Annotated in this window: 61 protein-coding genes (2 of these 61 running past the window's edge); 34 read left to right on the forward strand and 27 right to left on the reverse strand. The window is 64.5% G+C overall.

What is annotated here, in order from left to right:
- On the forward strand, window positions 1-1,427 hold the 3' portion of the coding sequence (locus AC5V87_RS11110) for a Do family serine endopeptidase (protein WP_495370983.1). It extends 103 nt beyond the left edge of the window; the window shows 1,427 of its 1,530 coding nt (coding positions 104-1,530); its start codon lies beyond the left edge, outside the window; it ends in the stop codon at window positions 1,425-1,427.
- 275 nt (window positions 1,428-1,702) lie between these two features.
- The gene (locus AC5V87_RS11115; protein WP_456840015.1) at window positions 1,703-2,065 is read left to right on the forward strand and encodes a hypothetical protein; all 363 of its coding nucleotides are present in this window, start codon (window positions 1,703-1,705) and stop codon (window positions 2,063-2,065) included.
- Window positions 2,066-2,222: 157 nt separating this feature from the next.
- Here AC5V87_RS11115 and AC5V87_RS11120 read toward each other — a convergent pair whose 3' ends face one another.
- Together AC5V87_RS11120 and AC5V87_RS11125 are read right to left on the reverse strand one after the other, a co-directional pair.
- Window positions 2,223-2,507: a DUF6496 domain-containing protein gene (locus AC5V87_RS11120; protein ID WP_456840014.1), complete on the reverse strand. Its 285-nt coding sequence runs from the start codon at window positions 2,505-2,507 to the stop codon at window positions 2,223-2,225.
- An 85-nt stretch (window positions 2,508-2,592) separates the two neighbouring features.
- Entirely contained in the window at window positions 2,593-2,787 is a 195-nt protein-coding gene (locus AC5V87_RS11125) for a DUF3072 domain-containing protein (protein WP_235539811.1), read from the reverse strand.
- A gap of 115 nt (window positions 2,788-2,902) precedes the next feature.
- Here AC5V87_RS11125 and AC5V87_RS11130 point away from each other — a divergent pair, with 115 nt between their 5' ends.
- The 4 genes from AC5V87_RS11130 (at window position 2,903) to AC5V87_RS11145 (ending at window position 4,284) form a co-directional block, all read left to right on the forward strand.
- Window positions 2,903-3,124 (forward strand): hypothetical protein, encoded by a 222-nt coding sequence (locus AC5V87_RS11130; protein WP_495370984.1) that lies wholly within the window; start codon window positions 2,903-2,905, stop codon window positions 3,122-3,124.
- 19 nt (window positions 3,125-3,143) lie between these two features.
- Entirely contained in the window at window positions 3,144-3,326 is a 183-nt protein-coding gene (locus AC5V87_RS11135) for a hypothetical protein (RefSeq protein ID WP_456840012.1), read from the forward strand.
- A 60-nt stretch (window positions 3,327-3,386) separates the two neighbouring features.
- A complete protein-coding gene (locus AC5V87_RS11140; RefSeq protein ID WP_456840011.1) occupies window positions 3,387-3,587 on the forward strand; it encodes a hypothetical protein in 201 nt (66 codons plus the stop codon).
- 136 nt (window positions 3,588-3,723) lie between these two features.
- A complete protein-coding gene (locus AC5V87_RS11145) occupies window positions 3,724-4,284 on the forward strand; it encodes a type 1 glutamine amidotransferase domain-containing protein (RefSeq protein ID WP_495370985.1) in 561 nt (186 codons plus the stop codon).
- A gap of 81 nt (window positions 4,285-4,365) precedes the next feature.
- Here the strand turns inward: AC5V87_RS11145 and AC5V87_RS11150 are convergent, their stop codons facing one another.
- Both AC5V87_RS11150 and AC5V87_RS11155 read right to left on the reverse strand, forming a co-directional pair.
- On the reverse strand, window positions 4,366-4,599 hold the full coding sequence (locus tag AC5V87_RS11150; RefSeq protein ID WP_456840010.1) for a hypothetical protein: 234 nt from the start codon (window positions 4,597-4,599) through the stop codon (window positions 4,366-4,368).
- Window positions 4,600-4,693: 94 nt separating this feature from the next.
- Entirely contained in the window at window positions 4,694-4,951 is a 258-nt protein-coding gene (locus AC5V87_RS11155; RefSeq protein ID WP_495370986.1) for a hypothetical protein, read from the reverse strand.
- Here AC5V87_RS11155 and AC5V87_RS11160 point away from each other — a divergent pair.
- On the forward strand, window positions 4,950-5,300 hold the full coding sequence (locus tag AC5V87_RS11160; RefSeq protein ID WP_495370987.1) for a hypothetical protein: 351 nt from the start codon (window positions 4,950-4,952) through the stop codon (window positions 5,298-5,300). The genes AC5V87_RS11155 and AC5V87_RS11160 overlap by 2 nt on opposite strands.
- On the opposite strand, the gene AC5V87_RS11165 is transcribed toward AC5V87_RS11160, so the two are convergent.
- Together AC5V87_RS11165 and AC5V87_RS11170 are read right to left on the reverse strand one after the other, a co-directional pair.
- Window positions 5,297-6,787: an HWE histidine kinase domain-containing protein gene (locus AC5V87_RS11165; protein ID WP_456840008.1), complete on the reverse strand. Its 1,491-nt coding sequence runs from the start codon at window positions 6,785-6,787 to the stop codon at window positions 5,297-5,299. The two genes, AC5V87_RS11160 and AC5V87_RS11165, sit on opposite strands and share 4 nt — an antisense overlap.
- A gap of 13 nt (window positions 6,788-6,800) precedes the next feature.
- Window positions 6,801-13,094 (reverse strand): HAMP domain-containing protein, encoded by a 6,294-nt coding sequence (locus tag AC5V87_RS11170; protein ID WP_495370988.1) that lies wholly within the window; start codon window positions 13,092-13,094, stop codon window positions 6,801-6,803.
- A 267-nt stretch (window positions 13,095-13,361) separates the two neighbouring features.
- Between AC5V87_RS11170 and AC5V87_RS11175 the strand changes: the two genes are divergently transcribed.
- Entirely contained in the window at window positions 13,362-13,655 is a 294-nt protein-coding gene (locus AC5V87_RS11175; RefSeq protein WP_456840006.1) for a hypothetical protein, read from the forward strand.
- A gap of 4 nt (window positions 13,656-13,659) precedes the next feature.
- On the opposite strand, the gene AC5V87_RS11180 is transcribed toward AC5V87_RS11175, so the two are convergent.
- Window positions 13,660-14,172 (reverse strand): DUF4142 domain-containing protein, encoded by a 513-nt coding sequence (locus tag AC5V87_RS11180; protein WP_495370989.1) that lies wholly within the window; start codon window positions 14,170-14,172, stop codon window positions 13,660-13,662.
- A gap of 96 nt (window positions 14,173-14,268) precedes the next feature.
- Here AC5V87_RS11180 and AC5V87_RS11185 point away from each other — a divergent pair, with 96 nt between their 5' ends.
- The 3 genes from AC5V87_RS11185 (at window position 14,269) to AC5V87_RS11195 (ending at window position 15,007) form a co-directional block, all read left to right on the forward strand.
- Complete coding sequence (locus AC5V87_RS11185; RefSeq protein WP_456843405.1) at window positions 14,269-14,463, forward strand: hypothetical protein; 195 nt, start codon at window positions 14,269-14,271, stop codon at window positions 14,461-14,463.
- Window positions 14,464-14,584: 121 nt separating this feature from the next.
- Window positions 14,585-14,716 (forward strand): hypothetical protein, encoded by a 132-nt coding sequence (locus AC5V87_RS11190; protein ID WP_456840004.1) that lies wholly within the window; start codon window positions 14,585-14,587, stop codon window positions 14,714-14,716.
- 69 nt (window positions 14,717-14,785) lie between these two features.
- Entirely contained in the window at window positions 14,786-15,007 is a 222-nt protein-coding gene (locus AC5V87_RS11195; protein ID WP_495370990.1) for a hypothetical protein, read from the forward strand.
- Window positions 15,008-15,225: 218 nt separating this feature from the next.
- On the opposite strand, the gene AC5V87_RS11200 is transcribed toward AC5V87_RS11195, so the two are convergent.
- Window positions 15,226-15,474 carry a hypothetical protein gene (locus tag AC5V87_RS11200; RefSeq protein ID WP_495370991.1) on the reverse strand — a complete coding sequence of 83 codons (249 nt, stop codon included), beginning with the start codon at window positions 15,472-15,474 and terminating at the stop codon, window positions 15,226-15,228.
- 192 nt (window positions 15,475-15,666) lie between these two features.
- Between AC5V87_RS11200 and AC5V87_RS11205 the strand changes: the two genes are divergently transcribed.
- Window positions 15,667-15,828, forward strand: a complete 162-nt coding sequence (locus AC5V87_RS11205; protein WP_456840001.1) for a hypothetical protein — start codon at window positions 15,667-15,669, stop codon at window positions 15,826-15,828.
- Window positions 15,829-15,832: 4 nt separating this feature from the next.
- Here AC5V87_RS11205 and AC5V87_RS11210 read toward each other — a convergent pair whose 3' ends face one another.
- The 7 genes from AC5V87_RS11210 to AC5V87_RS11240 form a co-directional block, all read right to left on the reverse strand.
- Window positions 15,833-16,312, reverse strand: a complete 480-nt coding sequence (locus AC5V87_RS11210; protein WP_456843404.1) for a DUF3147 family protein — start codon at window positions 16,310-16,312, stop codon at window positions 15,833-15,835.
- Window positions 16,312-16,659 carry a DUF3147 family protein gene (locus AC5V87_RS11215; RefSeq protein WP_456840000.1) on the reverse strand — a complete coding sequence of 116 codons (348 nt, stop codon included), beginning with the start codon at window positions 16,657-16,659 and terminating at the stop codon, window positions 16,312-16,314. Before AC5V87_RS11215 ends, AC5V87_RS11210 begins: the two co-directional genes overlap by 1 nt.
- On the reverse strand, window positions 16,656-17,243 hold the full coding sequence (locus tag AC5V87_RS11220) for a phosphatase PAP2 family protein (RefSeq protein ID WP_495370992.1): 588 nt from the start codon (window positions 17,241-17,243) through the stop codon (window positions 16,656-16,658). The genes AC5V87_RS11215 and AC5V87_RS11220 overlap by 4 nt, the downstream gene beginning before the upstream one ends.
- Before the next feature lie 101 nt (window positions 17,244-17,344).
- Window positions 17,345-18,235 (reverse strand): SDR family oxidoreductase, encoded by an 891-nt coding sequence (locus AC5V87_RS11225; RefSeq protein WP_495371880.1) that lies wholly within the window; start codon window positions 18,233-18,235, stop codon window positions 17,345-17,347.
- A 204-nt stretch (window positions 18,236-18,439) separates the two neighbouring features.
- On the reverse strand, window positions 18,440-18,991 hold the full coding sequence (locus AC5V87_RS11230; protein WP_495370993.1) for a DUF4142 domain-containing protein: 552 nt from the start codon (window positions 18,989-18,991) through the stop codon (window positions 18,440-18,442).
- Window positions 18,992-19,077: 86 nt separating this feature from the next.
- Entirely contained in the window at window positions 19,078-19,305 is a 228-nt protein-coding gene (locus AC5V87_RS11235; RefSeq protein ID WP_456839997.1) for a hypothetical protein, read from the reverse strand.
- 3 nt (window positions 19,306-19,308) lie between these two features.
- Entirely contained in the window at window positions 19,309-21,096 is a 1,788-nt protein-coding gene (locus AC5V87_RS11240; protein WP_495370994.1) for a thiamine pyrophosphate-requiring protein, read from the reverse strand.
- Window positions 21,097-21,235: 139 nt separating this feature from the next.
- On the opposite strand from AC5V87_RS11240, the gene AC5V87_RS11245 reads away from it, so the two are divergent.
- The 4 genes from AC5V87_RS11245 to AC5V87_RS11260 all read left to right on the forward strand — a co-directional run bounded on the left by AC5V87_RS11245 (window position 21,236) and on the right by AC5V87_RS11260 (window position 24,741).
- Window positions 21,236-21,610, forward strand: coding sequence for a PRC-barrel domain-containing protein (locus AC5V87_RS11245; protein WP_456839995.1), 375 nt, complete (start codon window positions 21,236-21,238; stop codon window positions 21,608-21,610).
- A gap of 21 nt (window positions 21,611-21,631) precedes the next feature.
- Complete coding sequence (locus AC5V87_RS11250) at window positions 21,632-21,790, forward strand: hypothetical protein (RefSeq protein WP_456839994.1); 159 nt, start codon at window positions 21,632-21,634, stop codon at window positions 21,788-21,790.
- 195 nt (window positions 21,791-21,985) lie between these two features.
- Window positions 21,986-23,131: an HlyD family secretion protein gene (locus AC5V87_RS11255; protein ID WP_495370995.1), complete on the forward strand. Its 1,146-nt coding sequence runs from the start codon at window positions 21,986-21,988 to the stop codon at window positions 23,129-23,131.
- A complete protein-coding gene (locus AC5V87_RS11260; RefSeq protein WP_495370996.1) occupies window positions 23,128-24,741 on the forward strand; it encodes a DHA2 family efflux MFS transporter permease subunit in 1,614 nt (537 codons plus the stop codon). Before AC5V87_RS11255 ends, AC5V87_RS11260 begins: the two co-directional genes overlap by 4 nt.
- A 68-nt stretch (window positions 24,742-24,809) precedes the next feature.
- Here the strand turns inward: AC5V87_RS11260 and AC5V87_RS11265 are convergent, their stop codons facing one another.
- A complete protein-coding gene (locus AC5V87_RS11265; protein WP_456839991.1) occupies window positions 24,810-25,274 on the reverse strand; it encodes a winged helix-turn-helix transcriptional regulator in 465 nt (154 codons plus the stop codon).
- A gap of 163 nt (window positions 25,275-25,437) precedes the next feature.
- Here AC5V87_RS11265 and AC5V87_RS11270 point away from each other — a divergent pair, with 163 nt between their 5' ends.
- From AC5V87_RS11270 to AC5V87_RS11290, 5 genes are all read left to right on the forward strand, one after another.
- Window positions 25,438-26,175: an SDR family oxidoreductase gene (locus tag AC5V87_RS11270; RefSeq protein ID WP_495371881.1), complete on the forward strand. Its 738-nt coding sequence runs from the start codon at window positions 25,438-25,440 to the stop codon at window positions 26,173-26,175.
- Window positions 26,176-26,238: 63 nt separating this feature from the next.
- Window positions 26,239-27,240 carry an NAD(P)H-dependent flavin oxidoreductase gene (locus AC5V87_RS11275; RefSeq protein WP_456839990.1) on the forward strand — a complete coding sequence of 334 codons (1,002 nt, stop codon included), beginning with the start codon at window positions 26,239-26,241 and terminating at the stop codon, window positions 27,238-27,240.
- A gap of 110 nt (window positions 27,241-27,350) precedes the next feature.
- Window positions 27,351-27,770 carry a hypothetical protein gene (locus AC5V87_RS11280; protein WP_495370997.1) on the forward strand — a complete coding sequence of 140 codons (420 nt, stop codon included), beginning with the start codon at window positions 27,351-27,353 and terminating at the stop codon, window positions 27,768-27,770.
- A gap of 118 nt (window positions 27,771-27,888) precedes the next feature.
- The gene (locus AC5V87_RS11285) at window positions 27,889-29,454 is read left to right on the forward strand and encodes an alkaline phosphatase D family protein (protein WP_495370998.1); all 1,566 of its coding nucleotides are present in this window, start codon (window positions 27,889-27,891) and stop codon (window positions 29,452-29,454) included.
- A gap of 248 nt (window positions 29,455-29,702) precedes the next feature.
- Window positions 29,703-30,521: an aldo/keto reductase gene (locus AC5V87_RS11290; RefSeq protein ID WP_495370999.1), complete on the forward strand. Its 819-nt coding sequence runs from the start codon at window positions 29,703-29,705 to the stop codon at window positions 30,519-30,521.
- Window positions 30,522-30,590: 69 nt separating this feature from the next.
- Here the strand turns inward: AC5V87_RS11290 and AC5V87_RS11295 are convergent, their stop codons facing one another.
- Together AC5V87_RS11295 and AC5V87_RS11300 are read right to left on the reverse strand one after the other, a co-directional pair.
- On the reverse strand, window positions 30,591-30,815 hold the full coding sequence (locus tag AC5V87_RS11295) for a hypothetical protein (protein WP_495371000.1): 225 nt from the start codon (window positions 30,813-30,815) through the stop codon (window positions 30,591-30,593).
- Window positions 30,816-30,947: 132 nt separating this feature from the next.
- On the reverse strand, window positions 30,948-31,400 hold the full coding sequence (locus AC5V87_RS11300) for a hypothetical protein (RefSeq protein ID WP_495371001.1): 453 nt from the start codon (window positions 31,398-31,400) through the stop codon (window positions 30,948-30,950).
- A 258-nt stretch (window positions 31,401-31,658) separates the two neighbouring features.
- On the opposite strand from AC5V87_RS11300, the gene AC5V87_RS11305 reads away from it, so the two are divergent.
- Window positions 31,659-31,931 (forward strand): helix-turn-helix domain-containing protein, encoded by a 273-nt coding sequence (locus tag AC5V87_RS11305; protein ID WP_495371002.1) that lies wholly within the window; start codon window positions 31,659-31,661, stop codon window positions 31,929-31,931.
- A 7-nt stretch (window positions 31,932-31,938) separates the two neighbouring features.
- Here AC5V87_RS11305 and AC5V87_RS11310 read toward each other — a convergent pair whose 3' ends face one another.
- On the reverse strand, window positions 31,939-33,171 hold the full coding sequence (locus AC5V87_RS11310; protein ID WP_456839984.1) for an aminotransferase-like domain-containing protein: 1,233 nt from the start codon (window positions 33,169-33,171) through the stop codon (window positions 31,939-31,941).
- Between the two features lie 54 nt (window positions 33,172-33,225).
- The gene (locus AC5V87_RS11315; protein WP_495371003.1) at window positions 33,226-33,744 is read right to left on the reverse strand and encodes a DUF3124 domain-containing protein; all 519 of its coding nucleotides are present in this window, start codon (window positions 33,742-33,744) and stop codon (window positions 33,226-33,228) included.
- A gap of 67 nt (window positions 33,745-33,811) precedes the next feature.
- On the opposite strand from AC5V87_RS11315, the gene AC5V87_RS11320 reads away from it, so the two are divergent.
- The 4 genes from AC5V87_RS11320 (at window position 33,812) to AC5V87_RS11335 (ending at window position 39,208) form a co-directional block, all read left to right on the forward strand.
- Complete coding sequence (locus AC5V87_RS11320) at window positions 33,812-35,542, forward strand: cation:proton antiporter domain-containing protein (RefSeq protein WP_456839982.1); 1,731 nt, start codon at window positions 33,812-33,814, stop codon at window positions 35,540-35,542.
- 169 nt (window positions 35,543-35,711) lie between these two features.
- Window positions 35,712-36,788 carry a 3,4-dihydroxy-2-butanone-4-phosphate synthase gene (gene ribB, locus AC5V87_RS11325; RefSeq protein ID WP_456839981.1) on the forward strand — a complete coding sequence of 359 codons (1,077 nt, stop codon included), beginning with the start codon at window positions 35,712-35,714 and terminating at the stop codon, window positions 36,786-36,788.
- Between the two features lie 149 nt (window positions 36,789-36,937).
- Window positions 36,938-38,152: an acyl-CoA dehydrogenase gene (locus tag AC5V87_RS11330; protein WP_456839980.1), complete on the forward strand. Its 1,215-nt coding sequence runs from the start codon at window positions 36,938-36,940 to the stop codon at window positions 38,150-38,152.
- 132 nt (window positions 38,153-38,284) lie between these two features.
- Window positions 38,285-39,208 carry an MBL fold metallo-hydrolase gene (locus tag AC5V87_RS11335; RefSeq protein WP_495371004.1) on the forward strand — a complete coding sequence of 308 codons (924 nt, stop codon included), beginning with the start codon at window positions 38,285-38,287 and terminating at the stop codon, window positions 39,206-39,208.
- Between the two features lie 76 nt (window positions 39,209-39,284).
- Here the strand turns inward: AC5V87_RS11335 and AC5V87_RS11340 are convergent, their stop codons facing one another.
- Window positions 39,285-40,139, reverse strand: a complete 855-nt coding sequence (locus AC5V87_RS11340) for a DUF1499 domain-containing protein (protein ID WP_495371005.1) — start codon at window positions 40,137-40,139, stop codon at window positions 39,285-39,287.
- 209 nt (window positions 40,140-40,348) lie between these two features.
- Window positions 40,349-41,977, reverse strand: coding sequence for a fatty-acid--CoA ligase (locus tag AC5V87_RS11345; protein WP_495371006.1), 1,629 nt, complete (start codon window positions 41,975-41,977; stop codon window positions 40,349-40,351).
- 65 nt (window positions 41,978-42,042) lie between these two features.
- Here AC5V87_RS11345 and AC5V87_RS11350 point away from each other — a divergent pair, with 65 nt between their 5' ends.
- On the forward strand, window positions 42,043-43,119 hold the full coding sequence (locus tag AC5V87_RS11350) for an extensin family protein (protein ID WP_495371007.1): 1,077 nt from the start codon (window positions 42,043-42,045) through the stop codon (window positions 43,117-43,119).
- A 36-nt stretch (window positions 43,120-43,155) separates the two neighbouring features.
- On the opposite strand, the gene AC5V87_RS11355 is transcribed toward AC5V87_RS11350, so the two are convergent.
- Window positions 43,156-43,842 carry a L,D-transpeptidase gene (locus tag AC5V87_RS11355; protein WP_456839976.1) on the reverse strand — a complete coding sequence of 229 codons (687 nt, stop codon included), beginning with the start codon at window positions 43,840-43,842 and terminating at the stop codon, window positions 43,156-43,158.
- Between the two features lie 338 nt (window positions 43,843-44,180).
- Between AC5V87_RS11355 and AC5V87_RS11360 the strand changes: the two genes are divergently transcribed.
- Both AC5V87_RS11360 and AC5V87_RS11365 read left to right on the forward strand, forming a co-directional pair.
- On the forward strand, window positions 44,181-45,158 hold the full coding sequence (locus tag AC5V87_RS11360) for a magnesium transporter CorA family protein (RefSeq protein ID WP_456839975.1): 978 nt from the start codon (window positions 44,181-44,183) through the stop codon (window positions 45,156-45,158).
- A 271-nt stretch (window positions 45,159-45,429) separates the two neighbouring features.
- Window positions 45,430-45,648 carry a hypothetical protein gene (locus AC5V87_RS11365; RefSeq protein WP_283081168.1) on the forward strand — a complete coding sequence of 73 codons (219 nt, stop codon included), beginning with the start codon at window positions 45,430-45,432 and terminating at the stop codon, window positions 45,646-45,648.
- A gap of 500 nt (window positions 45,649-46,148) precedes the next feature.
- Here AC5V87_RS11365 and AC5V87_RS11370 read toward each other — a convergent pair whose 3' ends face one another.
- Complete coding sequence (locus tag AC5V87_RS11370; protein ID WP_495371008.1) at window positions 46,149-46,901, reverse strand: SDR family NAD(P)-dependent oxidoreductase; 753 nt, start codon at window positions 46,899-46,901, stop codon at window positions 46,149-46,151.
- Window positions 46,902-46,926: 25 nt separating this feature from the next.
- Entirely contained in the window at window positions 46,927-47,568 is a 642-nt protein-coding gene (gene pdxH, locus AC5V87_RS11375; protein ID WP_235539765.1) for a pyridoxamine 5'-phosphate oxidase, read from the reverse strand.
- Here pdxH and AC5V87_RS11380 point away from each other — a divergent pair.
- Both AC5V87_RS11380 and AC5V87_RS11385 read left to right on the forward strand, forming a co-directional pair.
- The gene (locus AC5V87_RS11380) at window positions 47,526-48,083 is read left to right on the forward strand and encodes an RT0821/Lpp0805 family surface protein (RefSeq protein WP_456839973.1); all 558 of its coding nucleotides are present in this window, start codon (window positions 47,526-47,528) and stop codon (window positions 48,081-48,083) included. The genes pdxH and AC5V87_RS11380 overlap by 43 nt on opposite strands.
- A 186-nt stretch (window positions 48,084-48,269) precedes the next feature.
- Window positions 48,270-49,232 carry a DnaJ C-terminal domain-containing protein gene (locus tag AC5V87_RS11385; RefSeq protein ID WP_456839972.1) on the forward strand — a complete coding sequence of 321 codons (963 nt, stop codon included), beginning with the start codon at window positions 48,270-48,272 and terminating at the stop codon, window positions 49,230-49,232.
- 380 nt (window positions 49,233-49,612) lie between these two features.
- On the opposite strand, the gene AC5V87_RS11390 is transcribed toward AC5V87_RS11385, so the two are convergent.
- On the reverse strand, window positions 49,613-50,383 hold the full coding sequence (locus AC5V87_RS11390) for an anti-sigma factor family protein (protein ID WP_456839971.1): 771 nt from the start codon (window positions 50,381-50,383) through the stop codon (window positions 49,613-49,615).
- Window positions 50,384-50,483: 100 nt separating this feature from the next.
- Complete coding sequence (locus tag AC5V87_RS11395) at window positions 50,484-50,972, reverse strand: sigma-70 family RNA polymerase sigma factor (RefSeq protein ID WP_456839970.1); 489 nt, start codon at window positions 50,970-50,972, stop codon at window positions 50,484-50,486.
- A gap of 171 nt (window positions 50,973-51,143) precedes the next feature.
- On the opposite strand from AC5V87_RS11395, the gene fabI reads away from it, so the two are divergent.
- The 3 genes from fabI to aroC form a co-directional block, all read left to right on the forward strand.
- A complete protein-coding gene (gene fabI / locus AC5V87_RS11400; protein WP_495371009.1) occupies window positions 51,144-51,953 on the forward strand; it encodes an enoyl-ACP reductase FabI in 810 nt (269 codons plus the stop codon).
- A 108-nt stretch (window positions 51,954-52,061) separates the two neighbouring features.
- Window positions 52,062-52,661 carry a histidine phosphatase family protein gene (locus tag AC5V87_RS11405; RefSeq protein WP_456839968.1) on the forward strand — a complete coding sequence of 200 codons (600 nt, stop codon included), beginning with the start codon at window positions 52,062-52,064 and terminating at the stop codon, window positions 52,659-52,661.
- A gap of 165 nt (window positions 52,662-52,826) precedes the next feature.
- A protein-coding gene (gene aroC, locus AC5V87_RS11410; protein WP_456839967.1) for a chorismate synthase crosses the window boundary here: on the forward strand, window positions 52,827-53,708 show its 5' portion. The gene runs 207 nt beyond the window's last position; the window shows 882 of its 1,089 coding nt (coding positions 1-882); it begins with the start codon at window positions 52,827-52,829; its stop codon lies off the right edge, out of view.

A 53,708-nucleotide genomic window follows, 5' to 3' on the forward strand; every position in this document is an offset into this window, starting at 1 on the left:
CTCCCGTCTCCTCGCAATTCGGCATCACCTCCCTCGTTGCGCCGGCCCAGGCCGCGGAAGCCGCCGCGACGCCGCAGGGCTTCGGTGATCTCGTTGCCAAGGTCAAACCTGCCGTCATCTCGGTGCGGGTCAAGATCGACCAGGACAACGACAAGAGCGCGATGATGCAGCAGAACCGGATGGATTCGGACGAGGATTCGCCGTTCGATCAGTTCTCGCGGCAGTTCGGCTTCCGCGGACCCGGCATGAACGGCATGCCGCGCCAACGCCACCAGGTCATCACCGGCGAAGGCTCCGGCTTCTTCATCTCCGCCGACGGCTATGCCGTGACCAACAACCACGTCGTCGACCATGCCGAGTCCGTGCAGGTGACCATGGATGACGGCACGATCTACACCGCGAAGGTGGTCGGCACCGATCCGAAGACCGATCTCGCGCTGATCAAGGTCGACGGCAAGAAAGACTTCCCGTTTGTGAAGTTCTCCGACCAGAAGCCGCGCATCGGCGACTGGGTGGTCGCGGTCGGCAATCCCTTCGGCCTCGGCGGCACTGTCACGGCGGGCATCGTCTCGGCCAGCGGCCGCGACATCGGCAACGGCCCCTATGACGATTTCATCCAGATCGACGCGCCCATCAACAAGGGCAATTCTGGCGGCCCGGCCTTCGACATGAGCGGCAACGTGATCGGTGTGAACACCGCGATCTTCTCGCCCTCCGGCGGCTCGGTCGGCATCGGCTTCGACATTCCGGCCTCGACCGCGAAGCTCGTCGTCGCGCAGCTCAAGGACAAGGGTGCGGTGACGCGCGGCTGGCTCGGCGTGCAGGTGCAGCCGGTGACGTCGGAGATCGCAGACAGCGTCGGCCTCAAGGAAGCGCGCGGCGCGATCGTCGACAATCCGCAGGACGGCAGCCCGGCGGCGAAGGCGGGCATCGAGGCCGGCGACGTCATCACTGCCGTCAACGGCACCGCGATCAAGGACTCCCGCGATCTCGCCCGCACCATAGCCACCCTGGCGCCAGGCACCTCCGTCAAGCTCGACGTCTTCCACAAGGGTGCAGCCAAGACGGTGACGCTCGCGCTCGGCGAGTTGCCGAACGAGCGGCAGGCCCAAGCCAAGACCGGCGAGGGCAGGATGCAGCCGGACGCCGGCACGCCGCGCCTTGGGCTGAGCCTGGCTCCGGCCGGTGAGGTGCAGGGCGCCGGCCAGAAGGGGGTCGTCGTCACCGAGGTCGATCCGCAAGGGCCTGCGGCGCAGCGCGGCATTCAGACCGGCGACGTCATCCTCAATGTCGGCGGCAAGGCCGTCGCCAATGTCGGCGACGTCCGCTCCGAGCTGGCGCAGGCGAAGTCGTCCGGCAAGCGCAGCGTGCTGTTGCAGGTCAAGAGCGCGGAGGCGACCCGGTTCGTCGCCGTGCCGCTCGCCTGACCCGAATTTCGACCGGTGCGAATGCAAAAGGCGGCCCTTGTGGCCGCCTTTTCTGTTCGCCTTCAGAAGTACCGCGGGATATCCGATAACATTCTCGTTAACGGCAGGGACGATGACCCGGTTCGTCCGAAAAAGCCGTGTTCGCTGATCACTGTTCCGAGTCGTATATCTACCTGGCGGCAACGGAGCCGCCGAGACGGTTGCAAGCGTGGAATTCGAGCTGCCCGCCGCTCCCGTGGAACCGGCCGGTGGCTCGCATTTGATCGGTGCCGAACATGGATCGATTGAAGCTTTCGCTAAAGCGTGCGTTGCTTGTGGCGCCATTGGTGGTGTGGAGCGCAAACGCCGTTGGACGCGATGACGGCCGTTACGCCGACTCGCCCCTCAAGCCGTGGTTCGATAGCCTGCGCAGCCATCTTGGTCCGTGCTGTTCGGATGCGGATGGTTTTGCCGTTGCCGATCCCGACTGGGAATCGCACAACGGGCATTATCGCGTGCGTCTCGACGGGCAATGGGTCGAGGTGCCCGACGAAGCCGTCATCACCGAGCCGAACCGGGCGGGCCGCACCATGGTGTGGCCGGTGAAGACCGCGTTCGGGATTTCGATCCGCTGCTTCATGCCGGGCAGCATGATCTGACACGGATCGGCGCGAGCGCTAACTGCTAACTAAAGCATGATCCGGAAAGGCGTGAAGCGGTTTTCCTTCGCGACAAACGCGGAACTCGTTTGCGCGGAGATCAGGCCCAAGCAACAAGCTAAGGCGCCACGACGATTCATCCCAATCTGATCGCCCTTTAGGAGGATCTGCGCTTCGAGGATTTCTTGGACGATTTCTTGGACGACTTTTTGGACGTCTTTTTCTTGGACGTCTTGCGCTTCGATGCCTTCTTCGGGACCTTCTTGCCTTTCTTGCGCGCCTTCGACAGTCCGATCGCGATCGCCTGCTTGCGGCTCTTCACGCGTCCGCCACGACCGCCACGTCCGCTCTTCGCGGTGCCCTTCTTGTAACGCCGCATTTCGCTTTCGACATCGCTGCCGGAGCTGCGCGAGTAGCGGCGTTTCTTTGCCTTGCGTGCCATGAATGTCCTCCCTTGGCTGGGAGAAAACCTTCGGACACAAGCATGGTTCCAGAAGCGTGCGGAACGTTCCGCCTGGGATGCAGCGTTAGAACGAATTCGCCAGCTCGATCTCCGCCTCCAGCGCGCGGATGCGGCGCGCAGCTTCCGCGAACGACAGATCCCGATCGTATTGTGCCGGCTGGTAGGCCTCCTCGCTGAGCCGCTTCAGCCTCAGCCCCTGCGCGCGGGTCATCTGCTCCATAAGAAAAGCCTTGGCGTCGTATTTACCTTGAACCTGCATGTCGCTGCTCCGTCCTGAAATTGCGGCTTGACTATATGTTCTTATTTTGTTCTAACAAGCCATGGACAACAGAATTAATGAAATTCGACGTAAAATCAGCGCCTTGAGGCTGGAGATGGCCGACATCGAGGCGTCCGTGCGCGACCTCGTCAATCGCGATCGCGACTGCACGGAAAAGGTCCTGGCGCAGATGGATCTGCGCGGGAAGATCAATCTGCTGATCGGCGAATGGAGGGCCGCCGGCGGTGGCGACGTCCTGCCTGACGTCCGCGACCGCGTGCGCCTTCGCCCGGTGAAGACAGCCGCCAGTCCGGTGCGCGCAATCGCGCGCCGCTGAGCGTTTCGGGAGGCGAGCGGTGGACGAAGACCCGGACACGTACCGGATTCTAACACTGCGCGCCGAAATCCTCGAACTCGGCTCCGCGATCCGGCAATTGCAGCGCGAGGGTCTCGATGACGCTGCAGCCCAGCTCCTGATTGCCCGCAAGCGCGCGCAACTCGAGCAGCTCGTGAAAGCCAACGCCGTGGGGCGCGTTTAACATCCCTGACATCCGACGCAGCTAAAGCGAGCGCGCTACGCGACACGCTGGAGCTCGCCGATGCTCGATGCCGAAATCGCCGCCTTGATACAGGCCGTGCTGGACGACGCCTGCGCCGGGCTTCGTCTCTCCGAACTGGCGACGCGCGAGCGTGTCGCCACGCGATTGCGTGAGGCCGCGCAAACAGATCGCCGCTCGATCGAGGATCTGAAACAGGCGGCGCGAGATGCTCTGGTCCGCGCACCGACGATGTGGCGCTAGCCCGGTGCGGCGATGATCGGACCGCCATCATGCCGCTGCGGCAAGCCGCACATCCCCGTGAGATGCCGCAAATTGGCCGGAACGGACGCCGGCTCGACCGATTGACCGAGCTCCTCTCATAGCGATGGAGCGTTCCATGGATATCAAGGGCAAGACGGTTGCCATCCTCGCTACACACGGTTTCGAGCAGTCGGAACTGGAAGTGCCGCGCGATCGCCTGAAGCAGGCCGGCGCGACGGTTCACGTCATCTCGCTCGCGGCGGGCGAGATCAAGGGCTGGGACAAGAAGGATTGGGGACGTCCAGTAAAGGTCGACAAGACGCTCGACCAGGTTTCCAGCAACGATTACGACGCGATCGTGCTGCCTGGTGGCCAGATCAATCCGGACCTCTTGCGCGTCGAGCCGAAGGCGCTGTCCTTCATCAAGGAGATCTTCAATGCCAAGAAGATCGTCGCCGCCGTCTGCCATGCGCCCTGGCTCCTGATCGAGACCGGCATCGCCAAGGGTCGCAAGATGACGTCATACAAGTCGATCAAGACCGACGTCATCAACGCCGGCGCGACATGGGAAGACTCACAAGTCGTCGTCGACCAGGGCGTCATCACCTCGCGCAACCCCGGCGACCTCGACGCCTTCAGCGCCAAGATCATCGAAGAGGTGAAGGAAGGCCGTCACATCCAGCGTAGCGCTGCGTGACCTTTGCTGCTGCACCGTTTCGACGAAAAGCCCCGCGTTGCCGCGGGGCTCTGTTTGAGATGCGGCCGAAGCTACGTGAGCTTACTTGCTCATGCCACCCTTCGTCATCGTGCCGCCCTGATCGGAGCCCGGGCCAGAACCGCCCTGGCCGGAAGCGTCGGGGCCCCTGGAGGGCTTGGTGTTGGCGCCGGTGGTCTGCGACGATGACATCGAGGATCCATGCTTGGCCTTATGCGACTTGGCCTGCGCGGCGAACGGGGCGGCTGCAAGGCCGGTTGCCAGCATCACGGCGAGAACGAGCTTGGTTGTCTTCATGCGCGGGAACTCCCTGGGTTAAAATGACGCACTCTGCCAACCGCCATCCGTCGCAGGAGTTCCCAACAAAGATCTCCGTCGCTTCACGCAAGGTTCAAGGTTGCTTGTCCTCCGCGAGGATGAACACGACGCCGGTGAGCGTCGCACCGATCGCGAAGGTCGTCACGAGTGTGAGAGTGAAGACGAGAACGGCCTGACCTCCGCCGTCATTCAAGAGGTGGGCGACGGCTGGATTCATCAAAATGAGTGCGAGGCTGAAGGCGAGGCCGAGGGCTGCACCCATCATCGCATGCGTCATCAGCTTGATGATGCCAGTGGGAGAGATCAGATCCGACGACTTTTTCGTGCGCATGGAACTGCGTCCCGAATCCAGCAGGCAAACGCACGTGATGTTCTCCGGTTCCGTCCGGATCAGGGATTTTCATAGGCGCGCTTCATCGGACGTTCATGCCGGGCTTGCGAGGATGGGGGCCAGCAACACGGGAACATTCGATATGGGTAAGGTCGTTTTTCTCTACCGCTCGCTGGCCTATCGCAACGCGGCCGCAGACATCATCCGTAAGGCACGCAAGCTGCCGCATGGCGCCGAACGCTATGCGAAGGCGCTGCGCGATCTCGCCCGAACGGAAGCCTGGCTTGAGGGGCGCATCGCTCGCGAACCGCGGACGGCGCAGCGCAGGACGAGCGCGGCGTCCGGTTAACCCGATGCGCGCTGCAATTCGACGGAGCCGGCCGCCTCGAACTTGCCAGGTGCCGTCGTCGCTGCAGACTTGCGTTTCAGCGGCACGTCCAGGCGGCACAACAGGCCCTCGGTCCGCCAGTCGAATTGCGCTTGTCCGCCGAGCTGGGACTCGACGCTGGCAAGCAGGCTCCGCGTGCCGAAGCCGCGCGATTTCGGCGTCCTGACCAGCGGCCCGCCGGATTCCTCCCAGGTGAGCTTGAGAAGATCGTCATCGACCTGCCAGCCGATCACGAGCCGCCCCGACCGTGTCGAGAGCGCGCCATACTTTGCCGAATTGGTGAACAGCTCGTGCAGCGCCAGCGCCAGCGTCTGGGCGGTGGTCGGCAGCAACTGAACCTCGGGACCCGCGAGCTTGATCTGGCCGCCGAGCGAGTAGGGCGCAAGCTCTTCGTCGATCAGCCTGGAGAGCTCGGCGCCCTGCCAGCTCGACAGCGACAGGATCGTATGCACGCGTGCCAGCGCATTGATGCGGCCCTCGACGGCGTTGACATAGGCCTTGACCTCGTCGGCCCGGGTTAGGCGCACGATCGATTGCGCCAGCGCCAGCGCGTTCTTGGCACGATGATCGACCTCCCGCGCCAGCAGATTCTGCCTTTCCTCGGCACGTTTGCGTTCGGTGATATCAACAGTGACACCGCTCACGCGCACGACGCGGCCGCTATTGTCCGCCGTCGCGGCGGCCGTGCCGACGCACCAGCGCACCTCGCCGTCGGGCCGCACGATCCGAAACTCCGTCTCGTAAGCGCGGGTGCCTTTGTTGAATTCGGCGATGGCATTGCGCAGCTGATCGACATCCTCGGGATGCAACAGGGCCTGAACGTTGGCGGGGTTGACCTCGAAACTCTCGGGGCTCACACCGAAGATGCGGTACTGGCCCTCGTCCCACATCCAATCGCCGGTGATCCAGTCCCAATCCCAGGAGCCCATCTTGCCGGCGGCAATCGCCATGCTGCGCCGTTCTTCGCTCTCGCGCAGCTTCGCAGTGGAGTTCTCCAGTTCCGCGGTACGGGCGCGGACGCGGTCCTCGAGGTCCTGGTTCAGCCGCTCGAGCTCCCGCGTCTTGCGATAGAGCTCTGCAAATACCTTGACCTTCGCGCGCAGCACCTCGGGCACGACAGGCACGGGGACGTAGTCGACCGCGCCCATCTCGTAGCCACGCAGGCGGTCGATGTCGCTGACCTGGATCGCCGAGATGAAGATCATCGCGGTCTTCTGGAAGCGCGGATGCTCGCGGATCATCGCGGCGAGCTCGAAGCCGTCGAGCTCGGGCATGCAGACGTCGACCAGGATCACCGCGACCTCGGTCTTGAGCAGCACCTCCAGCGCCTCGCGGCCGGACGAAGCGATCACGAGGTTCTCGCCGAGATCCTTCAGGATCACCTCGTAGGCGAGCAGCTTGGCCGGCTGGTCGTCGACGAGGAGGATATTGACCTTTTCGTGGTCCATTCGCGGATCCAGCTCAACGATGCAGCCACATGCGGATCGCAAGCAGCAATTGATCGGTGTTGACGGGTTTGGCGAGGTAGTCGGACGCGCCGGCTTCCAGGCATTTCTCGCGGTCGCCCTTCATCGCCTTAGCGGTCAGCGCGATGATCGGAAGCCGGGCGAACGCCGGGTTTTCGCGAATGACGCCGATGGTCTGATAGCCATCCATCTGCGGCATCATGATGTCCATCAGCACGATGGCGATTTCCGGGTTGGATTCGACCAGCGTGACCGCCTCGCTGCCGGTGGTGGCCGTCAGCACTTTCATGCCGCGCCGTTCCAGCACGCTCGACAGCGCGAAGATGTTGCGGGCGTCGTCGTCGACCAATAGGGCGGTCTTGCCGATCAGGTCCTCATCGGAACTGTTCAGCTTTTCCAGCATGCGCTGCTTCTCGACGGGCAGTTCCGTGATCACCCGGTGCAGGAACAAGGCGGTCTCGTCGAGCAGGCGCTCCGGCGATTCCACGCCCTTGACCACGATGCTGCGTGCCATGGTGTGGAGTTCCGCATCCTCCTCCGCCGAGAGCTCGCGGCCGGTGAAGACCACGACCGGAATGTTCGACAGCGCCTCGTCCTTGCGGATCTGGTCGAGCACCTCGAAGCCGCTCATGTCGGGCAGCCTGAGGTCGAGCACGACGCAGTCGCACGGCGCCTCGCGCAGCATCGAGAGCGCGCCGGCGCCGGTGTCGGTCGCCACGATCTCGATGTCGTCATGGTGCAGGAGCTCTCGGATCGAGAGCTGCTCGGCCTCGTTGTCCTCGACGATCAGCAGCCGCTTGCGCCGCGGCTGGGCATATTCCTTGATCTGCGTCAGCGCCGCCGCCACGCCTTCCGTCGTCGTAGGCTTGTTGACGAAGGAGAAGGCGCCGCGGGCAAGTGCGTGCTGGCGGTCCTCGTCGAGCGTGATGATCTGCACGGGGATGTGGCGGGTCAGCGGATTGTGCTTGAGCTGGCTCAGCACCGTCCAGCCGAGCATGTCGGGCAGGAACACGTCGAGCGAGACGGCTCGTGGCTGGTACTGCTTGGCAAGTTCCAGCGCCTCGGCGCCGCGCGCGGCGACCAGGACCTTGAAGCCCTTGTCGCGGGCGAGATCGACCAGCACGCGCGCGTAGTGCGGGTCGTCCTCGACGATGAGCAGGATGGTGTCGCCGGGTTCGAGGTTGAGACGGTCGTCGGGCAATTGCTCGATGACGCGCTGCTGCTCCGGTGCGGACGGCTGCAGTGCGGGCGGCTGGCTGTAAGACTGCGGAGCGGGCGCGCGCGGCGCCAGCGTCGGGCCGGAATATTTCAGCGGCAGATAAAGCGTGAAGGTCGAGCCCTTGCCGGGCGCGCTGCGCAGATGGATTTCGCCGCCGAGCAGGCTCGCGAGCTCGCGGCTGATGGCAAGACCAAGGCCGGTGCCGCCGTATTTGCGGCTGGTGCCGGCGTCCGCCTGCTGGAACGCCTCGAAGATCAGCTTCTGCTTCTCCAGGGGAATGCCGATGCCGGTGTCGGAGACTTCGAACGCGATCACGGCCGGCGCGGAGTTCAGCACCGGGTGATCCGTGCCCCAGCCGCCGACCGCGCCGGCGACCTTCAGGCGCACCTCGCCTTCGGCGGTGAACTTGAAGGCGTTGGAGAGCAGGTTCTTCAGAACCTGTTGCAGTCGCTTGGAGTCGGTGACGATGCTGCGCGCGAGATTCGGATCGACATCGATCTTGAACGACAGGTTGCGGTTCTCCGCCTCGTGGCGGAACGGCCGACCGACGGTCTCGAGCAGGTTTGCGGTCAAAATCTCCTCGGCATCGACCGTCACCGTGCCGGACTCGATCTTGGAGAGATCGAGAATGTCGCTGATGAGGTTCAAGAGGTCGGTGCCGGCGCCATGGATGGTGCGCGCGAATTCGACCTGCTTGGGAGTGAGGTTGCCGTCCGGGTTGTCGGTGAGCTGCTGCCCCAGAATCAGGATCGAGTTCAGCGGCGTGCGCAGCTCGTGGCTCATGTTCGCGAGGAATTCGGACTTGTACTTCGAGGTCAACGCGAGCTCCGTCGCCTTTTCCTCCAGCGCGCGGCGGGCCTGCTCGATCTCCTGGTTCTTGCGTTCGACCTCGACGTTGCGCTCGGCGAGCTGCTGCGCCTTCTGCTCGAGCTGGTCGTTGGTCTGCTGCAATTCGCGCTGCTGGGTCTGGAGCTCGCCGGCCAGCTGCTGCGACTGCTTGAGCAGGCCCTCGGTCTGCATTGTCGCTTCGATCGAGTTGAGCACGATGCCGATGGAATCGGTGAGTTGTTCCAGGAACGTCATCTGCGAGGTCGTGAACGAGACGAGCGAGGCGAGCTCGATCACCGCCTTGACCTGGCCCTCGAACAGCACCGGCAGCACGACGAGGTTCTTCGGTGCGACACGGAACAGTGCAGAGTTGATCGGCACGACATCGGACGGAATGTCGGCCACCACGCGCGGCCGCTTGTCGAGGGCGCACTGGCCGATCAGGCCTTCGCCGAACTGGAGCACGCGCTGATACGGATAGACGCCGTCGCTGGCATAGGAGGCGAGCAGCAGGAGCTGCGGATTGTCCTCGCTCTCGACCTGGTAGATCACGCCGGTATGGGCGTTCACCAGCGGGGACAGCTCGGTGAGCAGCAGCCGGCCGACGGTGGCCAGGTCGCGCTGGCCCTGGAGCATGTTGGTGAATTTGGCCAGGTTGGTCTTCAGCCAATCCTGCTCGGTGTTCACGTCCGTCGTCAGACGGAGATTCGTGATCATCGTGTTGATGTTGTCTTTCAGCTCGGCCACCTCGCCGCGGGCGTCGACCTGGATCGACCGCGTCAGGTCGCCCTTGGTCACGGCGGTCGCCACCTCGGCGATCGCGCGCACCTGCGAGGTGAGGTTGGCCGCGAGCAGGTTGACGTTGCCGGTGAGGTCCTTCCAGGTGCCGGCGGCGCCCGGCACGTTGGCCTGGCCGCCGAGGCGGCCTTCGACGCCGACCTCGCGCGCCACCGAGGTGACCTGATCGGCGAAGGTCGCGAGCGTCTCGGTCATGTTGTTGATGGTGTCGGCGAGGGCCGCGACCTCGCCCTTCGATTTCACGGTGAGGTTCTGCTTGAGATCGCCGTTGGCGACCGCGGTCACGACCTTGACGATGCCGCGGACCTGCTCGGTCAGGTTCGCCGCCATGAAGTTCACGGTGTCGGTGAGATCCTTCCAGGTGCCGGCCACGCCAGGCACCTGGGCCTGACCGCCGAGCTTTCCTTCCGTGCCGACCTCGCGGGCGACGCGCGTGACTTCGCCGGCGAAGGCGTTGAGCTGGTCCACCATGGTGTTGATGGTGTTTTTCAGCTCGAGGATTTCGCCCTTCACGTCCACGGTGATCTTGCGGGACAAGTCGCCGCGCGCCACGGCGGTGGTCACTTCGGCGATGTTGCGGACTTGCGTCGTGAGGTTCGCGGCGAGCAGGTTGACGTTATCCGTGAGATCCTTCCAGGTGCCACCGACGCCGGGCACGACGGCCTGACCGCCGAGCCGGCCTTCGGTGCCGACCTCGCGCGCCACGCGGGTCACTTCTGCGGCGAAGGAGCGCAGCTGCTCGACCATCGTGTTCAAGGTGTCCTTGAGCAGCAGGATCTCGCCGCGGACGTCCACGGTGATCTTCTTCGACAGGTCGCCGCCGGCGATCGCGGTCGCGACCTCGGCGATGTTGCGGACCTGGGCCGTCAGGTTCGAGGCCATGAAGTTGACGTTGTCGGTGAGGTCCTTCCAGGTGCCGGCGACGCCGGGCACCTCGGCCTGACCGCCGAGCTTGCCCTCGGTGCCGACCTCGCGGGCGACGCGCGTCACTTCGCCGGCAAAGCCGTTGAGCTGGTCCACCATGGTGTTGATGGTGTTTTTCAGCTCGAGGATTTCGCCCTTCACGTCCACGGTGATCTTGCGGGACAAGTCGCCGCGCGCCACGGCGGTGGTCACTTCGGCGATGTTGCGGACCTGGGCAGTCAGGTTGCCCGCCATGGAATTCACGGAGTCGGTCAGGTCCTTCCAGGTGCCGGCGACGCCGGGCACGTTGGCCTGGCCGCCGAGGCGGCCTTCGGTGCCGACCTCGCGCGCCACGCGCGTCACCTCGCCCGCGAAGCGGTTGAGCTGGTCGACCATCGTGTTCAGCGTGTCCTTGAGCTGAAGGATCTCGCCGCGCACGTCCACCGTGATCTTGCGCGACAGGTCGCCGCCGGCGATGGCGGTCGCGACCTCGGCGATGTTGCGGACCTGCGCGGTGAGGTTGCCCGCCATCGAGTTCACGGAGTCGGTCAGATCCTTCCAGGTGCCGGCGACGCCGGGCACGTCGGCCTGGCCGCCGAGCTTGCCGTCGGTGCCGACCTCGCGCGCCACGCGCGTCACTTCGCCGGCGAAGGCGTTGAGCTGGTCGACCATGGTGTTCAGCGTTTCCTTCAGCTGAAGGATTTCGCCCGACACGTTCACCGTGATCTTCTTCGACAAGTCGCCTTTCGCGACCGCGGTCGCGACTTCGGCGATGTTGCGGACCTGACCGGTCAGGTTCGAGGCCATCGAGTTGACCGAGTTGGTCAAATCCTTCCAAGTGCCGCCGACGCCGCGCACGACGGCCTGGCCGCCAAGCTTGCCTTCGGTGCCGACCTCGCGCGCGACGCGCGTGACTTCGCCGGCAAACGCGTTGAGCTGGTCCACCATGGTGTTGATGGTGTCTTTCAGCTCGAGGATCTCGCCGCGCACGTCCACGGTGATCTTCTTCGAGAGGTCGCCGCCGGCGACGGCGGTCGTCACCTCGGCGATGTTGCGGACCTGCGCGGTCAGGTTCGATGCCATCGAGTTGACGCTTTCCGTCAAATCCTTCCAGGTGCCGGCGACGCCGAGCACGTTGGCCTGGCCGCCGAGGCGGCCCTCGGTGCCGACCTCGCGCGCGACGCGCGTGACTTCGCCGGCGAAGGCGTTGAGCTGGTCGACCATGGTGTTCAGCGTTTCCTTCAGCTGAAGGATCTCGCCCGAGACGTTCACCGTGATTTTCTTCGACAGGTCGCCGCTCGCGATCGCGGTCGCGACGTCGGCGATGTTGCGAACCTGCGCGGTCAGGTTCGACGCCATGAAGTTGACGTTGTCGGTCAGGTCCTTCCAGGTGCCGGCCACACCAGGCACCTGGGCCTGGCCGCCGAGCTTGCCTTCGGTGCCGACCTCGCGCGCCACGCGTGTCACTTCCGAGGCGAAGGAGTTGAGCTGGTCCACCATGGTGTTGATGGTGTCTTTCAGCTCGAGGATCTCGCCGCGCACGTCCACGGTGATCTTGCGGGAGAGGTCACCGCGCGCCACGGCTGTGGTGACGTTGGCGATGTTGCGGACCTGTGCGGTGAGGTTGCCGCACATTGCGTTGACGGAGTCCGTCAGGTCCTTCCAGGTCCCGGCGACGCCGGGCACGATGGCCTGGCCGCCGAGCTTGCCGTCGGTGCCGACCTCGCGCGCCACGCGCGTCACTTCGGAGGCGAAGGAGCGCAGCTGGTCCACCATCGTGTTGATGGCTTCCTTGAGCTGAAGAATCTCGCCGCGGACGTCGACGGTGATCTTCTTGGACAGGTCGCCGTTGGCCACCGCGATCGTCACCTCGGCAATGTTGCGGACCTGGTTGGTCAGGTTGTTCGCCATCGAGTTGACGCTCTCGGTGAGGTCCTTCCAGACGCCGGTCACCTCCGGCACCTGGGCCTGGCCGCCGAGCTTGCCTTCGGTGCCGACCTCACGCGCCACGCGCGTCACCTCGGAGGTGAACACGCCGAGCTGCTTGATCATGGTGTTGACGATGGTCGCCGACTGCAGGAATTCGCCGCGGAGCGGCCGGCCGTCGACGTCGAGCTTGACGGTCTGGAGCAGGTCGCCCTGGGCGACGGCGGCGACCGCGCGGGTCACCTCGCGCGTCGGCCAGAGCAAGTCGTCGATCAGCGTGTTGACCGAACCTTCCATGTCGGCCCAGGAGCCCGAGGCGAGGCCGAATTTCACGCGCTGGCGGGTCTTGCCTTCGCGGCCGACCACCTGGCCGACCAGCTCGAGCTGCTGCGCCATGCGCTGGTTGGCGGCGATGATTTCGTTAAAAGTATCGGCGATCTTGCCGTCGATGCCGAGATAGTCGCCGCTCATCCGCACCGAGAAATCGCCGCTGCGCATGGCCTGTAAGGCGAGGAGCAGTTCCGCCCGGGAATCCGGCTCTGGCATACCGTTGGTTTTTGGTTTTGGGACGCGACGACCGGAGCGTGATGCAGTTCCGGGATCGAGGTCGCTCATACTGATTCCCCCGCAGGCATCGGCCGAATCCTGACACGACGCAGTTTGTCAAAATAGAGCGTCAGCCAAATTCGAAATCAAGCGCCAAGGTTGCGACGCCAGGAATTGGAACCTGCTTTGCTCAGCCCGGCCGATACAACGGCGATCAATCGGATTGGTTCCATGTGGCTGCAGAAAATCGACGTCGGGAGGTACCCCGTCCACACTGGCGTGCCTCGGAACGGAGCGCCGGCCCTGCGGTTAGCCCGAAAGAAAGGGAGAGCGCATATGAGAGCAGGAATTGCCGCGATCATCGTCCTAATGCTTGCCGCCGGGTCGGCGTTCGCCCAGGGGACGCCCAGCGGCCGCGGGGCCACCACCGGCGATCCCGCCGCCAGCTCTGCCACCCCGCATGCCGATCCGTCGACAACGGGTGCTTCGACCAGGTCGAACCCGAGCGGCAGCGGCACCTCGACCTCGGGCGGCAAGGACGACAACGGCGATGCAGGCCGGGACAAGATGCCGGACAGCGACCGCACCGTGCGGCCGGAGAGCGATCAACATCATCCGAATGACAAGTAAGCGGCTACTTGTCGGCCATGGTGCGCTCGGCATCCCTGGCCTGCGAGCGCAGCCTCGGAAGCTGCTCGCGCGCGAAGGCGGCCAGTGCCGCATTGTCGGGTGCCTTGAGATAGTGCTCGAGCAGGCTGATGGCGGATTCGTACTCGGGAATTTGCGCGGCATAGAAGCTTCTGACGTAAGTCGGCCCGTCCGAATTTTCGGGTTCGACGAGACCTGCGCTTACCGACGTCGTCTTGCCGGCGTGAGGCTCCGTGCCGATTGCCTCCTGGATCTGCTTTAGCGCCTTGTCACGCTTGGCCGCCTCATCGGCGCGCAAGGCGGCGAGGTTCTTGACCTCCGCATTGCCCTTCAGATCGGTGCTCTCCAGAAGGCCCTGCTGGAAACGGCTAAAGCTGTAGAGGCCGCTGATCACATCGGTCGCGGTCGGCGTGCGGCCGCCCACGGTTCGCTCCCCTATGTTGTCGGCGAGCGCCGCGGTGCTGACAAAGGTCAGGACAATCGCGACAAGGATCCTCATGCAGGCCTCAATCACCGGTGGCGTGCGAAGTTCCCCCGAACCTTACGATCGGGTAAGACCGTTGCGACGCGGGAGTTCCATCCCCAAATGTTCTGCATGAAGCAGTCTGACATTTTCAGGGACAACGCCGAAAACTGTCTTCAGCTCGCCGAGCGAGCGGAAGGACAACCTGCCCACAAGCGCTACTCGCGCATGGCAGACGCCTGGACGGCGCTCGCGCACGAGCAGGATTGGCTTGATGGCGAGATCCCGCCCGTTAAGATCCGGACCCCGCAAGCGCGGAATGCGTAAGCACTCTCCCGCTTCGTCAATCCACGTGTGAGACCGCTCACGGAATGCAAGCGACCAATTCAGGAACATCGAGCAACCGTCGATCGCGTTGATTTTTCCGATTCCAGAAGGAGGTTTTGCGATGGCTCCACGTCTGGCTCTGCTTTCCCTCATTCTCGCCTTCGGCGTCTCGGTCGCGTTCGCGACCGTGACGACCCTCCGGCAGGTGCATCTGGAGAAGGCATCAGTTGCGGTCCGCGCCGCGCATAGTTAGTGCCACGCCGGAACATTCGGCGCCGCGGTGCGTAAGCGCTTCGAGGCATCGGAGAAGCGAGAGTTCACCATGGCGCATTCCGACCACGGCATCGTTCGGGATAAGCGCGCTGAAGAGCAGCCCAGCGACAAGCAGCGCGCACAGACCGTGCACAAGACGGATCCTCGAAAAACAAGTTCGAAGGGCTCGCCGTCGCGGGAAGCGACGCGCGATCCTGAGCTCAACGACAACAGCAAGACACCAGGCTCGGGCATGACGCCGGATGATTCCGGCTCCGCGCCGAGCGGCTAAAGCATGATCCGGACCCGAAGGGCCGCGTTAGCGCAAAGCGTGAAGCGGTTGTCCGAAAGATCATGCCGCAAAAATAGCGCGAGGAACCAATCTGCGCGCGGAGAGTCGACGGATTGCTTCCGGCTGTCATGCCCCCGGTGCGCCGGAAGCAATCTCCAAGGACGGTCCTGGCACTCCCGTGCCGGGGCCGTTTTGCTTGCGAGTTTCGGTAGGGCCGGTCAATCCGTGGCGTCGTGTTCACCATTGGCCTGCGTGTGCCCGTCCGGCCCGCGGCCAAACACTCCGTAGTCGCTGGACTTGATGCCGGCGCGGGCGTCGACGCCGGCCGTAGCGAGCCCAAGCTTGAGCAATTCGCGGACGGCTGCCGCGCGTGTCGGCATTCGATGCTTGAACCGGAAATCGTCGAGAGCCGCCAGCTCCTCTGGCGAGAGCATCACCTGAAGCCGCTCGGCGCGAAGATCGTTCATAGCAAGCCACACCAAATGAGCAGTTTGAGTAGCTTACTCAACAAGCCAACTGGGCAAGAGTTCCGCAAGTGGCGGAACAGACGCCTAATGAGCAATAAAAAATAGCAAAATCAATAAGATAAGCTATTGTGCGGTGATCGGAGGAGGCGCATTGTCGGCCAAAAGCGAGGAGAAGAAGACGGGAGAGATGTCATGACGGACGAAGTCCGACTGCCCCGCAAGGTTTCCGAAGAGGCCAATGCCAAGCCGGTGCGACCGAGCCACCAGAAGATCATCGAGCAAGTGGAGCGATGGGCCAATAGCGCCGGCCTTCAGCCGCCGACATCGCAGCCGTCGCGGTCGAAAGCGGGTTAGACCTTTACGAGGAAAGACCGTGGCTCTTTGCCGGATGCGCGGATCGCCGAGGATTGCGGGAGATGATGCGGACCTTGCGCCTGAGCCACCAGGCCACGACGGAGATCACGGCCCAAACCGTCAACGCCGCGATGAAAGCGACCGCAACGCTTGATTCGACCGCGAGATGGAACACGAGAGCGAACGCCGCAAGGCCGATACTGCCCAGCGCCGCGCCAGCCGCATCGAGCGCCGCCGCGTTCTGTCCGCGACGCCGCCCGCTCAGCCCGGCTTTCTCCTTGGCGTGACGTTCGTGGCTTTCGATCAGGGTCGCGCTGGCACAGAAGATGGCGGGAAGCGCGAGGAAGAGGCCGCCAACCGAGACGCCGAAGCGCGAGCCGATGAATCCCGCAAGCACCGTCGCAAGGCCGCCGAGCACGAAGCGAACGGCGTATTCGTACCAACGGGTCTGCTGCAGCGCCGAGGAGGACAGCTTGACCAGCATCACGCCGCCCCTCCGAAGCCCGCCAGCAGGCCGAAGGCGACCGCGAGCCATACCGCGAAGGCGGCAATGGTGGCCGGCAGCGCGGCGAGACGAAGCCTCATCAGCAAATGGCAGACCGCGAGGCTGTAGCAGGCGAGGGCGATCGCACCGTAGATCATGGTCCAGCTCTCGGCCGCGGCATATTGCGGGCCATGCTGGACCACGGCGATGCCAAGGGTCGCCAGCGCGACCGAGGGCGCTGCGCCGAGCAGCCCGGCAAAGCTCTTCGGCCGCAGTATGTCGCCGCAGATCGCGAACACCGAGACGATCAGACCGCCGGCGATGAAGCGCACGAGATATTCCGTCATGGCCGCACCCGCGAGGCTGAAGGCCGTACCTGGCGTGGCTTTCCGAGTGTGAACGGCCTGAGGAGCCGCTCGACGAGGACGCCGAGCGTGAAGCCAGCCACCACGTCGCTGATCCAATGCGCAAGCAGCGCCACGCGCGTCAACGACAGCACCACGGCGAGCGCGCGCGCGACCCGGCGCCGCGCCGGCGGCAGCAGGCCGGCCGCGGAGGCGAGTGCACCCATATGCACGGCGTGACCTGAGGGAAATGCATCCCGGGATCGTCCCGAGAAGGGAATGCCGCGCCAATGACCGCGCACTGTCAGCCGGTCCGGCCTTGTCTGATCGAACACCGATTTCAGCACGTGCGGCAGTACGGCTGTCGCCAGCGACACCATCAGGACGTGATCGGCAAGGCGGCGCTTCTGCGGTGACTGCAGTCTTGTGTAGAGCCATCCTGCAGCGGCGAGCGCGAGCACCACGTGCTCGTCTGCGCCCCACGTCAATGTCTCGGCAGCGTGCTCAAGTCCTGAGTTGGTATGGTCCGCGATCTCGTTCGCGATCGCTGTATCGATCCGGGTGGGTTTGACTGTTACGAGCGCCATCGGTCCCGCGGGCAGGTGGTTCCTTGTGTGACAGTTGTGTAAAGCCTGGAAGACAGCGATTGTTCCCGGACTTTACCTGTCATCGGCCCGCGCAGCCGCGACTATGGCTGCCCTGATCCGCCGGCGGATCCATACACCTGCCCGGTCGCATAGCTCGCATCCGCCGCGGCCAGTTGCACGTAAATGGACGCGAGCTCGGCGGGCTGACCGGGGCGACCGAGCGGCGTCATGCCGCCGAACTTCTCGAGCTTCTCCATCGTCGCGCCGCCGGAGACCTGGAGCGGCGTCCAGATCGGACCCGGTGCGACGCCGTTGACGCGGATGCCCTTTGAAGCGAGCTGCTTGGCCAGCGACTTCACGTAGTTCATCGTCGCCGCCTTGGTCTGCGCGTAATCATAGAGCTCCGGTGACGGGTCATAAGCCTGCTCGGAGGTCGTGCCGATGATGCAGGATCCGGGCTTCAGATGCGGCAGCGCCGCCTTGATGATCCAGAACGGGGCGTAGATGTTCGTCTTCATCGTCGCGTCGAAATCCTCGGACGAGACTTCGAGGATCGACTCGCGGCTCTGCTGGCGTGCGGCGTTGCAGACGACGATGTCGAGTCCGCCCAGTTGGCGCACGGCCTGCTCGACCAGCGTCTTGCAGAATGTCTCGTCGCGGAGATCGCCGGGGATGGCAACGCCGTTGCGGCGTTCCTGCTTGATTAGCGCGATCACGTCTTGTGCATCCGCCTCCTCAGTGGGGAAATAGTTGATGGCAATGTCGGCGCCTTCGCGCGCATAGGCGATTGCGGCGGCGCGGCCCATGCCGGAATCACCGCCGGTGATCAGCGCCTTGCGTCCGGCGAGGCGGCCGGAGCCCTTGTAGCTGGTCTCGCCATGGTCCGGGCGCGGCTCCATTTTGCCGGCGAGACCCGGCCAAGGCTGCGACTGCTTCTTGAAAGGCGGCTTCGGATAGCGGCCGACGGGGTCGATCAGTTTCTGCTCGGCCATGGACGTGTCTCCCTTCGCTGTCGAGGGCGCCAGCGAAGCCGCCGCGAGCGTCGCGCTCGCGGCGTGGACGACGTGCCGGCGGGTGAGTGAACTCTTGTCTTGCTGTGCCATGATGATCTTCGCGATTTGCGATCTCTATCCGCAGAGACGGGCATCGCTGCTAATTGGGAGGACGCCGCACTTGCCGGCGTCCTCGGAACATGGCTACTTCGACTGACCGACGCTCGGCGCCTTGCCGAGCTCCTTGGCCATGTCGAGATGATGCTTGAGCGCCGGCAGCGTCTTGCCGGCCCAGTCCTTCAGCGCGGTATTGTCGCCGCCCTTGGCGTAACGTTCGAACAGCGACACGGCGTCCTCGTGGGCGCTGACCTGGTAGGAATTGTAGTCCGAGCTGAAATCCTTGCCCGTCGCGCCCTTGAGCTTGTCGAGCTTGCTCTGGTGCGAGCTGTCGAGCGCCGTCGGCAGGGTTGCCTGCACCTTGCCGTCGCTGACCAGCCCCTTCAGCTCGCCGCTGGTCTTGGTGTGGTCGGTCACCATCTGCTGGGCGAAGGTCTTCTCCTGCGCGTTGCCTTTCTGCTCGGCGAGCTTGCTCGATTCGATCTCGAACATGTCGCTGATCGCGACCTCCTTGACGAAGTCGGCGGTGGTCGGCGCGACGCCGAGTGCCGAATTGACGCCGGTCTTCTCGCCCAGCGACTGGGCGAGCGCGGGGCCTGCGAGCAGCACGCAGGCAATGGCGATGATGGTCCGTTTCATGGTCCGATCTCTCCGATGTGGGCGCAGCCTCTCGCCGCGCGACGTTGCGCCGACCAACACACCGCAGGGGCCGAGGTTCCTAACGGCTAGTCGGTGGGATTGCGGCCGGTGCGCGGATTGATGGGATCGGTCGGCTTGCGACGCAGCCGTTCGGGCAGAAACGGCTCGCCTGGCGAGGCCGAAGGCTCAGCACGTACGTCGGCATGGCGCTGTGCGCGTTCGTGTGGCGTCTTGTTGTCGTTGAAGTGCTGCTTCACGTCGACGCCGTCGACGGGGTCGTTGACGCCATGCTGGATATCGCGGAAATCGCTCATGGTTCACTCCTTTCCGGGCAGGATGGTTTCGAGCACCTGCCGTGCCGCGCCCTTGATGACGCTGCTCTCGTTCGGATCGCCCTTCATCAGCGCGAGCGAGAAGTTCTTGGCCTGCTGGAGCGTGATGTGCGGCGGCAGCGGCGGCACCTCGGGATCGGTCTTCACCTCCAGCACGACGGGCCTCTCGCTCGCGAGCGCCTGATCCCATGCCGAGCCGAGCAGCTGCGGACTGTTCACGAAGATGCCGGTGAGGCCGATCATCTCGGCAAAGCGGGAATAGGACACGTCGGGAATGCGCTGCGAGGCCTCGAATTTTGGATCGCCGTTGATGATGCGCTGCTCCCAGGTGACCTGGTTGAGATCCTCATTGTTGAAGACGCAGACGATAAAGCGCGGGTCGCGCCAGGACCGCCAGTATTTCGCGGCCGTGATCAGCTCGGCCATGTTGTTCATCTGCATCGCACCGTCGCCGACCAGCGCAATCACCGGTCGGTCCGGATGGGCATATTTTGCAGCAAGCGCATAAGGCACCGCGGCGCCCATCGACGCGAGGCCGCCGGAGAGCGAAGCGATCATGTCGCGGCGCATCTTCAAATCGCGCGCGAACCAGTTGGCGCAGGAGCCGGAATCGCTGGTGATGATGGCGCGGTCGGGCAGGCGAGGGGACAATTCCCAGGCGACCAGTTGCGGATTGACCGGCGCGGCCGGCTGATGCGCGCGATCGTCCAGGGTCTTCCACCATTTTGCGACGTCATCCTCGATGGCCTTGCGCCAGGCGCCATCGGCCTTGGGGGCAAGCCGCGGCAGCAGCGCGCGCAAGGTTTCGGCGGCATCGCCGACCAGGCCGACCTCCATGGGAAAGCGGATCGACATCATGCTGGCGTCGATATCGATCTGCACGCCGCGGCAGCTGCCTTCCTTGGGCAGGAATTCGGCATAGGGAAAGGCGGAGCCGACCATCAGCAGCGTGTCGCAGCCCATCATCATGTTGTAGCTGGGCTCGGTGCCGAGCAGGCCGATCGAGCCGGTCACCCAAGGCAGATCGTCCGGCAGCGCCGCCTTGCCGAGCAGCGCCTTGGCGCAGCCGGCCGACAAGCGGTCGGCGACCGCAATCACCTCGTCCGTCGCATGGAGCGTGCCGGCGCCGATCAGCATCGCGACCTTCTTGCCGGCGTTGAGCACCTCCGCAGCGCGGTCGAGATCGGCGTCGCGCGGCATGATGCTGGGCGAATTGTAACCGATGCCGGAATGCAGCGTGCCGTGTGCACGGGGTGGGCTTTCGTAGGCTTCTTCCTGCAGATCGTTGGGCAGGATGATCGCCGTGGGAACTCGCCGGGCCAGCGCGGTTCGCACCGCGCGGTCGACCAGGTGCCGCACCTGCGCGGGCGAGGATGCCTGCACGACATAGGCGCCGGCGACATCCTTGAACATCGAGACGAGGTCGAGTTCCTGCTGGTAGTTCCCGCCCAGCGCATCGCGCGCCTGCTGGCCGACGATCGCCAGCACCGGCTGGTGATCGAGCAGGGCATCGTAGAGGCCGGTGATGAGATGTGAGGCGCCGGGGCCGGAGGTCGCGATGCAGACGCCGAGCTCGCCTGAAAACTTCGCGTAAGCGGTCGCCATGAACGCGGCCATCTCCTCGTGCCGCGCCTGCACGAAGCCGATCTTGCCGTCCGCCCGATTCAGCGCGCCGAAGACGCCGTTGATGCCGTCGCCGGGATAACCGAACATGTGCCGCACGCCCCATTGATGCAGGCGCTGGATGATGAAGTCGGAGACGGTCTGGGACATTGAGGCGGCTCCCGGTTTCCTTTCGGTGACGTTAGAACCGCGCGTTTCCGGCGATGTTCCTGATCTTGCGCAGGTTGCGTGCCGGAACGATCGCTCGCCCGCGCGGTTGATTCAAACATCGGCTGAGTGGAGAATTGACATGCTGAATCAAGGCGAACTGGACCGCAGCGAGATGGGCCGGTTGATCGGCAGTGACAAGGTCGAGGGAACATCGGTCTATGGCGCGGACCGCAACAGGATCGGTTCGATCGAGCGTGTGATGATCGACAAGGTCAGTGGCAAGGTGTCCTACGCCGTGCTCGGTTTTGGCGGCTTCCTGGGGCTCGGCAATGATCACTACCCCTTGCCCTGGCAGTCGCTCAAATACGACACGGAGCTCGGCGGCTATGTCACCGGCATCACCACCAAGGAGCTGGAAGGCGCGCCGAAATACGGCGATCGGAGCGACTGGAACTGGGGTGATGAGGCCGCAGTTCGCGGCATCAACTCCTATTACGGCGTTCCCTTCGCATAGCATCCAGCGAAGGAGCCTGCGATGAGCAAGGAACGACCCAACGACGATCCCCGGCAGCAGAATGACTGGGGCTCGCACAGTCAGACGGACACGCCCTGGAAGGGCACTCCGGAGAAGGAGCAGGGGTCCGGCAAGGTGAAGCCCGATCTCGAGAGATGGCACGAGAGCAAGACGCACTGAGCAAGTGCTCCATACCGGCACTTCAGGCAAGCGCGGCGAGAGTGCCGCGCTTGTTTTTTGAGCGATGCAATCACGAATGGCGGTGAGCTTCTTCAAAGCCGGAACCATGCCTCAGGGCTGCGGTTAGGCTCGCGGCGCGCGAGCTGTTCGTCTCCGCTCTCCCGCCGGTTTAGTCCGCAAGAAAGGTGTTCCACCGTGGATGCTCAGACACGGCAGCGTGATCCGTCCGCGGAGCAGCCGCAGCGGGCGAAGGAAGCTCCGAAGGCCTCTCCCCGTGACGCCGACGGCCCGCAGCCGGCGAAGACACCATCGCTGCGCGACCGGATTCGTGAGCACTGGCTGCCGGCAACCGTCGGCGCCATCGTGGTGATCGCGGCACTCGTCGTTGGCCCACTCTATTGGCTCGAGATCCGCCATTACGAGTCCACCGATGACGCTTTCGTCGCGGCGCGCAGCTTTTCCGTGGCCTCGAAGGTGGGCGGCTACGTGACCGACGTGCCGGTCACCGACAACCAGCATGTCGATGCCGGCGATCTGCTGGCGAAGATCGACGAGCGCGACTACCGGATCGCGGTCGACCAGGCCACTGCGCAAGTTGAAGCGTCCAAGGCCAACATCGCAAATGTCGAGGCGCAGATCGTCTCCCAGGAGGAGCAGATCAAGCAGGCCCGGGCCCAGCTCGAGCAGGCGCAGGCCCAGCTCCAGTTCGCGCAGGAGGAGTTCGACCGCGCGGAAAATCTGGTCGAGAAAGGGGCCGGCACCGTGCAGCGCCAGCAGCAGACCCGCTCAGACCTTCAGGCGCAGCGGGCCAACACCGAGCGTGCCAAGACCGCGGTCACGACCGCACAGGCCGGCATCAAGACGCTGCAGGCGCAGCTTCAAGGCGCCAAGGCACAGCTGGAGCAATCGCAGGCGCAGCTCGATCATGCCAAATTGAATCGGCAATACACCAGCGTCGTCGCCGCCCAGTCCGGCCGCGTGGTGCGGCTGTCCGGCGGCAAGGGCACCTTCGTCACCGCAGGCCAGAGCCTGATGATGTTCGTGCCGGACGAGGTCTGGATCGTCGCCAACTACAAGGAGACGCAGCTCAACGACATGCGTCCGGGCCAGCCGGTCGAGATCCGCATCGACGCCTATCCCGGGCGCAAGCTGACCGGCCATGTCGATTCCGTGCAGCCGGGCTCAGGCACCGCGTTCAGCCTGCTGCCGGCGGAGAACGCCACCGGCAATTACGTCAAGGTGGTGCAGCGCGTGCCGGTGAAGATCGTGGTCGACAGCTGGCCGGCCGATCTGCCCGTCGGCCCCGGCATGTCGGTCGTGCCCTGGACCAGGGTGCGATGACGGACGCCACGCAAGAGGGCGCCGGAGGCTGGTCGCCGGAGCGTTCGGCGGCCGGCGGGCACAATCCTTATCTCATCGCGTTCGTGGTCTCGATCGCGACCTTCATGGAGGTGCTCGACACCACCATCGCCAATGTCGCGCTGCGCCACATCGCCGGCGGGCTCGCGGTCGGCATCGACGAGAGCACCTATGTCATCACCAGCTATCTCGTCGCCAACGCCGTCGTGCTGTCGATCTCCGGCTGGCTCTCGACCGTGGTCGGACGCAAGCGCTTCTACATGATCTGCGTTGCGACCTTCTCGGTGGCATCGCTGCTGTGCGGCTTCGCCTGGAATCTGGAGGCGCTGGTGCTGTTCCGGATTCTCCAGGGCCTCGGCGGCGGCGGCATGGCGACCAGCGAGCAGGCGATCCTCGCCGACTCCTTCCCGCCGCATAAGCGCGGACAGGCCTTTGCGATCTACGGCGTTGCCGTGGTGGTCGCGCCGGTGATCGGCCCGACGCTCGGCGGCTGGATCACCGACACCTATTCGTGGCACTGGGTGTTCCTGATCAACGTGCCGATGGGACTGCTCTCGCTGTTTCTGGTCGGTACGCTGGTCAAGGAGCCCTCGGGTGCGGAGGAGGAGCGGCGGAAGCTGCTGAGCAAGGGGCTGCGGGTCGACTATGTCGGCTTCCTGCTGGTTGCGATCGGGCTCGGCTCGCTCGAATTCGTGCTCGACGAGGGCCAGCGCAACGACTGGTTCGGCTCGAACATGATCATCGTCTTCGCGGTGCTTGCGGCGGTGTCACTGCTCGCGCTGATCCCGTGGGAACTGACTCGAGAGGATCCCATCGTCGACCTCCGCCTGCTCGGCCGGCGCCAGTTCGGCGCCTGCTTCCTGGTCATGCTCGGCACCGGCGCGGTGCTGATCTCGACGACACAGCTTTTGCCGCAACTGCTCCAGACCGAGCTGAACTACACGGCCATGCTGGCCGGCCTCGCGCTGTCACCGGGCGGCCTCGCGACGCTGGTGCTGATGCCGGTGGTCGGACGCCTCGTCAGCATGGTGCAGCCGAAATATCTCATCATGTTCGGCGCTGCGGTCGTCGCGTTCTCGATGTGGCATCTCACCGGCCTCAACGGCGACATCACCTACGGTTATGCCGCCCTGTCACGCATCTTCCTCGCGCTGGGCCTGCCGTTCCTCTTCCTGCCGGTGACCACCGCGTCCTATGACGGCGTCCCGCCGGACAAGACCAACCAGGCGTCCGCCTTGATCAATGTCGCCCGCAACATCGGGGGATCCATGGGCGTCGCGCTCGCACAAACCATTTTGGCGCAGCGCCAGCAATTCCATCAGAGCCGCCTGATCGAGCACGCCTCGCCGTCCGACCTCGGCTATCAGCAGACCATCGACGCGATGACGCGCTATTTCCAGGCGCAGGGCTCGAATGCGAGCGATGCGGCGTCACAGGCGGTGGCCTGGGTCGGCCGCACCTTGCAGCAGCAGGTCGATTTCCTCGCCTATATCGACGTGTTCTGGACGCTTGCGATCGTCGCGGTGCTGATGATTCCCACCGCGGCCGTGCTGCGGCCGATCGATCTGCACGCGCCGGCGCGGGGGCATTGAGGCTGGACGTCGTTGTCGATCCGAGATGTTGCGCAGGAGCGCGGCTGCGCAAGTGGCGATAGCGTGTCTCACCCCACCGCCTCCTTCCGCCCAGGCCCGGCATGCACATGCACCTGCTTGGCGTGCAGCGGCTCGCCGCATTCCGAGCACACCATCACGGGATCGAACAGCTTGCCGCACGTCCTGTGCTCGTGCAGCAACGGGCGACCGCGCTCGTCGCCCATGTGGGTGTCGCCCCAATGCACCATCGCCATGATGATCGGATAGAGGTCGAGGCCCTTCTGCGTCAGGATGTATTCGTAGCGCTTCGGTGCGTCAGAGTAGGGGACGCGGCGCAGGATGCCGAAGCGGACCAGCTTCTTCAGCCGCTCCGACAGCAGATGCCGCGTGATCTGGAGCGAGGACTGGAATGCTTCGAACCGGCGCACGCGCAAGAAGCACTCGCGCAGGATCAGCAGCGTCCAGCGGTCGCCGACCACCGCGACGGTGCGGGAGAGCGAGCAGGGCTCTTCGTCCAGCGTATCCCATTTCATGATCCGGTCTCCGGCTCAGGCCTTGTCAGTCAGAAAAAGGAACTGACTTGAATGATCAACGCAATTTGGTCCGAAACCTAGCATTCGGCGCAGTCGTTTGACAGTTCTATTTTAGAACTATAGCTTTCCTCCCAATCCCGTCACCCAACCGGAGGAGGCGACCCTGCCCCAGCGACACGCGACAGCGGCCGTGATCGGCGCCGGCGATTTCATCGGCTCCGAGATCGCCAAGAAATTCGCCGCCGAAGGCTTTTCGATCTTCGCCGGCCGCCGCAACGGCGACAAGCTCGCGCCCCTGGTGAAGGATATCGAAGCTGCCGGCGGCGAGATCCACGCGCGTTCGCTCGATGCGCGCAAGGAAGAGGAGATCATCTCTTTCCTCGACGATGCCGACAAACACGCGCCGCTCGAAGTCTGCATCTTCAACGTCGGTGCCAACGTCAATTTCCCGATCCTCGACACCACCGAACGAGTCTTCCGCAAGGTCTGGGAGATGGCCTGCTATTCCGGCTTCCTCGCCGGGAGAGAAGCTGCCCGGCTGATGCTGCCGCGCGGCGGCGGCAACATCTTCTTCACAGGGGCGACCGCGAGCTTGCGCGGCGGCAGCGGCTTTGCCGCCTTCGCGAGCGCGAAATTTGGCCTTCGCGCGGTGGCGCAGGCGATGGCGCGCGAGCTCGGGCCGAAGAACATCCACGTCGCCCATCTCATCATCGATTCCGGCGTCGACACCGAATGGGTGCGGCAGCGCCGGCTCGAAGCGCTTGGCCCCAATGCGCTCGACAATCCCGACCTCTTGATGCCGCCGTCGGCTGTCGCCGATTCCTATTGGCAGCTCTACCAGCAGCCGAAGAGTGCCTGGACCTTCGAGATGGAGATCCGCCCGTTCGGAGAGAAATGGTGACCGCGGCGTAAAAGTCCGGCTAGACTGAAATCAATCTGAGCAAATTCCGGGAGGAGGACTTACGTGAAGACCGCGATCACCGAACTGTTCGGCATCGAGCACCCGATCATCCAGGGCGGCATGCATTTCGTCGGCTTTGCCGAGCTGGCTGCTGCCGTGTCCAATGCCGGCGGGCTCGGCATCATCACCGGTCTCACGCAAAAGACGCCGGAATTGCTCGCGAAGGAAATCGCACGCTGTCGCGACATGACCGACAAGCCGTTCGGCGTGAACCTCACCTTCCTGCCGACCTTCTCGGCGCCGCCTTATCCGGAATACATCGCGGCCATCGTCGAAGGCGGCATCAAGGCGGTGGAGACCGCCGGGCGCAGTCCGGAGCAATACATGCCCGCGCTGAAAGCCGCCGGCATCAAGGTCATTCACAAATGCACCTCCGTGCGTCACTCGCTGAAGGCCGAGAAGATCGGCTGCGATGCGGTCAGCGTGGACGGCTTCGAGTGCGGCGGTCATCCCGGCGAGGACGACATTCCGAACATGATCCTGCTGCCGCGCGCGGCGGAGGAATTGAAGATCCCGTTCGTCGCCTCCGGCGGCATGGCCGACGGGCGCAGCCTCGTCGCGGCGCTCTCGCTGGGTGCTGCCGGCATGAACATGGGCACGCGCTTCATCGCCACCAAGGAAGCCCCAGTGCATCAGAACGTGAAGAACGCGCTGGTCGCCGCCACCGAGCTCGATACCCGCCTGATCATGCGCGCGCTGCGCAACACCGAGCGCGTCCTCAAGAACGCCAATGTCGATCGCCTGCTCGAGATCGAGCGCGAGAAGGGCGCCAAGCTCACCATCGACGACATCCACGACCAGGTCGCGGGCGTCTATCCCAGAATCATGCTGGATGGACAAATGGACGCGGGCGCCTGGAGCTGCGGCATGGTCGCAGGGCTCATCCACGACATCCCAACTTGCCAGGAGCTCGTCGATCGCATCATGAGCGAGGCGGAAACCATCATCCGCAGCCGCCTGCTCGGGTTCCTGGACGGGACGGGTGCGACGCGAAAGGTCGCCTGAGACCGCCAAACTTCTTAACCACGGCGGCAATTGGCCGCTGGAATTGCACGCGACGCCTCCTAAATAGGGGTAGCTTATGCCCTTTGATAATTCAATTTCAGGAGGAGTCCGTGGTCCTGAAAAGCGTGCCTTTTGCGGTTGCCATTGCTCTCGTGCTCGCATGGGGCGGTCTCGCACGCGCTGAGGACTACAAGCCCGACGAATATCTCGGTCTTGATCTCTCCAAGGCCGTGCTGTCGCCGAAGCGGCTCGGGCCCGAGACGCAGTTCGCGCCGGTGGCGCTCCAGGCCAAGGGCGGCAACGAGGCGCAGGCCCGGGTCGAGCCGATGGATGTGCCGAAGAAGGTCGCCGCCGAGCGCGTGCATGTGCCCGAGCCGAAAGTCGCGCATGCCAGGAGCGCCCAGCCGCGCGGTGCCGCGCGAACCAAGCTAGCACATCGCCGCGGCAATCCGCTCGACGCGCAGGCGATGGACACCCGCATCCAGACCTGGCCGTGCCGCTCCGGCGGTATCTGCAATTGGAAGCGGTAGTTAGTTCCGCGCGCGTCATCTCCGCGTCGCAAAACCGTAGGCGTGGAGTCAAGAAACCGTAAGCCCGAAGTCAAGGAGCGCAGGCACCTTCCGTCGCGATTCGACGAAGGTCTCCTGAATGGCATCGCTCCGCGCTTCGTGCGCATGGACCCGGCGGCAATTCCTGGTCCGCTCCGCCTCAAGTCTCGCCATCGCCTCGCTTGCGAAGCCTGCGATCAGCCGCGCCGCCGATCGCCCGCAGATCGCGGGCGGCATCCAGTCCGGTGATGTCTCCGATGGCTCCGCCGTGATCTGGGCGCGCGCGGACCGGCCCGCACGCATGCAGGTGGAGTGCTCCACCCTCGAGAGCTTCAAGACAATCATCGCATCCGCCTCGCGCCACGCGCTGCCTGATGCCGACTGCACCGCAAAGCTCCTGCTGAACGACTTGCCGCCCGGGCAGGACATCTTCTATCGCGTGCGCTTCGATGACATCGCGACCGGCATTGCCGGCGAAAGCCGCACCGGTCATTTCCGCACCACGCCGGCGGCCGGCCGATCGATCTCGTTCGTGTGGTCGGGCGATGTCGCGGGGCAGGGCTGGGGCATCGACGTCGCGCGTGGCGGCTATCGCAGCTATCGTACCATGCTCGACAACCGCCCGGACTTCTTCATCCATTCCGGCGATCACATCTACGCCGACTGCACGATCCCGTCCGAGCAGAAGCTGCCGAACGGGGAGATCTGGCGCAATGTGGTGACCGAGGAGAAAACCGAGGTCGCGCACACCCTGGCGCAGTTCCGCGGCAACTACAAATACAACCATCTCGACGAAAACTTCCACGCCTTCCACGCCGAAGTGCCGATGTTCGCACAGTGGGACGATCACGAAGTGACCAACGACTGGTCGCCCACCGGCAGCTACGATGACGCCGGCTTTGAAGACGACGGCACCCCGTGGCTCGTTGCGCGCGCCCGACGCGCCTTCTTCGACTTCATGCCGATCCGCGACATCGGCGCGCGCAAGGGCCGGGTCTATCGCAAGATTGCTTACGGGCCGCTGCTCGACGTGTTCATGATCGACATGCGCAGCTATCGCGATGAGACCTGGAACAAGGGCGACGATCATCGCGGCTGGATTCTAGGCGCCGAGCAGCTCGCTTGGCTGAAGCGGGAGCTCGCCGCCTCGCGCGCAACCTGGAAGGTGATCGCGGCCGATCTGCCGATCGGCCTCGTCAGCCTGGACGCCGTAGCGCTCGGCAATGGCGCGCCCGACCGGCGCGAGCACGAGATTGCCGATCTGCTCAGCGCGATCAAGCGCGCCGGCATCCGCAACATCGTCTGGCTCACCGCCGACATGCACTACACCGCCGCGCATTACTACGATCCGAACAAAGCCAAGTTCCAGGATTTCGAGCCGTTCTGGGAGTTCGTCTCGGGCCCGCTGCACGCCGGCACCTGGGGTCCGGGAGAGCTCGACAACACGTTTGGCCCGGTCGCGATGTACCAGAACGGCTGCAGCGAGACGCAGGGCGACAACCTCGCGCCGAGCTTCGGCCTCCAGTTCTTCGGCCGCGTCGACATCGACGGACGTAGCGGCGTCATGACCGTGACCCTGAAGGACGTCGACAACCACGACCTCTGGTCGGTCGACATCGAGCCGCTGCCGCAGGCCCTCCCGGCCCTGGTGGCGCAGCATTCGTGAGCGGCGTGCAGTCTCTCTGTCATCGTGGCCGGGCTTGTCCCGGCCATCCACGTCTTGCCTAGCACGACAACGTGGATGTCCGGGACAGCCCCGGGCATGACGGCGGGGGCTTAACTCGATCTTGATTGGCCGCCTTGCGCCTCACGCGCTACACTGCCTCCTCCCGCCACCTCTTTTCCATCACCGAAGAGTCTGTCCCCGCGGTCCACCGCGTGTCTCGCGGCATGAATGACGTCAGGAGTTGACTTATGGATCATCTGGAGACACAGGGCATCGGCATGCCCAAGCTCGGCCTCGGCACCTTCCGCATGCAGGGCGATGCCTGCCGCGCCGCGGTCGAGAGCGCGCTTGCGATCGGCTACCGGCACATCGACACCGCCGAAATGTACGCCAACGAGGAAGCTATCGGCGCCGCGCTGGCCGCGGCCCGGCTGCCGCGTGGCGAGTTGCACGTCACGACCAAGGTCTGGCACGAGAACCTCAGCCCCGACGCCATCCGCCGCGCTTTCGACGCCAGCCTGAGCAAGCTTCGGCTCGACCATGCCGATCTCTATCTCGTGCACTGGCCGTCGAAGTCGGCCAACTGGGGTGCGGTGTTCGAGACCCTGATGAAGCTGAAGGAGGATGGGCGTACGCGGGCGATTGGCGTTGCCAATTTCACCACGGCGCTGCTCAAGATCGCCGTCGAGGACATCAGGGCGCCGATCGCCTGCAACCAGATCGAATATCATGCCATGCTCGATCAATCGAAGGTGCTGGCGTATCTCAACGCCAAATCGATCCCGCTGGTCGCCTATTGCCCGCTCGCGCAGGGGCGCATCGCCTCCGATCCGGTGCTGGCCGAGATCGGCGCCAAGCACAATGCGACCGCAGCCCAGGTCGCGCTGAAATGGCTGCTCGACCAGAACGGCGTCGCCGCGATTCCAAAGGCTTCGCGCCGCGAGAGCCAGCAGGCCAATCTCGACGCGCTGAAGATCACGCTCGACGATGCCGACCGCAGGAAGATCGCCGCGCTGCCCAAGGACAAGCGCTGCGTCAGCCCGGTTTTTGCGCCGGCGTGGGATTAGTCCCCGCTGAAACTTCAAACACGCAAAGAAATGGCCCCGCGAGGGGCCATCTCCATGTTGCGTTGCGCATTAGTCCCAGTGGTGACGATGGCTGTGCTTGATCACGACGACCCGGTCGCCATGGTGCCAGCCGCGATGCCAGCCGTGGTCGCGATGCATGCCGTACTCGGCGTGGGCGGCGTACGGGCCGTGATGATGACCGCGCTTGATCACCACCGTCTCGGCGCTGGCCAGCGTCGGCGCCGCGATCACGAGCGCGCCCAGGGCCGCAACCACATAACCAAGCTTCTTCATGATGTCCTCCTCCAATCGAATGCAAATCTAAACCGCGCATTCGCATGAACGTTCCGGAGGAACGGGAGGAGATTTCTGAATGGATATTCAGGCAGAGCATGAGCCCGGAAAGACCGTGCTCAAACGCAATGGCTAATCGCAGCGCTGCTGCACCGGCGTCAGCTCGCCCGTGCCAACGTATTTGCCGTCACTGATAGTGTAGATGCCGCGCTCGCTGCGATTGTAGATCGCGCGCAAGCCGCCGTCCTTCAACAGCAGCAGGCCGAATTCGCGCGTCTGCTGCATCGAAGGGAAGTAGACCATCACAATGAGCAGGCCCTCGGCATTGACCGTCGCGGACACGACCTCGTTCTCGTCCTTGGCTTCGCCGAAATTGCGCCGGTACATCACCCGGCCGTCCTTCCGGATTTCGTAAGTGAGCCGCGCGCCCTTGTCGCGGTCGGGACTTGCTGCGCAATCGACCGCCCATGCGCCGAGCAGGCCCCATTGCTCGACCGTCACTTCCAGCGTCCCTGCGCCGGCCGTGGACGTCAACGCAATCGATAGCACCGCCGCCGTGGTCCAGCGGCTGAGACAACACGTCATATCCTGAAAAACCCCGCCTCGAACAATTCCAAATTCTAAAGCATGATCGGGGAAAGCGCGAAGCGGTTTTCCGACAAGATCACGCTCAAACACAACCTAAAGCGCGGTGACGATTCATCCCAACGTCATCGCGCGTTAGCATTCCGGGCGCGATCGTCCACGGCGGCTGCCGATCGCGCGCGAATTTGATCCGCGTCAATGAGGCCGATGGTATCAGGCGTAGGATGGCGCTCCCGAAGGCGATACGTGGTGAGAGCGATGCTGGATCAAGTCATGGATTTCGCGGGCGAGGTGCTGCCGGGCAGCTGTGCCGTGCCGCCTTATTCCGAGGCCGCGTTTCTGGCCGAGCTCGGCGAACGCCTGAGAACCTCGCGCACGCGCTGCGAGCTGTCGCGCCGGGAGCTGGCCCGCCGCTCCGGAATCTCCGAGCGCTACATCGCCCAGATCGAGGCCGGCAAGGGCAACGTCTCCATCGTGCTGCTGCTGCGGCTGGCCGCTGCGATCCAGGGCAGCCAGCCCCAGGCAGCCTAAGCGAGCCTCAGGCCCGTTTCTCCACATTGGCGCTGCGGGCCGGCAGTCCGAACTCCTTGCGGCAGACCTCAGCCAGCACGGCGACGCCTTCGCGGATCTGCTGATGCGAGGGGCTCGCAAAGCACAGCCGCAGCCGCGAGCCGGAATGGCTCTTATTGGTCGACCATTCCGGCCCCGGATTGATCGAGACGCCCGCCGCGAGCGCGGCCTGATACAGCCTTAGCGTATCGACCTGGTCGGGCAGCTTGACCCAGAGGAAGATGCCGCCCTTCGGCTCCTCGAACTCGGCTGCGGTGCCGAACTGCTCGTTCAGCGCCTCCATCAGCGTATCGAGCTTGGTGCGCAGCGCCTTCGTCAGCGCCGGCACGTGGCTCGCAAAATGCGGCTTGCAATAGGCCGCGAGCACCATCTGCTCCAGCGCGCCGGAGCCGGCGTCCGTCTTCAGCGCCAGCATCCGCGACATCACATCCCAGGGCGCGACGACGAAGCCGACGCGCAGCGCCGGCGCGATCGACTTCGAGAACGAGCCGATATGGATCACGCCACCATGCGGGCTCATCGCGTAGATTGCCGGCGGCCGCTGTCCCGACCAGACGAGGTCCGCATAGCAATCGTCCTCGAAGATCGGCACGCCGTATTGGGTCGCGAGCCGTATCAGCTCGGCGCGGCGGCTCTCCGGCATGATGGTGCCGGTCGGGTTCTGCACGGTAGGAATGGTATAGATGTATTTGGGACGGATGCCGCGGCGTTTCAGATCGGCCAATGCCGAGGCAAGTACCTCCATGCGCATGCCGTCCTTGTCGAGCGGGATGCCGACCACGTTAACGCCGAGCCGCGCGAGGCGGGTCAACGAGCCCTGGTAGCTCTCCTGCTCGAAGATCACGGTGTCGCCGCGCGTCAGCAGCGTGCTGTTGACGAGGTCGAGCGCCTGCAGCGAGCCAGACACGATCAGGAGATCGTCGACTGTGCAGTTGATGCCGGCATCGCGCTTGAGTTTCGTCACGAGGAACTCGCGCAGGGGCAAATAGCCTTGCGGACCATGCGCCAGCCCGTAGGTGGCGAGCGAGCGCCCCTCGCGTTGCAGGACCGAGTTGGTCGCCTCGATCAGGCCGTCGAGCGGCAGCTGCTCGGAGTCGTTGTTACCGCCGACAAAGCTGTATTTGGCAAGGCCCGTCCAGCGCGCAGAAGGGGCCGGCAGCCCTGCGGGAAACAGGGGCGCGAAATCGAAGCTGGACGTCATGGGAGCGTTCCTCATCTTGTTTTTGTTGAGCCGGCCGGCGTTGCGCTGACGGCCTCACTTCTTGCCGACCGTCCGCGTCGGACGGCCCACGCTGATGAAAGCGTAATGCGCATTGGCGACGCCGCCAACCATCAAGGCCTCGACCACCGGCTCGGCGATCTCGCCCGTCGCCGCCCAGTCGACCAGGAAATTGGCCCCGGTCCCGCCGCGCACGTCGTCGGTCGCGATAAAGAGCGAGACGGTGGCCAGCGGCTTCAAGGCGACAGGCGCCTTCAGATAGGTCTCGACCTGCTTGCCGGCCGTGTCGAAATAGGCGATGCGTTTGACCACCAGTGCTTGCGTCTCGGAGGCGTTGTGCACGCTTAGCGTGACCGAGAAGTCGACACGCAGCTTGCCCTGGCTCATCGCCACGCTGGAATAGGCCGGCACGTAGAACTCGCCGGAGACGGCCAGTTCCTCGTTCGGCACCGCGGTGAGCGAGTCGGCAAAGGTCTGCTCGATATTGACCTTGGGCTGAGCGATCGCAGGCGCGAACGAACCTAGCAGGGCTATCAGCCAGAGCACCATCCGCATGTGACGAATTGCTCGCTTGCCGCGCTGCACTCGGTCACTAGGGTGCGGCAAAACGGACCGATTTGGCATGCACGAACTCATTCGCGACATCACTCTTTGTATCCTGTTTGCCTGGATGCTGGGCCTTTTAGCCCATTTCTCGCGGCAACCGCTGATCCTGGCCTACCTTATCGCCGGCTTCTGCATAGGTCCATTCGGCGCCGGCTGGGTCAAGTCGCAGGAATCGATCAGCGTCATCTCCGAGCTCGGCCTGATCTTCATGCTGTTCATGATTGGCCTCGAGATCGACCTGAAGAAGATCGTACGGGCAGGCAAGGTGATCCTGTTCGCGGCGGGCGGCCAGCTGCTCGGCGGCTGCCTGCTCGGGGTGCTGTTCTTCGTCGGCATCGGCCTGTCGCTCGGCGGCGGCCATTTCGATGCGCTCTATCTCTGCGTCGCCTGCGCGCTGTCGAGCACGGTCGTCATCGTCAAGGTGCTCTACGAGAAGCGCGAGCTCGATACGCTGCCGGGCCGCATCACCCTCGGCGTCTTGGTGCTCCAGGATATCTTCGCCATCCTATTCCTGGCGGTGCAGCCGAGCCTCGCCAATCTGGAATTCACCGTCATCCTGCTCTCGATCGGCCGCGTCGCGGTGCTGGTCGCGGCTGCGCTGCTGGTCAGCCGCTATGTGCTGCCGCGCCTGTTCCACCAGATCGCCCGGCGGCCGGAGCTGATCCTGCTCGGCGCGCTGGCCTGGTGCTTTCTCGTCGCCGAGACCGCCGAGCGGCTGTCGCTGTCGCGCGAGATGGGCGCGCTGATTGCCGGCGTCTCGCTCTCGACCTTTCCCTATGCGCTCGACGTCACCGCCAAGGTCACGACGCTCCGCGACTTCTTCATCACGCTGTTCTTCGTCGCGCTCGGCATGACCATTCCCGTGCCGGGCCTTTCCGTGATCGGCTTGGCGCTTATGATCGCGGCGTTCACGGTGGTGAGCCGGCTCGTCACCACCTTCACCCCGCTCTACCTGATGAAGCAGGGCCTGCGCGCCAGCCTGCTGCCGGCGCTAAACCTCGCGCAAATCTCCGAGTTCTCGCTGGTGGTGATCCAGACCGGCATCACCGACCACCACATCGCAGCCGAGACGGCGAATGCGGCGTCCTTCGCCTTCGTGGTGCTGGCGGTGCTCTCGACCTTCGCGATGAGCCGCAGCGACGAGATCACCCGCTGGGCGATCGGCCCGTTGAAGCGCATCGGCCTGAAGGATCTCGACCACGGCCAGGCGCGCGGCGACGAGGGCCACGAGGCTGGCCACGGCGAGGCCCGCCGCATCGTCATCCTCGGCTTTTTCCGTGCGGCGAGCGCGCTGCTCGCCGAGATCGAACGGCAGGCGCCGGTGCTGCTCGAGCAGATCACCGTGGTCGACTTCAACCCCAATGTGTACCAGACGCTGCTGTCGCGCGGCCTGCACGTGATCTATGGCGACATCAGCAATGTCGACACGCTGCTCCATGCCGGCGTCGGCAAGTCCGAGATGATCATCCTCAGCGTGCCGGATTCGCTGCTCAAGGGCGCCACCAACGAGAAGCTGGTCCGCCACGTCCGCGCGCTGAACCCGACCGCCCTGATCGTGGCCACGGCCGACTTCCTGGCCGATGTCGGCGAGCTCTATGAGGCCGGCGCCAGCTACGTCACCGTGCCCCGGCTCAGCGATGCTCATGAGCTCTTTACCGTGATCGAAGCGGCCCAGGCCGGGCTTCTGGCCGACAAGCGCGCCGAGCTCGACCTGCGGCTCGGCGAGCGGCGCGAAGTGCTGCCCTGACGGCGGTCTTCCCCCTGGGGCATCCGCGCCTATATCGCTGATATCTGCGGTGCAAGCCTGAAAACCGCGGGCAGGCCCGCGAGCCGGAATATGCGGTTGCGTCCAGGACACTAGCGCCCCGGCGAGAGTCCGGCTAAGCCTCCCGCTCGTAACCGATAGAGATTGGGACATGCCCGATAGCGTTCAGGAAGTCTTGCAGGCCTTTGCCCGGGGCGAGCTCGTGGTCGTCACCGACGACGAAGACCGTGAGGGCGAGGGCGATCTGATCGTCGCCGCTTCGCTCTGCACCGCCGAGAAGATGGCGTTCATCATCCGCCACACCTCCGGCATCGTCTGCGCGCCCGTGACCACCGAGGACGCGCGCCGCCTGCGGCTCGATCCGATGGTCGCCCACAACGATTCCGCGCACACCACCGCCTTCACGGTCTCGATCGATTACAAGCCCGACGGCGGCACCGGCATCTCGGCCGAGGAGCGCGCCTCGTGCTGCCGCGCGCTGTCCAATCCCAATGTCGGCGCCAACGACTTCGCCCGCCCGGGCCACATCTTTCCGCTGATCGCCAAGGATGGCGGCGTGCTCCTGCGCTCCGGCCATACCGAGGCCGCCGTCGATCTCTGCAAGCTCTCCGGCCTGCCGCCGGTCGGCGTCATCAGCGAGCTGATGAACGACGACGGCAGCGTGATGAAGGGCGAGCAGGTCGCGCAGTTCGCCGCCCGGCACAAGCTCAAGCACGTCACTATCGCCGACATGATCGCCTACCGTCAGGCGCGCGAGAAACTGATCGAGCGGGTCTCGACCTTCGTCACCGAAAGCCCGATCGGCCCTTTGCAGGGCTACGCCTACCGCTCGCCCTTCGACTCCATCGCCCACGTTGCCTTCGTCTATAACGGCGTCGGAGACGGCAAGAACGTGCTGACGCGCTTTCACAAGCCCAACATCGTCAAGGACACCTTCACCGGCCACAAGCGCATGGCGGCGGTGCTCGAGCATTTCAAGAAATCCGGCCGTGGCGTGCTGGTGTACTTGCGCGACGGTGCGGCCGGTGTTCCCGTGTCGCCGCTGTCGGACGAGACGGCGACCGAGGCCGACCGCAACCGCCAGTGGCGCGAGGTCGGCGTCGGCGCTCAGATTTTGCGCGATCTCGGCGTCACCTCGATCCGCCATCTCACCTCCTCGGTGCACGACTACAAGGGCCTGTCGGGCTTCGGCATCGAGATCGTTGCCAACGAGCAGCTCGAGAGCTGACACGCAGTGTCATCCCGGGATGGCGCTGAAAGCGCCATGCTTCGCATCACCCCGGAATGACCGAAACCAGGATGCATTGCACTTGTTGCCGCGGCGCTTTAATTTGTCGGGCAATTTATTTGACGGAACCAGACGCGAAAGGACGTTTCATGAGCGTGCGCCCTCAGATCAAGGACAAGCCGGCTGCGGCTTCCTTCCAGTGGGACGATCCGTTCCTGCTCGACGAGCAACTCACCGAAGACGAGCGCATGGTGCGCGACACCGCACGCGCCTATGCCCAGGACAAGCTGCTGCCGCGCGTCTCCAAGGCCTATCTCGAAGAGAAGACCGATCGCGAGATCTTCAACGAGATGGGCGAGCTCGGCCTCATCGGCATCACGCTGCCCGAGGAATATGGCTGCGCCAACGCGAGCTACGTCGCCTATGGCCTCGTCGCGCGCGAGATCGAGCGGGTCGACTCCGGCTATCGCTCGATGAACTCGGTGCAGTCCTCGCTGGTAATGTATCCGATCTACGCCTATGGCGACGAGAACCAGCGCAAGAAGTACCTGCCCAAGCTCGCCAGCGGCGAGTGGGTCGGCTGCTTCGGCCTGACCGAGCCCGATGCCGGCTCCGATCCGGCCGGCATGAAGACCCGCGCCGAGAAGGTGTCGGACGGCTATCGCCTGACCGGCAGCAAGATGTGGATCTCCAACGCGCCGATCGCCGATGTGTTCGTGGTCTGGGCTAAGTCGGCCGAGCACGACAACCAGATCCGCGGCTTCGTGCTGGAGAAGGGCATGAAGGGCCTGTCAGCGCCGAAGATCGGCGGCAAGCTGTCGCTCCGCGCCTCGATCACCGGCGAAGTCGTGATGGACGGCGTCGTGGTTCCCGAGGACGCGCTGCTGCCTAACGTATCCGGCCTCAAGGGCCCGTTCGGCTGCCTCAACCGCGCCCGCTACGGCATCTCCTGGGGCGCGATGGGCGCGGCCGAGGACTGCATGCATCGCGCCCGCCAGTACACGCTCGACCGCAAGCAGTTCGGCAAGCCGCTTGCCGCGACCCAGCTGGTGCAGAAGAAGCTCGCCGACATGGAGACCGAGATCGCGCTCGGCCTGCAAGGCTCGCTTCGCGTCGGCCGCCTGATGGACGAGGGGAAGTTCGCGCCCGAGATGATCTCGATCATGAAGCGCAACAATTGCGGCAAGGCCCTCGACATCGCCCGCGCCGCCCGCGACATGCATGGCGGCAACGGCATCTCGGCCGAATATCACGTGATGCGCCACGTCCATAACCTCGAGACGGTCAACACCTACGAGGGCACTCACGACGTCCACGCCCTGATCCTGGGCCGCGCGATTACGGGCATTCAGGCGTTTTTCTGATTACGTTCTCCGTCATTCCGAGGCGATGCCAAGCATCGAACCCGGAATGACGAGATTCTCAGGTGCGCAAGGGCGCACCGGAGTTCGCCTTTCGGGCGTCCCGGAATGACGTCAAAGAACAAAGAAGAAGCCATGTCCGACAACGACGACGTCCCGTTCAATCGCAACTTTCCGCTGAAGCCCGGAATGGTCGAGGAAGTCCGTCCCGGCGTGCGGCGCGTGCTCTGTAACAATCCGAGCCCGTTCACCTTCACCGGCACCGTCAGCTATATCGTCGGCAAGGGCAACGTCGCGATCATCGATCCCGGTCCTAATGATGCGGCCCATGCGGCTGCACTGCTCGATGCCGTGCGCGGCGAGACGGTGAGCCACATCTTCGTCACCCACACCCATCGCGACCATTCGCCGAACACGACACGGATCAAGCAGGCGACCGGCGCGCCCGTCTATGCCGAAGGCCCGCACCGCGCCTCGCGCCCGCGCTTCGAGAGCGAGAAGCACAATCCGGAATCCGGTGCCGACCGCGATTTCGCGCCCGATATCAGGATCGCCCATGGCGACGTCGTCGAGGGCGACGGCTGGCGGCTCGAGGCCGTGGCGACGCCCGGCCACACCGCCAATCATCTCGCGTTCGCCTGGCCCGAGCGGAAGTTCAATTTCGTCGGCGACCACGTGATGGGCTGGTCGACCTCGATCGTGGCGCCGCCCGACGGCTCGATGATCGATTACATGGAATCGCTCGATCGTCTCGCCGCACGCGATGAGGATCTGTATTTCTCGGGCCACGGTCCTGAAATCCCGGACGGCCAGCGCTTCGTGCGCTTTCTGATCCGTCACCGCAAGGCGCGCGAGGCCTCCATCCTGCATCGCCTCGCCAAGGGCGAGACCGACATCCCGACCATGGTGCGCGCGATCTATATCGGCATCGACCCGAGGCTGACGGCGGCCGCGGGCTATTCCGTGCTGGCGCATCTTGAGGATCTCGTCGCCCGCGGCGTGGTGGCGACTGACGGCGATCCCGTGATCACGGGATCGTACCGGATGGCGGGCGCCTAGCGTCCCGGAATCCAGAGATTGCGGCGCGAGATCCCGGGTTCGCCGCTTTGCGGCGCCCCGGAATGACGCTGTCGCGTCATTTCTTCACCGTCTTCGCCGGCGCCTTCGGCGGCGCCACCGGTGTCTTCTTCACCGGCTTCAGAGCATCGGCGTCCGCAGCGGTGTTGAGGTCCTCGATGAACTTGGTCACGCGCGCCGCGTTGCTGCCGAGGTCGCTCTCGAAATGGCGCGAGGCGGAGCGGATGTCGACGCGGGAATCGTCGCCATCGGGCACGACCCTGATGGAAATGTCCTCGCGCAGGCCCATGATCGGCGTGCGCGCCACCGCCTCGATGCGGCCGATGCGGCGCGGCGGCCTCGGCTCGCGTTCGTCGATGACGAGCCATTTGCGCTTGATGACGAGCTGGCGCGCGATCGCATAGGCGCGGTCGACGGGGATCTCGAGCTCGATCGGCTCGATATCGGGATAGAAATGGCGCTGCTGTTCGGCCGAGTAGAGACCGGCATAAACCGCAGTGTTGGCGCCTTCGACGGCGCGCAGGGGGGCCAGCGCCTCGAACCGCGGGGGGTCGATCGGGTCGGTGGTGATGTCGTGGATCGCCGGCAGCTTGCGGTATTGCAGGCCGAGATAGGCGGGGTAGGCGAGGATCATCCCGTCGATCAGGAACGCGAGCAGGATGCGCGCCATGCCGCGCGAGCCGTTCTGCCAGATCGCGGCAAAGCCGGCGAGCCCGAACAGGATGGAGAGCCCGGCAATCGCAAGGCCCCCGAAGAAGGTCGCGAGCGCCGGCTTCGGTTCCAGAAAGCCGAAGCGGACGATGAGGATCGACACCAACACCGCCACCACCGCGAACACGGCCAGATTGCGCGCCCAGCTCGCGAGGCTGGACACGGGCTCCGTCTGATAGGGAGCGGAAAACCTGCGGGCCATCGGGTGAGCTCTGCCGGGGTTTTGGGCTGTGCCGGCCGGTCTGGCGCGACGATGAGCCGTTGAGACCACGGCGCGCGGGCAAATTCAAGGGTGACCGGGCTGTTACGGCCCCGTCATTCCGGGGCGCCCAAAGGGCGAGCCCGGAATCTGGAGATGCCGGGTCTGGTCCTTTCGGACCATCCCGGAATGGCGGTGTGCATCTACGGCCCCTACGCCGCCGCGTTCGGGAAGCGGTAATCCTTAAACTGGTCGCGCAGCGCCGTCTTCAGGATTTTGCCCGTCGCCGTATGCGGGATTCCGTCGACGAAGACGACGTCATCGGGCATCCACCATTTGGCGATCTTGCCATCCATGTATTTCAGGATGTCCTCGCGCGTGGCCTGCTGGCCCTGCTTGAGTTGAACGATGAGGAGCGGCCGTTCGTCCCATTTCGGATGGAACACACCGATCACGGCGGCCTCGGCCACGGCCGGATGGCCGACCGCGAGGTTTTCCAGGTCGATCGAGGAGATCCACTCGCCGCCGGACTTGATCACGTCCTTGGAGCGGTCGGTGATCCGCATGTAACCGTCCTCGTCGATGGTCGAGACGTCGCCAGTGTCGAAGAAGCCTTCCTCGTCGAGGATGTTGGCATCGACCTGGTAATACGCCTTGGCGACGGCAGGGCCGGAGACCTTGAGGCGGCCAAAGGTCTTGCCGTCCCAGGGCAGCTCCTTGCCGGCATCGTCGGTGATCTTCATCTGCACGCCGAAGGGCGCATAGCCCTGCATCTGGAGCACGTCGAGCTTGGCATCGCCCGTCGCGTTCTGGAACGGCGGCTTCAGCGCCGCGACGCTGCCGATCGGGCTCATCTCGGTCATGCCCCAGGCGTGGCGGACGTTCGAGCCCATGTCGAGGAAGGCCTTGATCATCGAGCGCGGCATCGCCGAGCCGCCGCAGATCACCATCTTGAGGTCCGGCAGCTTGAGGTTATTGGCGGCCATGTGCTGCAGCAGCATCAGCCATACCGTGGGCACGCCGGCGGTGTGCGTCACCTTCTCGGTCGAGAGCAGCTCGTAGACCGAGGCACCGTCGAGCTTGGCGCCGGGCATCACCAGCTTGGTGCCTTGCGAGGGCGCGGAGAAGGCGATGCCCCAGCTGTTGGCGTGGAACAGCGGCACCACCGGCAGCATCGTCTCGGAGGCGCTGGTGCCGAGCGCGTCGACATTGTTGGCCATCAGCGCGTGCAGCACGTTGGAGCGGTGCGAGTACAGCACGCCCTTCGGGTCGCCCGTGGTGCCCGAGGTGTAGCACATCGCGGCCGCCGTGTTCTCGTCAAACTCCTTCCATTTGAATTTGCCGTCGGCCTGCGCGATCCAGTCCTCGTAGGCCACCGCATTCTTCAGCGTGGTCTGCGGCATATGCTCCTTGTCGGTGAGCACGATGTAGCGCTCCACGCTTTCCAGCTTGTCGGCGATCTTCTCCAGGACCGGAACGAAGGTGATGTCGGTCATCACGATGCGGTCCTGCGCATGGTTGATGATCCAGGCGATCTGCTCGGGGAAAAGACGGGGATTGACGGTATGGCAGATGGCGCCGATCCCCATGATGCCGTACCAGACTTCGAGATGGCGCCAGGTGTTCCAGGCGATCGTTGCGACACGGTCGCCGAGCTTGATGCCGTCGCGCTCCAGCATCTGCGAGACCTTCAGCGCGCGCTTGTGGATCTCGGCATAGTTGGTGCGATGGATCGGTCCCTCGACCGATCGGGTAACCACCTCCTGCTTGCCATGAATCCTGGCGGCGTGTTCGATGATCCGGTGGCAGAGCAGGGGCCAATCTTGCATCAAACCGAGCATTCAGACGTTCCTCCGAGAATTCGCTGGGCGGGTTGTCGCTCTCAGCGCTGGGCCAAAGAATTGTCATGAGTTTTAGCGTGCCGGACTTTCGCCGCAAATGGTCTTGTCGCGGCTATATGTCCGCCCGCGTGGCAATGGTTACCGCTACGCTCGGGCTGTCGCTTGTGCTGGCGGAGCGGGCGGAGGCGCGAAAACATGCTACGCTGCTCGATATCTTTGGCCTTGGTACACCACGGCCTCGCGCGACGGTCCATTCCGCCAGGATCCCGCTTCCGAGACCGCGGCCCGAGGAGGCCCCTAAGGCCTCCGAGGAGGACCAGCCGGAGGCGGAGGGCAAGCCGTCACCGGACAAGCCGAATGCTCCCAAGCCGGCCGAGGCCGCGCGGCCGTCCGAGAAGCAGCTCTCGGCCTGCCGCCTCGCGCTGACCGAGGACATCGCGATCGCGCCCTCCATCCCCGACATCCGCGGTCCCGGCGCCTGCGGCGGCGAGGATCTGGTGCGGCTCGAGGCCATCGTCCTGCCGGACAAGCGCAAGGTGATGGTCAAGCCAGCGGCGATTCTCCGCTGCACCATGGCCTCCGCCATTGCCGACTGGGTGCGCAAGGACATGGTGCCGCTGGCTGCGAGCCTCGGCACGACCATCAGCGATCTCGACAATTTCGACAGTTTTGAGTGCCGCGGTCGTAATCGCGTGGTCGGCGCAATGCTGTCCGAGCACGCCAAGGCCAACGCGCTTGACGTCCGTGCCATCAAGCTCGCCAACGGGCAGTCGATCGGCCTCACTGACCGCAGCGTGTCGCGCGAGGTGCGCGAGCGCGTGCTGCAGTCGGTCTGTTCGCGGTTCTCCACCGTGCTCGGCCCGGGCTCGGACTGGTACCACGAAGACCATATCCATCTCGACCTTGCGCAGCGGCGCAACGACTACCGGATCTGCCAGTGGAACGTCTGGGATCCCCTGCCGCAGGTCGCCCCGCTGCTGCCGGCGGAACGGCCCGAGGAAGCTCCCCCGCGCGAGGTCGCGGCCAAGCCTGAAGCAAAGGAAGGCGATGATGACCACGCGGCGGAGAAGTCCGCTCCGCACGAGGACAAGCCGGTGCCCGAGAAGAAAGCGTCCAAGCCCGCAACAAAAAAGCGCCGGTGAAACCGGCGCTTTTGAACGTCTGAGATCAGGAAGGGATCAGTAGCTGCCGGCTTGGCCGGTCTGGCTGCTGCCGAGCGCGAGGCGCGAATTGTAGGGCGAGTCGCCGTGCTTCGGCTCGAGCACCACGACGATGGTGCCGACCTTCACGCGGTTGTAGAGGTCGATCGCGTCCTCGTTGGTGAGGCGGATGCAGCCCGACGAGATCGAGGCGCCGATATATTCCGGCTGGTTGGTGCCGTGGATGCGGAACAGCGTGTCCTTGCCGCCCGAGTAGAGATACATCGCGCGGGAGCCCATCGGATTGTCCGGACCCGGCGCGACATAGGTCGGAACGCCAAGGCGCGAAATCTCACCCGGGGTCGGATGCCAGGCCGGCCATTCGGTCATGCTGCCGACCTTGGCGATGCCGGACCAGGCCATGGCCTCTTCGCCGACGGTGATGCCGTAGCGGATCGCCTTGCCGCCCTCGAGCACGTAATAGAGGTAGTGATTGTCGGAATCGACCACGATCGAGCCCGGCGATTCCTTGCGGTGGTAGTCGACGATGGCGCGGCGGAACGGCTCAGCGACCGGGGTGTTCTCGTACCGGACCTTGGCGAGAAGTTCCTTGTCCTTCGGCTTGAAGGCCTTGGTGTCGGTCGCCTCAAAATGTGTGGCCTGCATGCAGCCCGACAGCATCAGGCCCGCAGCCAAAATACCCAGCGTAACTTTCAGCGACGACATGATTTGGTTCCAATCGACAACAGCAAGCCTTCGTGGGGCTTGAGCCAAGCTCAAGACCACGATTCCGTTGCGCCCATTATCGTAGAAATCTGCCACAATTCCAGCGTTTCGGCCGTTTTCCCGCGCTGCGAGACCCAAGCTGTGGCTTTTTTGCCGCAATTTTTGCGATCCTGGGCTCGTTCTGGGGCGGGAGACGCCGAACTGTCGATTCCGCGCCACGGGTGGGTCACGGCGCCGCCACAAATGCAAACGCTCCATTAATGTGCTTGTCATCATGAACTTGTCAGAATCGCGCTAAGGGCAGTCATTCTGTCGCAGGCCCCTGCTGGAGTTGGTGCATGTTTTCTGTTTTCGTTCCCTCCGAGGGTGCCCTGAAGAAGGCGGTCGTCGAGGATCTCTCGGCGCTGCCGGAGAGCGCGGTCTGGATCGACCTCGTCAATCCGACCGCGGCCGAGGACAAGGCGGTCGAGCGGCTCGCGGGCATCGCCATCCCGACCCGGGAAGACATGCAGGAGATCGAGATCTCCAGCCGCCTCTATATCGAGAACAGCGCGCGCTACATGACGGCGACGCTGATGTGCCACTCCGACACGGACATGCCCCGGACTACGGCCGTGACCTTCATCCTCGGCGACCACCGCCTGGTGACGGTGCGTTACGATCTGCCCAAGCCGTTCGCGCTGGTTGAGGCCAAGCTCGCCCGCTCCTGCACGCCTTCCATCACCGGCGAGATGGTGCTGATGGAGCTGCTGGACGCCGTGATCGACCGTTGCGCCGACATTTTGGAGCGCTGCGGTGCCGAGATCGACCAGGTCTCGCACGACATCTTCGAGCCCGAGAGCGAGCGCCACGGCCACGCCAAGCAATATTCCCAGATCCTGATCTCGATCGGCCGCAAGGGCGATCTGACCTCGAAGGTTCGCGAGAGCCTGGTCTCGATCGGCCGCGTCGTCACCTTCCTCTCCGCGGTGGTCGAGGGCGTGAAATGGTCCAAGGACATGCGCGAGCAGCTCAAGACCATGCAGCGCGACGTGGCGTCACTGACCGACCACGCCTCCTATCTCTCCAACAAGATCACGTTCGTGCTCGACGCCATGCTCGGCGTCGTCAATCTCGAGCAGAACAACATCATCAAGCTGTTTTCGGTCATGGCTGTTGTCCTGATGCCGCCGACGCTGATCGCCTCGATCTACGGCATGAACTTCAAGGTGATGCCGGAGCTCGAATGGGTCCACGGCTATCCGATGGCGCTCGTGATGATGCTGGTCGCCGCCATCGTCCCGTACTGGATCTTCAAGTTCAAGAAGTGGCTGTGAAGCACGATCCGGAACGCGCTTGCGCTGAGATCAGGCTCGAAACGTCAGCTTGACGTTCGTAGTGGTTCAGCGTCGTCAGGCAAAGATACCTACCGATATCTTACGCCGGTCGCTGAGACGCGGTGCATCGTGTCGCAGAATAGAGCGGGATTGCGGCCGCGCCGTGACGTGTGCGCTCCGCCCCAATTCCTCCGGTAAAATTTGAGCGGTGGGCTGAACGTTTGCGCGAAACTTGTCTGCGATAAGCAGTGCATAGCCGCGAGGAACAGCCATGGTTGAAAAACACATAACGTCGCCCCGCAACGTTATCGATCTGGCGAACTATCGTCAGGCCGTGGCGAGCGGCAAGGCCTCGTCGATGTCGGCACGCATGTGCCGGCACTGTGGTGCTCCGCTGCTCGACGGCGAGAACGACGACGACTGCTCGACTGCGTTCAGCACGGCCGCTCCGCGGCCGCGCGAGAGGTCACGTCGGATTCGACTCGATTGAGGGACGGAAGGTAAGGGCGATCCAGGTCTTGCGGCGGCGTTGTCTGGATCGCCTGCTTCCGTCTTTCACCAAAAAGCGCGATGAGATCAGGATGAATCGTCATCGCGCTTTAGCTTGTTGTTTGCGCACGATCTTTTCGGAAAACCGCTGCGCACTTTTCCGGATCATGCTTTAGCGTATCACGATCTGCGCGGTCGAGACGATAGTCTCGGCGATGGCGCCGTCACGGTGGAACGAGACGAGATGGTTCTCGACATCGCGCAGCGCCGCCTCGACATGGTCGCCCAATGCTTCAGGCGAGGACGACGAGTAGGTGAGGATGCGCTTGAAGCCGAGCGCCAGCAGGCCGGTCCGGTGCCGAGATCAATCAGGCTGCTCTGCCGGGTGACGCCTAGCTTGTGCGCGACGCTGCGGAAGAATTCGCTCGGGTAAGGGGGCCGCAAATGCTCGTAGAGTGAACGCTGTCCTCGCGAACGGGACCATGCTTCCGCCGTCTTGGCCTAAACGTGCTGGCCGCCGTTGATGTGGATCTCGGCGCCGTTGACGTAGGACGAGGTGTCCGTGCACAGCACATAGATGATCTTGGCGACCTCGTCGGGCGTTCCGAGCCGGCGCATCGGGATCTGCTGGTCGACGATCTTTTCGGTCCCCGGCGACAGGATCGAGGTGTCGATCTCGCCCGGCGCGATGGCGTTAACGCGCACGCCGACGCGGCCGAAATCGGAGGCCATCTCGCGCGTCAGCGCGGCGAGCGCGGCCTTCGAGGTGGCGTAGGCAGCGCCCGCAAAGGGATGCACGCGCGAGCCCGCGATCGAGGTGACGTTCACCACCGAGCCCTTGGCCGCCTTCAACTCCGCGATCAGCCCGCGCGCCATCATGATCGGCGCGAAGAAGTTGACGTTGAAGACGTGGGTCCAGGTGTTGAGATCGGTGTCGACCGAGCCGAGCCGTGCGCCGCCGGCGCCCTTGGGCGAGATCGCGGCGTTGTTGACCAGCGCATGCAGCGTGCCGCCCTCGAGACGATTGCGGATCTCGGTGATGGCGCGCGCGGTGTCTTCAGGATTGCCGAGGTCGACCTGGATGTGATCCTCGGGGCCCGCATCCCAGGGGCAGTCCTCGGGGAAAGGATGCCGCGAGCAGGTGATGACGCGCCAGCCCGCCGAGGAGAATCGGATCACGGTGGCATGGCCGATGCCGCGGCTCGCTCCGGTCAGGAGCAGCGTGCGGCGCGGCGCGTTGGACGAATGCGGCATGGACATCTTTCAGGTCGGCCCGAGCTCAGGGGTACATCCGCGTCTTGGACCATGGCTGGCCGGCCGCGTCACGGCGAAATTCGATGCGGTCGTGCAGGCGGAATGGGCGGTCGTGCCAGAACTCGATGCGCAGCGGCGTGATGCGCCAGCCGCTCCAGCCGGGCGGCCGCGGCACTTCGCCGATGACGTACCTGGCCGCAACTTTCGCGATCGCCTGTTCGAACGCGAAGCGGCTCTCCAGTGCCTCGGACTGCTTGCTGGCCCAGGCGCCGATCTGCGCCTGCTTCGGCCGGGTCGCGAAATAGGCGTCGGCTTCGGCGTCGGTCACCGGCGTCACGTTGCCGCGGATGCGGACCTGACGGCGGAGCGACTTCCAGTGAAAAAGTAAAGCGGCCTTAGGATTTGCGGCGAGTTCGCGGCCCTTCTGGCTTGCGATGTGGCTGTAGAAGACAAAACCCTCGGTATCGAAGCCCTTCATCAGCACCATGCGCACGTCGGGCAGTCCGTCGGGATCGACGGTCGCGAGCGCCATGGCGTTCGGATCGTTCGGCTCGCTCTTGATCGCCTCGTTAAGCCAGGCCTCGAACAGCGCGAAGGGTTCGTCTGCGGCGGTGAAATCACCGGATGTTAAGGGTGTCTGGTGTTTCATCGAGGTCGTGTCGGTCATGTCCGGAGTCCGAGTTGCGTCCCGCGGCCCAAAACGCGCTGTTGTCCGCTCCCACCCTATATAGGGCATGGGGACGCGTTGGCCTATCGGCGATCCGCCCGTCGGGCCTCGTCCTGACGATCGTCCTGATCGGGCTTGGCGCGGGCGGCTGCAGCTTCTCCCGCAATGACAAGACCGCGTATGCCAAAGCCGACGATAGCGACCTCACCGGTTCGATCGCGCGGAAGGATGTCCCGCCGACCGAGACCGATCTCGCTTTCGCGCGCAATGCCGCCTCCGATGTCCTCAGCAAGGGCGACAAGGATTCGAGCCAGCATTGGGAGAACCCGGAGACGGGGGCGCGCGGCTCGGTGACGCCGATCGCGCAGTCCTATGCCGCCGAGGACGGCCGCAAGTGCCGCGATTTCCTGGCAAGCTATGTCAACGGCAGCACCGAAAGCTGGCTCCAGGGCGCCGGCTGCCAAAGCAGCCATGGCCGTTGGGAGATTCATACGCTAAAGCCATGGCGGAGCTGAGCAGGATCCAGACCCGGAAGGGCGGTGCGCAAGGAGTGTGAACGGGTTTTCCGATAAGATCGTGCTCGAATCGAAGCGGTCCGCTTCACCCGACTAGTTGCAAAAATGCCACTCCGCCCCCACATGGATCGAGGTGGGGTGGGGAGCCCTTTGAACAAATTCGAATGCTTGAAGGAGACGTGACGGATGCGCGACCCCTATGAGGTCTTGGGGGTGCCGCGGAGCGCCAACGCTGCCGCGATCAAGAGCGCCTATCGCAAGCTTGCCAAGAAGCACCATCCCGACAACAACAAAGGCGATCCCAGGGCCGCCGAGCGCTTTGCCGAGATCAACTCGGCCAACGAGATCCTCGGCGACGAGGATAAGCGCAAACAGTTCGACCGCGGCGAGATCGACGCCGAGGGCAAGCCGCGCTTCCAGGGCTTTCCGGGCGGCGGCCCCCGCGGCCGCGCCGGCCCCGGCGGCTTCGAAAGCTATACGTTCCGAAGCGGCGGTGCGGGTGCCGGCCCGGGCGGCGGTGCGTTCGAGGACATCCTCAACAGCATGTTCGGCGGCGGGATGCGCGGCGCGCGGCCCGGAGCCGGCGGCGGCGCCCAGTTCGAGTTCGACACCGGCGGGATCGGGCTCGATCTCGACGTGAATGTCGCCATGTCCGTCTCGCTGGAAGAGGCGGTCAAGGGCGGCGAGAAGCGGGTCCGCCTGCCGAACGGCAAGGAGCTCAACGTCAAGATTCCCGCCGGCGTCACCGAGGGCCAGCAGATCCGGCTGCGCGGCCAGGGCGAGAGCGCCCAGGGCCATCCACCCGGCGACCTGCTGCTCACCATCAACATCGCGCCGCATCCGTACTTCAAGGTCGAGGGCGCGGACCTGCGGATCGACCTGCCGGTCACGCTCTATGAGGCGGTGCTTGGCGGCAAGGTCCGCGTACCCACCCTCGGCAATGCCGTGGAGCTGTCTGTCCCGAAAAACACCTCCAGCGGCCGGACCTTCCGCCTCAAGGGCAAGGGCCTGCCGAAGGCCGGCGGAACCGGGGACCTCTTTGTCACCGTCAGGATTATGCTACCGGACGGGAACGACGCCGAGCTTGAGGCATTGATGGAGAAGTGGCGGGACCAACATCGCTACAATCCGCGTAGCGGGCTCGGTTAGGGCATGATTCGGAAAAGTGCGTAGCGGTTCTCCGAAAGATCATGCCAAAAAGACATAGGGCACTGTCCGAGACCGTGTCGACGATCGGAGCATTCTCTTCCCCACAGGATGATGCTCAACATACGCCTGAAGCGCGGGCCGCGCTTCGACGCAGACGTCTGAGACGTGTCGGCTGTCCGGCGGGGCGGCCGATAAAAAGGTGCGGCCTCGAGAGGGGGACCAGCGCGGTACCAAAAACCCCAATCGAGGCCGCCCGCGTCGATCGGCGGATCGAACGCCACTCATAATCGCGTGATCACCCGGTGCGATAATGAGACGCACACATGTCTTGATTCGAAATTTTCGATGACGGAATCTGGGCACTGCCCTCGTGCGGTTGTTCAGCCGCCGCTTTTCTCTGCCTGGTCGTAAACGGCTTGCGCCACCTTGGTCAGCCGGTCGCGGTCGGCGCCGCCGCTGACGACATAGCCGACACCGCGCTCGGCCCAGAACAGCGCCCCGTCCTTGTCCGTCTTGGCGTAGCGCATCTGCGTCGCACCATTTTCGGTCTTGGCGCTGTAGATCGTGTAGCGCTCGCCCGAGGCGCCCTCATACATCAGGAACGAGGCCGGACCGTTCGGCCCCGGCAGGAGCCGGCCACCCACGAGCTTCAGCCCGCTCGCCTCCAGGTTCGGCGCGAACACAGTCCAGCCGCAGCGCCTGGTCAGCCAGGCCTGAAGGTGGTCGCGCTCATTGCCGCCGACCTCGACCGGATGCCGGACCTCGACGACATAGAGGCGGTGGGCGCCGAGCGCATCCGCCGTGAAGCTCTGGAAGGCCGAGGGGGCGTTGGCGGCGCCGTGGGCGAGCCAGCCGGCGGAGCCGCCGGCGACGAAAGCGACCAGCACAGCCGCTGCGGCGCCATACAGCCATTGCCGCGGCCGGCGCTCCAGGCGCTCGAGCTCCAGCCGCGCCGGCACCGGCTCCAGGGCGACGGCGTCGTAGCGGGCGTGCAGCATCTCGGCCATGGCGCGCCAGGATTGCACGCGCTCGGCATCTTCAGGGTGGGCGGCGAGCCAGGCCTCGACATCGGCACGGCGCTCGGTCGGCAATTCGCCGTCGACATAGGCGTGCAGTTCGTCCTCGGTCACTGGAATATTGCGGTCGTTCATATCGTTCGTCTCTGGCTCTGCGACCCAAAATGTTCTTCGTGATTCGACGTTGCTCGCCTCATCGGCAGGCGGGACAAAACGCTATGCATCGATCCTGCCATCATTTCACCCGCCTGAGCGCCGGGCGCTCGCCGTCCAGTGAGGCTTTGACGTGGGCGCGGGCACGCGCCAGGCGCGACATCACGGTGCCGATCGGCACGCCCTGGATGTCGGCAACCTCGCGGTAGCTCATGCCCTCCAGCATCACCAGGAGCAGCACAGAGCGTTGCTCCTCGACCAGCGTCGCCAGCGCCTTCTCGATGTCGCGTCCTTCGGCTTCGGTCCCGCTGGCGTCGGGGTTGTTCTCCGTCAGTTGCATGAATTGCGGCCGCCTTGCCAGCGAGCGCCGCCGGTTCTTGTTCAGGTTGGTCAGGATCGTGTAGAGCCAGCTCCTGACATCGCCTCCGAGAAACAGGCGCTCCGAACGCAGCGCCCGCACCAAGGTGTCCTGCACCAGATCGTCGGCCGCATCCGCATCGCGCGTCAGCGCGCGAGCGTAGCGGCGCAACGCCGGGATCATAGCTTCCACACTCTGGCGAAACGCACTCATTGCCGTCTTGACGTTCCTAACGATCGGCGCGAGCGCCTCGATCATCATAACACCCGAACGGAACGGCTATTCCGGCGCTCGAAACAGCGTTAACGCCGCGTATTAGGGCTGTACCGCAGGGGAGGGGTGGTGTACCTCCAGACGTCAACCCGCTCGATGGGACGTGAAGAAATGGCGCAGAATTCAGGTCTGATGCAAGGCAAGCGCGGAGTGATCCTCGGCGTCGCCAACAACCGCTCGATCGCCTGGGGCATTGCCAAGGCATGCCACGCCGCCGGCGCCGAGCTCGCCTTCACTTTTCAGGGCGATGCGCTGAAGAAGCGTGTCGAGCCGCTCGCTGCCGAGATCGGCGGCCTCGTGCTCGGCCATTGCGACGTCACCGACGCTGCGACCATCGACGCGTCGTTCGCAGTGCTGAAGGAGAAGTGGGGCAAGATCGACTTCCTGGTGCACGCGATCGCCTATGGCGAGCAGCTCGACGGCCGCTATGTCGACACCACACAGGAGAATTTCTCGAAGTCGATGCTGATCTCCTGCTATTCGTTCACGGCGGTGGCGCAGCGCGCCGAGAAGCTGATGACGGACGGCGGCTCGCTGATCACGCTGTCTTATTACGGCGCCGAGAAGTGGATGCCGCATTACAACGTGATGGGCGTGGCCAAGGCCGCGCTGGAAGCCAGCGTGCGCTATCTCGCTGCCGATCTCGGCGAGAAGAACATCCGCGTCAATGCGATCTCGGCAGGTCCGATCAAGACGCTCGCCGCGTCCGGCATCGGCGACTTCCGCTATATCCTGAAGTGGAACGAGTACAACGCGCCGATGCGGCGCAACGTGTCGACCGAGGACGTCGGCGGCAGCGCGCTGTATTTCCTCTCCGATCTGTCGCGCGGCGTCACCGGCGAGGTGCATCACGTCGATTCCGGGTATCACGTGCTCGGCATGAAGCGTCCGGACGCGCCGGACATTTCGCTGGGTGGCTAGAGCATGATCCGGACAAGTGGCAACCGGTTTTCCCTCGCGACAAACGCGGAACGCGTTTGCGCGGAGATCATGCTCAAACAAGAGAACTGATCTTCAGCTGCAATTGCAATGCCCGTGCCCACGATCTACTTCCTTCGCCACGGCGAGACCGAGTGGAATGCGCTCGGACGGCTCCAGGGCACCAGGGACGTCCCGCTGAACGCGCGCGGCCGCGGTCAGGCCGTGCACGCCGCCGGCGTGCTGGCGGATCTGTTCGAGCGTGACGGCCAGGACCGCGCGGCGCTGCCCTACGTGTCGAGCCCGCTCGGCCGGGCTCGCCAGACCATGGAACTCGTGCGCGGCAAGCTCGAACTCCCCCCTGCCGACTATTCGCTCGACGATCGCCTGCGCGAGATCGGCTACGGCAGCTGGGAAGGGCTGACGCTCGTCGAGAGCGAAGCGGCCGACCCTGAGGTCTACGCAAGGCGCCTCGCCGACAAGTGGACGGTGGCCCCGAGCGGCGGCGAGACCTATGCGGCGGTGCAGCTGCGCATGCTCGACTGGTACGAGTCCATCCTGGTCGACACCGTCGCGGTTGCCCATGGCGGCACCTGCCGGGCCCTGATGGTGGCCTTGGGGCTGGAGACCCCAGCCAGCGCCGCCGACCTCTATATCGAACAGGGCGCCGTCTACGTGTTCCGCGAGGGGCGGCTGGAGAAGTTTAGTTAATCTCACCCAACCGTCATTCCGGGGCGGCGCGCAGCACCGCACCCGGAATGTCGAGATGGGTCTGGTCCTTCGGACCATCCCGGAATGACGGGAACAGCGTTTGACCGTTCCTGTCTTGCGCGCTACCACGCGATGTAAATCGTCAACGTCAGGCGACAGCCAAGCATGTCCTTCAACACCTTCGGCCACATGTTCCGCGTCACCACCTTTGGCGAGAGCCATGGGGTGGCGATCGGCTGTGTGGTCGACGGCTGCCCGCCGATGATCCCGTTGACCGAGGCCGATATCCAAAAGGATCTCGACCGTCGCCGGCCCGGCCAGTCGCGCTTCACCACCCAGCGCCAGGAGCCGGACCAGGTGAAAATCCTGTCCGGCGTGATGGCGCATCCGGAGACCGGCGTGCAGGTGACGACCGGCACCCCGATCGGGCTCCTGATCGAGAACACCGACCAGCGCTCGAAGGACTATTCCGAGATCAAGGACAAGTTTCGTCCTGGCCATGCCGACTTCACCTATGAGGCGAAATACGGCCTGCGCGACTACCGCGGCGGCGGCCGCTCCTCGGCGCGCGAGACCGCGATGCGGGTTGCCGCCGGCGCGATCGCGCGAAAGGTGCTCCCCGATGTGAAGGTGCGCGGCGCGCTGGTGCAGATCGGCCCGCACAAGATCGACCGCGACAAGTGGGACTGGGACGAGGTCGGCAGAAATCCGTTCTTCTGTCCGGACAAGGACAAGGCCGCGTTCTTCGAGACCTATCTCGACGGCATCCGCAAGAGCGGCTCCTCGATCGGCGCGGTGCTCGAGATCGTCGCCGAGGGCGTGCCGGCCGGCTTAGGTGCGCCGATCTACGCCAAGCTCGATTCCGATCTCGCCGGCGCGATGATGACCATCAACGCCGTCAAGGGTGTCGAGATCGGCGCCGGCTTTGGCGCGGCGGAGCTCACCGGTGAAGAAAACGCGGACGAGATGCGCACCGGCAATGACGGCACGCGCTTTCTCTCCAACCATGCCGGGGGTATTTTGGGCGGCATCTCGACGGGACAGCCG

The sequence above is a fragment of the Bradyrhizobium sp. SOJA106 genome (assembly GCF_059448745.1).

Bases quoted from the DNA above. Each gene is read 5' to 3' on its own strand.
- AC5V87_RS11115 (WP_456840015.1), top strand. From the start codon at position 1,703: ATGGATCGATTGAAGCTTTCGCTAAAGCGTGCGTTGCTTGTGGCGCCA.
- AC5V87_RS11120 (WP_456840014.1), bottom strand. From the start codon at position 2,507: ATGGCACGCAAGGCAAAGAAACGCCGCTACTCGCGCAGCTCCGGCAGC.
- AC5V87_RS11125 (WP_235539811.1), bottom strand. From the start codon at position 2,787: ATGCAGGTTCAAGGTAAATACGACGCCAAGGCTTTTCTTATGGAGCAG.
- AC5V87_RS11130 (WP_495370984.1), top strand. From the start codon at position 2,903: ATGGCCGACATCGAGGCGTCCGTGCGCGACCTCGTCAATCGCGATCGC.
- AC5V87_RS11140 (WP_456840011.1), top strand. From the start codon at position 3,387: ATGCTCGATGCCGAAATCGCCGCCTTGATACAGGCCGTGCTGGACGAC.
- AC5V87_RS11145 (WP_495370985.1), top strand. From the start codon at position 3,724: ATGGATATCAAGGGCAAGACGGTTGCCATCCTCGCTACACACGGTTTC.
- AC5V87_RS11150 (WP_456840010.1), bottom strand. From the start codon at position 4,599: ATGAAGACAACCAAGCTCGTTCTCGCCGTGATGCTGGCAACCGGCCTT.
- AC5V87_RS11160 (WP_495370987.1), top strand. From the start codon at position 4,950: ATGGAACTGCGTCCCGAATCCAGCAGGCAAACGCACGTGATGTTCTCC.
- AC5V87_RS11155 (WP_495370986.1), bottom strand. From the start codon at position 4,951: ATGCGCACGAAAAAGTCGTCGGATCTGATCTCTCCCACTGGCATCATC.
- AC5V87_RS11165 (WP_456840008.1), bottom strand. From the start codon at position 6,787: ATGGACCACGAAAAGGTCAATATCCTCCTCGTCGACGACCAGCCGGCC.
- AC5V87_RS11170 (WP_495370988.1), bottom strand. From the start codon at position 13,094: ATGAGCGACCTCGATCCCGGAACTGCATCACGCTCCGGTCGTCGCGTC.
- AC5V87_RS11175 (WP_456840006.1), top strand. From the start codon at position 13,362: ATGAGAGCAGGAATTGCCGCGATCATCGTCCTAATGCTTGCCGCCGGG.
- AC5V87_RS11180 (WP_495370989.1), bottom strand. From the start codon at position 14,172: ATGAGGATCCTTGTCGCGATTGTCCTGACCTTTGTCAGCACCGCGGCG.
- AC5V87_RS11185 (WP_456843405.1), top strand. From the start codon at position 14,269: ATGAAGCAGTCTGACATTTTCAGGGACAACGCCGAAAACTGTCTTCAG.
- AC5V87_RS11190 (WP_456840004.1), top strand. From the start codon at position 14,585: ATGGCTCCACGTCTGGCTCTGCTTTCCCTCATTCTCGCCTTCGGCGTC.
- AC5V87_RS11195 (WP_495370990.1), top strand. From the start codon at position 14,786: ATGGCGCATTCCGACCACGGCATCGTTCGGGATAAGCGCGCTGAAGAG.
- AC5V87_RS11200 (WP_495370991.1), bottom strand. From the start codon at position 15,474: ATGAACGATCTTCGCGCCGAGCGGCTTCAGGTGATGCTCTCGCCAGAG.
- AC5V87_RS11205 (WP_456840001.1), top strand. From the start codon at position 15,667: ATGACGGACGAAGTCCGACTGCCCCGCAAGGTTTCCGAAGAGGCCAAT.
- AC5V87_RS11210 (WP_456843404.1), bottom strand. From the start codon at position 16,312: ATGCTGGTCAAGCTGTCCTCCTCGGCGCTGCAGCAGACCCGTTGGTAC.
- AC5V87_RS11215 (WP_456840000.1), bottom strand. From the start codon at position 16,659: ATGACGGAATATCTCGTGCGCTTCATCGCCGGCGGTCTGATCGTCTCG.
- AC5V87_RS11220 (WP_495370992.1), bottom strand. From the start codon at position 17,243: ATGGCGCTCGTAACAGTCAAACCCACCCGGATCGATACAGCGATCGCG.
- AC5V87_RS11225 (WP_495371880.1), bottom strand. From the start codon at position 18,235: ATGGCCGAGCAGAAACTGATCGACCCCGTCGGCCGCTATCCGAAGCCG.
- AC5V87_RS11230 (WP_495370993.1), bottom strand. From the start codon at position 18,991: ATGAAACGGACCATCATCGCCATTGCCTGCGTGCTGCTCGCAGGCCCC.
- AC5V87_RS11235 (WP_456839997.1), bottom strand. From the start codon at position 19,305: ATGAGCGATTTCCGCGATATCCAGCATGGCGTCAACGACCCCGTCGAC.
- AC5V87_RS11240 (WP_495370994.1), bottom strand. From the start codon at position 21,096: ATGTCCCAGACCGTCTCCGACTTCATCATCCAGCGCCTGCATCAATGG.
- AC5V87_RS11245 (WP_456839995.1), top strand. From the start codon at position 21,236: ATGCTGAATCAAGGCGAACTGGACCGCAGCGAGATGGGCCGGTTGATC.
- AC5V87_RS11250 (WP_456839994.1), top strand. From the start codon at position 21,632: ATGAGCAAGGAACGACCCAACGACGATCCCCGGCAGCAGAATGACTGG.
- AC5V87_RS11260 (WP_495370996.1), top strand. From the start codon at position 23,128: ATGACGGACGCCACGCAAGAGGGCGCCGGAGGCTGGTCGCCGGAGCGT.
- AC5V87_RS11265 (WP_456839991.1), bottom strand. From the start codon at position 25,274: ATGAAATGGGATACGCTGGACGAAGAGCCCTGCTCGCTCTCCCGCACC.
- AC5V87_RS11285 (WP_495370998.1), top strand. From the start codon at position 27,889: ATGGCATCGCTCCGCGCTTCGTGCGCATGGACCCGGCGGCAATTCCTG.
- AC5V87_RS11290 (WP_495370999.1), top strand. From the start codon at position 29,703: ATGGATCATCTGGAGACACAGGGCATCGGCATGCCCAAGCTCGGCCTC.
- AC5V87_RS11295 (WP_495371000.1), bottom strand. From the start codon at position 30,815: ATGAAGAAGCTTGGTTATGTGGTTGCGGCCCTGGGCGCGCTCGTGATC.
- AC5V87_RS11300 (WP_495371001.1), bottom strand. From the start codon at position 31,400: ATGACGTGTTGTCTCAGCCGCTGGACCACGGCGGCGGTGCTATCGATT.
- AC5V87_RS11305 (WP_495371002.1), top strand. From the start codon at position 31,659: ATGCTGGATCAAGTCATGGATTTCGCGGGCGAGGTGCTGCCGGGCAGC.
- AC5V87_RS11310 (WP_456839984.1), bottom strand. From the start codon at position 33,171: ATGACGTCCAGCTTCGATTTCGCGCCCCTGTTTCCCGCAGGGCTGCCG.
- AC5V87_RS11315 (WP_495371003.1), bottom strand. From the start codon at position 33,744: ATGCGGATGGTGCTCTGGCTGATAGCCCTGCTAGGTTCGTTCGCGCCT.
- AC5V87_RS11320 (WP_456839982.1), top strand. From the start codon at position 33,812: ATGCACGAACTCATTCGCGACATCACTCTTTGTATCCTGTTTGCCTGG.
- ribB (WP_456839981.1), top strand. From the start codon at position 35,712: ATGCCCGATAGCGTTCAGGAAGTCTTGCAGGCCTTTGCCCGGGGCGAG.
- AC5V87_RS11330 (WP_456839980.1), top strand. From the start codon at position 36,938: ATGAGCGTGCGCCCTCAGATCAAGGACAAGCCGGCTGCGGCTTCCTTC.
- AC5V87_RS11335 (WP_495371004.1), top strand. From the start codon at position 38,285: ATGTCCGACAACGACGACGTCCCGTTCAATCGCAACTTTCCGCTGAAG.
- AC5V87_RS11340 (WP_495371005.1), bottom strand. From the start codon at position 40,139: ATGGCCCGCAGGTTTTCCGCTCCCTATCAGACGGAGCCCGTGTCCAGC.
- AC5V87_RS11345 (WP_495371006.1), bottom strand. From the start codon at position 41,977: ATGCTCGGTTTGATGCAAGATTGGCCCCTGCTCTGCCACCGGATCATC.
- AC5V87_RS11350 (WP_495371007.1), top strand. From the start codon at position 42,043: ATGAGTTTTAGCGTGCCGGACTTTCGCCGCAAATGGTCTTGTCGCGGC.
- AC5V87_RS11355 (WP_456839976.1), bottom strand. From the start codon at position 43,842: ATGTCGTCGCTGAAAGTTACGCTGGGTATTTTGGCTGCGGGCCTGATG.
- AC5V87_RS11360 (WP_456839975.1), top strand. From the start codon at position 44,181: ATGTTTTCTGTTTTCGTTCCCTCCGAGGGTGCCCTGAAGAAGGCGGTC.
- AC5V87_RS11365 (WP_283081168.1), top strand. From the start codon at position 45,430: ATGGTTGAAAAACACATAACGTCGCCCCGCAACGTTATCGATCTGGCG.
- AC5V87_RS11370 (WP_495371008.1), bottom strand. From the start codon at position 46,901: ATGCCGCATTCGTCCAACGCGCCGCGCCGCACGCTGCTCCTGACCGGA.
- AC5V87_RS11380 (WP_456839973.1), top strand. From the start codon at position 47,526: ATGTTAAGGGTGTCTGGTGTTTCATCGAGGTCGTGTCGGTCATGTCCG.
- pdxH (WP_235539765.1), bottom strand. From the start codon at position 47,568: ATGACCGACACGACCTCGATGAAACACCAGACACCCTTAACATCCGGT.
- AC5V87_RS11385 (WP_456839972.1), top strand. From the start codon at position 48,270: ATGCGCGACCCCTATGAGGTCTTGGGGGTGCCGCGGAGCGCCAACGCT.
- AC5V87_RS11390 (WP_456839971.1), bottom strand. From the start codon at position 50,383: ATGAACGACCGCAATATTCCAGTGACCGAGGACGAACTGCACGCCTAT.
- AC5V87_RS11395 (WP_456839970.1), bottom strand. From the start codon at position 50,972: ATGAGTGCGTTTCGCCAGAGTGTGGAAGCTATGATCCCGGCGTTGCGC.
- fabI (WP_495371009.1), top strand. From the start codon at position 51,144: ATGGCGCAGAATTCAGGTCTGATGCAAGGCAAGCGCGGAGTGATCCTC.
- AC5V87_RS11405 (WP_456839968.1), top strand. From the start codon at position 52,062: ATGCCCGTGCCCACGATCTACTTCCTTCGCCACGGCGAGACCGAGTGG.